Origin of the sequence: Thetidibacter halocola (genome assembly GCF_018224955.1) — a bacterium.
Lineage (GTDB): Bacteria > Pseudomonadota > Alphaproteobacteria > Rhodobacterales > Rhodobacteraceae > Thetidibacter > Thetidibacter halocola.
This window is the reverse complement of sequence record NZ_JAGTUU010000013.1, coordinates 1-57,671: the sequence shown is the minus strand read 5'-3', so window position 1 is coordinate 57,671 and position 57,671 is coordinate 1. Positions and strand designations below refer to the sequence as shown.

18 protein-coding genes (1 of these 18 running past the window's edge) are annotated in these 57,671 nt (G+C 67.5%); 4 read left to right on the top strand and 14 right to left on the bottom strand.

The genetic code is table 11. The features are described from left to right. The 7 genes from KB874_RS22340 to KB874_RS22310 form a co-directional block, all read right to left on the bottom strand. A protein-coding gene (locus tag KB874_RS22340) for a hypothetical protein (protein ID WP_212538790.1) crosses the window boundary here: on the bottom strand, positions 1 to 194 show its 5' end (the start). It extends 559 nt beyond the left edge of the window; 194 of the gene's 753 nt are visible here — the first part of the coding sequence; its start codon is at positions 192 to 194; its stop codon lies off the left edge, out of view. Beyond that, positions 184 to 987, bottom strand: coding sequence for an efflux RND transporter periplasmic adaptor subunit (locus KB874_RS22335; protein WP_212538789.1), 804 nt, complete (start codon positions 985 to 987; stop codon positions 184 to 186). The genes KB874_RS22340 and KB874_RS22335 overlap by 11 nt, the downstream gene beginning before the upstream one ends. Before the next feature lie 4 nt (positions 988 to 991). After that, positions 992 to 2,956 carry a preprotein translocase subunit SecA gene (locus KB874_RS22330; protein ID WP_212538788.1) on the bottom strand — a complete coding sequence of 655 codons (1,965 nt, stop codon included), beginning with the start codon at positions 2,954 to 2,956 and terminating at the stop codon, positions 992 to 994. Further along, positions 2,949 to 5,087 (bottom strand): peptidase M50, encoded by a 2,139-nt coding sequence (locus tag KB874_RS22325; RefSeq protein ID WP_212538787.1) that lies wholly within the window; start codon positions 5,085 to 5,087, stop codon positions 2,949 to 2,951. The genes KB874_RS22330 and KB874_RS22325 overlap by 8 nt, the downstream gene beginning before the upstream one ends. Before the next feature lies 1 nt (position 5,088). Continuing rightward, on the bottom strand, positions 5,089 to 6,936 hold the full coding sequence (locus KB874_RS22320) for a GAF domain-containing protein (RefSeq protein ID WP_212538786.1): 1,848 nt from the start codon (positions 6,934 to 6,936) through the stop codon (positions 5,089 to 5,091). A 123-nt stretch (positions 6,937 to 7,059) separates the two neighbouring features. Beyond that, positions 7,060 to 44,358, bottom strand: a complete 37,299-nt coding sequence (locus KB874_RS22315) for an LEPR-XLL domain-containing protein (RefSeq protein WP_212538785.1) — start codon at positions 44,356 to 44,358, stop codon at positions 7,060 to 7,062. Between the two features lie 145 nt (positions 44,359 to 44,503). Continuing rightward, positions 44,504 to 45,544: a methyltransferase gene (locus KB874_RS22310; protein ID WP_212538784.1), complete on the bottom strand. Its 1,041-nt coding sequence runs from the start codon at positions 45,542 to 45,544 to the stop codon at positions 44,504 to 44,506. Between the two features lie 98 nt (positions 45,545 to 45,642). Here KB874_RS22310 and KB874_RS22305 point away from each other — a divergent pair, with 98 nt between their 5' ends. Genes KB874_RS22305 through KB874_RS22290 form a run of 4 tightly spaced genes read left to right on the top strand, consistent with a single transcriptional unit; the run spans position 45,643 to position 49,054 of the window. After that, the gene (locus KB874_RS22305; RefSeq protein ID WP_212538783.1) at positions 45,643 to 46,431 is read left to right on the top strand and encodes a crotonase/enoyl-CoA hydratase family protein; all 789 of its coding nucleotides are present in this window, start codon (positions 45,643 to 45,645) and stop codon (positions 46,429 to 46,431) included. After that, positions 46,424 to 46,891, top strand: a complete 468-nt coding sequence (locus tag KB874_RS22300) for a MarR family winged helix-turn-helix transcriptional regulator (protein ID WP_212538782.1) — start codon at positions 46,424 to 46,426, stop codon at positions 46,889 to 46,891. The genes KB874_RS22305 and KB874_RS22300 overlap by 8 nt, the downstream gene beginning before the upstream one ends. Then, entirely contained in the window at positions 46,888 to 47,763 is an 876-nt protein-coding gene (locus tag KB874_RS22295) for an amidohydrolase family protein (RefSeq protein WP_212538798.1), read from the top strand. Before KB874_RS22300 ends, KB874_RS22295 begins: the two co-directional genes overlap by 4 nt. A gap of 13 nt (positions 47,764 to 47,776) precedes the next feature. Beyond that, a complete protein-coding gene (locus tag KB874_RS22290) occupies positions 47,777 to 49,054 on the top strand; it encodes a flavin-dependent oxidoreductase (protein ID WP_212538781.1) in 1,278 nt (425 codons plus the stop codon). Positions 49,055 to 49,243: 189 nt separating this feature from the next. Here KB874_RS22290 and KB874_RS22285 read toward each other — a convergent pair whose 3' ends face one another. From KB874_RS22285 to KB874_RS22255, 7 genes are all read right to left on the bottom strand, one after another. Beyond that, positions 49,244 to 50,491: a glycerate kinase type-2 family protein gene (locus KB874_RS22285; RefSeq protein WP_249200749.1), complete on the bottom strand. Its 1,248-nt coding sequence runs from the start codon at positions 50,489 to 50,491 to the stop codon at positions 49,244 to 49,246. A gap of 145 nt (positions 50,492 to 50,636) precedes the next feature. Next, positions 50,637 to 51,782, bottom strand: a complete 1,146-nt coding sequence (gene repC / locus KB874_RS22280; RefSeq protein ID WP_283055213.1) for a plasmid replication protein RepC — start codon at positions 51,780 to 51,782, stop codon at positions 50,637 to 50,639. Between the two features lie 264 nt (positions 51,783 to 52,046). Beyond that, entirely contained in the window at positions 52,047 to 53,039 is a 993-nt protein-coding gene (gene repB, locus KB874_RS22275; RefSeq protein ID WP_212538778.1) for a plasmid partitioning protein RepB, read from the bottom strand. Continuing rightward, on the bottom strand, positions 53,039 to 54,214 hold the full coding sequence (repA, locus tag KB874_RS22270; RefSeq protein WP_212538777.1) for a plasmid partitioning protein RepA: 1,176 nt from the start codon (positions 54,212 to 54,214) through the stop codon (positions 53,039 to 53,041). Before repA ends, repB begins: the two co-directional genes overlap by 1 nt. A gap of 225 nt (positions 54,215 to 54,439) precedes the next feature. After that, positions 54,440 to 56,233, bottom strand: a complete 1,794-nt coding sequence (locus KB874_RS22265; protein WP_212538776.1) for an SLC13 family permease — start codon at positions 56,231 to 56,233, stop codon at positions 54,440 to 54,442. Positions 56,234 to 56,411: 178 nt separating this feature from the next. Continuing rightward, a complete protein-coding gene (locus KB874_RS22260) occupies positions 56,412 to 57,215 on the bottom strand; it encodes an SAM-dependent methyltransferase (protein WP_212538775.1) in 804 nt (267 codons plus the stop codon). Further along, positions 57,196 to 57,671: 2OG-Fe(II) oxygenase (locus KB874_RS22255; RefSeq protein WP_212538774.1), on the bottom strand; the 476-nt coding region annotated here is incomplete at its 5' end. The genes KB874_RS22255 and KB874_RS22260, both read right to left, overlap by 20 nt.

Genomic DNA, 57,671 nt, shown 5'->3' with positions numbered 1-57,671 from the left:
ACGCGGGGCAGCAACAGCCGCCGCGCCAATGTCATGACCTGGCCGCGAAGGCCCGGTGCATCCTTGCTGCGGATACCATACAGCACCCGGTCCGCCTGCACGCCCTGCGGCGTCAGCTTGACCGAGCGTTCGGCGAACACGTCGCGCCCGACGCCAAAGACGTCTTCGCCGATCTGCGGCGCTTCAGCCGCCATCGCCAGGAATCTCCAGCGTGCAGCGATGCCCGGCGGGCAGGACAGAGCCCGGATTGGGCAGCGCAAGGCGGATGCCGAACGTGCCCGAGGCCGCGTCGAACACCCGGTCGATGGCGGTGATCCGCGCCGGATAGACGCCGCCGATCGGCGCGCCGGGGCTGACCTCGATCACCTGGTCCAGCGACAGGGCGGGATACATGGACACCGGCAGGAAGGCCTCGACATGCAGCGGGTCCAGCTGGGCGATGGTGGCGATGTGGGATTCCTGCGTCATGAACTCGCCTCCCGCCAGGTTGCGTTCCACCACGATCCCGTCGATCGGGCTGCGGATCTCCTTTTGCGCGCGCAGCGCCTCGGCCTGTTCCAGCTCGACCGCCATCAGCTGGACGCGGGTCCGGGCGATCCCCAGCTCGCGCCCCGCCACGTCGACGGCGGCGTCGGCCTCGTCCAGCTGTTCCTGCGTGGCGACACCGCGTTCCGACAGCTGGGTCAGCCGGGCCTGCCGTTTCAGCGCCAGGTCCAGCCGCGCCTGGTGCATCGCCACCTCGTCACGGTTGTCCGCCTGCATGCGGATCAGCCGGATCGAGACCTCGTCGATGTCGGATTTCAGCCGGGCGATCACGTCGCCCTGCGCCACCACCTGCCCGCGACTGACCAGCACCGCGTCCAGCAGGCCCGTCACCGGCGCGCCGACCTCGACCACCACGGCAGGGTCCATCACGCAATCGTAGGTCGCGGCCATCGGCGCCCCGGCCAGCCAGGCCAGCAAAAGGGCAGGGGGCAGGGATTTCATGGCGCTACTCCTGTGTTCCGGTAAAGGCGAGCATATCGCCCATCTGGCTGTCAACGCGCATCAGCTCGCGCCGCATGGCGGCGTGGCGCCGTTCGATGGCACGCTGCGCGGCATCGAAGAAGCGCGCCCGCCCGCCCAGCCGCGCCAGTTTCGCGGGCGACCACGTGGAAAGCTGCGTCAGCAGGTCGTCCTGCATCGAGAGCAAGGTCTCGACCTGTCCCGGCTGGCCCTGCCGCGCGCAGCGCCCCGCAAGCTGGCGGTCGATGCGGGCGCTGTCATGGCGTTCGGTCATCAGCACGTGCAGCCCGCCCATGGCGGCCACGCCCTCTCCCAGCTTGATGTCGGTGCCACGGCCGGCCATGTTCGTGGCCACCGTGATCGCACCCATCTGGCCCGCCCGCGCGATGATCGAGGCCTCTTCGGCGTCCTGTTCGGCGTTCAGCACGGTGAACCCCAGCCCAAGCGCGCGCATCGCGTCCGCCGCGCGTTCCGACGCCTCGACCGAGCGTGTGCCGATCAGGATCGGCGCGCCGGTGGCGTGGATCTCGGCGGCGCGCTGCGCCACGGCCTGCCAGCGCGCCGCGGCATCGGCAAAGATGCGGGCCGGGCGGATGCGCCGTTGCGGCGTGCGGTTGGTCGGGATCGTCGCCACCTTCAGCCCATAGGTTGCCTGCAACTCGGCGGTGACGCTGCGGGCGGTGCCGGTCATCCCCGACAGCCAGCGATAGCGGCGGAAGAAGCGTTGATAGGTCATCCGCGCCAGCGTCTCGCGCGCCGAAGACAGCGGCACGCCCTCCTTCAGCTCGACGAACTGGTGTAACCCCTCGCTCCAGGAGCGGTCGGGCATGCGGCGGCCGGTGTATTCGTCGACGATTTCGATCTTGTCCTCGCGGACCAGGTAATCCTCGCCCCGATGCAGCGTCAGCAGTGCGGTCAGCGCCTTGCGCACCAGGTCCTCGCGGATCACCGGCACGCGCCAGCTGCCGTCCCAGTCCCTGACTGCCTCGGCCAGGTCGCTGCGCCCGTCCTCGGTCAGGTCGACGCGGTTCAGCGCCTTCTGGTGTTTGAAATGCCGCCCCTCCTGCATGCCCTGCGCCAGGTGCAGCGCGCGGCGATAGGTTTCCTCGGCCTCGGGCGAGGGCGGCACGCTGCGCGAGATGATGAGCGGGATCCGAGCCTCGTCGATCAGCACGCTGTCGGCCTCGTCGACGATGGCGAAGGGCAGGCCGCGATGCAGCAGCAGCGGCAGGCGGGGCCGGTCGGTGACCAGCGATTCCACCCGCAGGTGCAGGTTGTCGGCCCGTTCGCGCAGGTGGATGCGGTCCTTGAGATAGTCGAAGGCCGCTTCCTTGTTGCAGCAATAGGTGATGTCGGCGGCATAGGCGCGGCGGCGTTCCTCGGGTTTCACGCCCTCGACCACCGCGCCGACGGTCAGGCCGAAGAAGCGATACAGCGGCCCCATCTCCTCGGCGTCGCGGGCGGCGAGATAGTCGTTCGAGGTCACAAGGTGCACCGGAACGCCCGCCAGCCCAGCGGTGATCGCGGCCAGCGTGGCGGTCAGGGTCTTGCCCTCGCCGGTCTGCATCTCGGCCACCATGCCGCGCACCAGCGCCGCGGCGCCCATCACCTGCACGTCGAAATGGCGCATGCCCGTCACGCGGGCAGAGGCCTCGCGCACAAGGGCAAAGCTTTCGGCGACCAGCGCCGGGGCGGGCGGCCACGGGCCGGCGCGCAGGCGCAGCGACAGGTCGGCGGCCCGCGTGCGCAGCGCGTCGTCGGTGACGGTCGGGGGCAGGGCGGCCGCGTTGGTCAGCCGCACGATGCGGCGCAGCGCGCGGGTGCGGCTGCCGCCCAGCGGCGCGGCCAGCGACAGCAGGCTGCGGGCGCGGAAATCCATCGGCGTCTCGCGCGGCACCCGGCGTTCCGGGTAGAGGCTGGGCCGGGGCAGGCGAAGCGTGGTGTCAGACATCGAACTGGCTCAGGAAGACCTGCCGCACGGCCCGGTAAAAGCGCCGCGCCAGCGGTTCCGTCCCGTGGTCGAAGCGGACCCATACGGTTTCGCCGATGCGCTGGCCCTTGGGCGGGTCGATCACCGCCAGGTCGATCTGAAAGGCGGGCAGCAGCAGGCGGCGGCGGTCGGGATCGGTCGGGTCGATCTGCAGCGTGCCACCCCCGGCGGCGGACAGCGCGGGATGCGGCAATTCGCGGCTTTCGGTGGCCTCGCGCAGCGGGCGGGCATGGTGCAGCGCGGCCGGAGCGCTGCCGTAACGCAGCGCCACGGCGCCGGGCCGCTGGCGGACAAGGTCGATGCGCGTCTGCGGCACCACGGCGCGCACCACCAGTTCGCCCGGCTGCACCAAGTAGCCGACCTCGCTGCCCTTGGGCACCAGCCGGCCGATGTGCCGGTCGGCGATGTTGGTCAGGAAGACACCGTCGCGCGGCGCGACGACATCCAGCGTCGCCACGCGCCGCCGTTCCAGCGCCAGCGCCCCTTCGAGGTGCGCGATCTGCGCGCGCAGCGCCTGCGCCGCCACCTGGTCCAGCACCACGGCCGCGCCCAGCCTCTGGCGCATCTCGTCCAGTTGGGCGGTCAGGATCGCCTCTTGCGTGCCAAGCATCGGGTCGCTGAGCGCGACGAGCGGCTGGGTTGCGCGCAGGTCGCGGTCTTCGGCGATAGCGGTGAGGAACCCCTCGGCCTCGGTCCGCACCACCGCGACCTGCGGCGGCAGGACGACGCCCTGCACCACCGTCGCATAGGGCAGCGGCACGGCGGTGACGAAACCGATCGGCAGCGCCGCCAGAACGACCGTCCAGGCGATGGCGCGCCCGCGGCGTTCCTTCAGCGCCTTGTTCGTCAGCACGAATTTCAGCCCCTTGAGCACCGGCCAGACGAACATGTTGGCCAGCGCCATCAGCGCCAGCAGGATGCCGACGATGAAGAACTTGGACGCGATGAACAGGGCGATCGTGATCGTGATCCCGATCCGGTAGACGAAGGAGGCGATGGCGTAGAAGGCGAACCAGCCCCGCTCTCCGCGCTGCGTCACCGGGGTCTGGGCGCTGCGCAGGCCGAAAAGGCGGCTTTGCACCAGGTAGCCCAGGTACTTGTTCGAGCGCGGCCCGAGGTTGGGGATCTCAAGCAGGTCGGAAAACACGTAGTAGCCGTCGAAGCGCAGCAGCGGGTTGCCGTTGAACAGCAGGGTCGAGACGCCGCCGATCAGCATGACGTTGAAGGCCACGGCGCGGGCAATCCCCGGTTCGGCATAAAGCCAGAAGATCATCGCCCCCGAGGCTAGCGCCAGTTCCACCAGGATCCCGGCCGAGCCCACCAGCATCCGCTGCCATTTCGAGGCAAAGGCCGATGCCGCGCTGGCGTCGACATAGGGGATGGGCATCAGGACCAGGAACATGATCCCCATCTCATGCACCTCGCCGCCCGCCGCCTTGGTGGCATAGCCGTGGCCCAGTTCGTGCACGGCCTTGACCGCCGGATAGGTCAGCGCCAGCAGCAGCAGGTTCTGCGTCGCAAGGATCCGGTCGGCCAGGTCGGCGGTCAGCACGTCGGCATTCATCACCGCCAGCGTCGCGCCGCTGCCGACCAGGCACAGCCACAGCAGCATCCCGAACGGCGTGAACAGCCAGCGCAGCAGCGGGAATGTCGCGTCCAGGAACTTGTCGGGGTCGAACAGCGGAAAGCGCAGAGCCAGCGGGTTGCGCAGCCGCGACATGATGGCCCGCGTCTCGTTGCGCTGCGAGCGGCGTTCGAGTTCGCCAAGGTCGGGGTCGAGATCGGTGTGCATCAGGTCGGCCTGGTGCAGCAGCGCCAGAAGGCGGATCGTTTCGTCCTGGGTGGGCGGATCGTCGGGATAGGTCTCGCAGGCATGCAGCCAGAGCCAGTTCACGCTGCGCCGCCCGTCCATCAGGCAGATCATCAGGTTGGCGGCGGGCGAGACGCGGAAGAACTGGCCGCTCTGGTGGTCCTGCAACACGTGCCAGGTCTGGCCGCGGTATTTCATCCGGTGGATCTGGGCATGGCTTTTCAGCCGCGGCTGAAGGTCGGCCACGCGATACCAGGTCGGCGAAAGGAAGGACGGGTCCATCCTAGAGCCCCGGCATCCAGCGCCAGAGCGCGATGCGCGCCCAGTCGATCATCGGGCGGGTCCAGATCCAGATCAGCCGTTCCTCGTCGATGCCGATCTTGGCGACGCCCTCCATGCCGGGGCGCAGGGCGGGGGCGTCCTGCGCCAGGCTGGCCTCGACGCGGAAGGCGTTCCGGCCATCGACCGGCATGGCGATGGGCGTGATCTTGGTCACGGCGATGGCGAACACGTCTTCGGGCAGGGCGGTCAGCACCAGCGAGCCGGACTGGCCCACATGCACCTCGTCGATGCGGCGTTCCTCGATCATCAGGACGACGCGGTAATCGTTCTCGGGGGCGACCTCGAACAGCACCTCGCCGCGATTGGCCGAGGATCCGATGCGCTGCGACAGGTCGCCCGACACGACGATGCCCGCAAAGGGCGCATGCAGGCTGCTGCGCGCGATGCTTTCGTCGACCAGCCGGATCTGCGCATCCGACTGCGCCATCTGGGTCTGCGCCACCTGTGCGGCGGCGCGGTCGCGTTCGGCGAGGGCGCGTTCGTATTCGATCTGCTGGCGCTGGCGCTCTGTCGTCCAGCGCAGGCGTTCCAGCACCAGTTCGCGGTCGTCGAAGGCCACCATCAAATCGCCTTCGGCCACCAGGTCGCCGGCGCTGAAGGGCGCCTCGCGGATATAGCCGTCGAGCTGCGCCACGACCGCGCGTTGCACCGACCCTTCCAGCCGCGCGTCGGCGGGCACGGTGTAGGGCGCGTAGGCAAACCAGAAGAAGACGCCCGCCGCCGCCGCCCCCGCGAGGGCGAGCTTGCGCTTCCAGTGGCCGGGGCCGAACAGGCGCAGCGCGTGGGCGGCCAGCGCATCGGCGCCCTTGCGGATCAGCCAGCGGTCCTCCAGCTGCTTGATCCGCAGCACCGGACCCAGCAATGCCAGTGCGCCGTCCAGCAGGTCAAGCTCGCGCTGGGTCAGGGGGGTGGCCTCGCCGCGTTCGACGGTGACGGCGCCATAGAGGCGGTCCTCGGCGATCAGCGGCACGGTCAGCACGTAGGGCGCGCCGGAAATCTTCTGCAACTCGCCATGGGCGCGGGCGGCCAGCGCCGGGCCGTCGGACGGCGCGGGCACCAGGATGGCGCTGTTCTGGTCCAGCGCCTCGTCCATGGCACCCGCCAGCGCCCGCACCAGCGAGGTCTTTTTCCCGAACCCCGCGCTGTGCGAGATCGCCTGAACCCGCGAGCGGCCCAGCCGGCGGATGCCGATGGCCACGCGCTCGGCGTCGAGACGGCGGGCGAGGTCCGTCGCCACGGCGCGGCAGGCGGCGCTGAACCCCTCGGCCACCAGCGCCGTCGCCTGGAGCGCCAGCGCGGTCTGCGTCTGTTCCAGCCGGTTGGCGTTGCGCAGCAAGGCCTCGGCGCGCAGCCGGTCGCGCAGCCAGCCGATGCCCCATTGCAGGTGCCGCAGCCGCAGGCGAACCTGTTCGTCCGTGGCGTTGCCGACATGGACCGCCACGGCGCCTACCGGCTCGCCGTCCAGCGCCACGGGATAGGCCAGGAACCGGTCGCTGCGGCCCTTCACCAGGCCGGCCTGCCGCTGCGCGGCTTCTTCGGCGGCGCGGCGCAGGGGCTCGACCTGGGCCTCGGTCGCGGCCGACAGCGCCAGGGGCGCAAAGCCGCTGTCGCGGCGCAACAGGACGATGCCGCCATCGGCCCCGTCGATCTGCTGGATCTGAAGGTTGAGCCAGGCCTCGGCCAACTCGGCGGTGGTGGTGGAATTCAGCAGCCGTTGCCAGAGGGCCGGTCGCAAGAGAGCCACGTCGGAGGGCGTCTCCGGCTCTTCCTGGCTGACGGTGCTGCTCATGCGATGGTCCTGAAATCAGGCCGCGCGCTCCAGCGCAGGCAAAAGGGCAGGGGCACCAGACCCCTGCCCTTTTTTGTCGCCCGCAAAGGGCCTTGCGTCAACAGCAGTGATGCCGAGGCCGCATCACGCGGCCTTCGACTTGCCTTTGTTTCCGGTGTCGACCGTCACCACCGGGTCAATCACGACCCAGACATCGGCATCGACCTGCACCAGGGTCTGGTCGCCAGAACCGAGGCTGTCCTCGGAGACCAGCGTGCCGCTGGTTTCGTCGAGGAAGACGGTGGTCGCCAGGGCCCCGGGTGCCGCGCCCGGCAGCGAGTAGTCGACCGGGGTCGCCTCGATGGCGCTGCCGCCCACGCTGATATCCGGGTCCGAGCTGACCCGAACGTCGCGGCGCGCCTTCGTGTTGCCGGGCTGCGGATCGTCCGGGCCGCCATGCTGGTCACCCCAATCCGCATCCGACTGCAACACCATGCCGATCTCGCCCATGGGCTCGCCGTTGCGGACCGGATCGGTGCCGGCATCCGCGGCGCGGGTGTAGTCGGCGCCGTCCGCCTCGGACAGGTCCAGCAGGTATTGCTGAAGGCCCGGGCTGACCTGGCGCGAGACCGTCGGCATGCCGAAGGGCGAGAAGGGCACGAGATACGAGTTGAACTCTCCCGACCAGTCGATCAGACGATCGCCGCCGGTGTTGGCAATCATAACGTCGCGGCCCGCGCCGCCATAGACGCGGTCCTCGTAACCCCAATCCGGGTCGGGCTCGTCGTTGAGCCCGCCATTGGTCCCGAGGTTGTCGTCGGCATTGATCAGGTCGTTGCCATAGCCGCCATAGATGTGGTCGCGGCCCGTGCCACCCACCAGCCAGTCGTCACCCAGCCCGCCAAAGATGCGGTCGTCGCCATCGGTCCAGGTGACGATCGACGGGTCCACATCGATGATAGAGCGCGGATCGACCGGCGCGTTCACGTCCTGCGCGGCGAAGTTCAGCAGGAATTCCTGCCCGTTCACCAGGATCTTCACCATCGGGTTGTTCTCGTCGTAGAGATGCATCTCTTCGGGGTCTCTCGTGCCGAAGCCAAGCAGGTTGCCAGGGTTGAACGGCCGGTCATAGCCGCCCAGCGTGACGATGGTGCCATTGTCCGACGCGGTCAGCGGCAGCGATTCCGCCCCCGAGATCGCATCGTCGCCCGCCCCGCCATGCAGGAAGTCGTTGCCCAGGCCGCCGAAGATCACGTCGTCGTGGTTCTCGGGGCTGGACGAGGCCATGTCGGTCACGTCGGCGCGGTCCTGGTCCGGGTCGAAGGGCGTCAGGTGAGCATACTTTGTCAGCTCGCCCGCGACGTTGATCGTCGCCTGCTGCGAGCCGCCCGGGGCCTGGATGAACTCCTCGATCCGCGGTTGCAGGCCGTGCAGCATCTCTGCCGTGCCGTTGCGCGCGGTGAACAGGCGGCCATCGTCGCCCAGGATGCCGTCGATGCCGGTCCCGCCCGAGATCCAGTCATGACCGGTGCCGCCCATGATGTCGTCGTCCTGCGCCTCGCCATAGACCACGTCGGCGCCCAGCATCGCGTAGATGCTGTCATCGCCGCTTTCGCCGTGGATCTCGTCCGCGCCGCCGATGTCGAGCGCAGCCGAGGCCGCGTCCACCTCGGCCCCGCCGGCGGTGTAGTCCAGCAGCTCCATCGCGCGCGGCACGATCCGCAGCGTCGCGTCATAGCTGTCATAGGCGAAGGTCAGGTATTCGCCGCCGCTGACACCGTTGACGCCCACCAGGCGATAGATGGTGCCGTTGTCGCCCAGGATCGCGTCGGCGTCGCGGGCATGGATGGTCGAGGGCAGGGCGCCTTCGTCCGTCACCCCGGCAAGGCCGTAGGTGTTCCGGTCGATCAGGTCGCCCGATCCGCCGAACAGAACGTCCTCGCCATCGGGTCGGCGCAGGCGGTCGGTCAGGCTGAACAGGTTCGACGAGCCTCCGATGATGTCGTCCTGGCCGAGGTTGCCGAAGATCAGGTCGCGGCCGCCATTGCCCTCGATGTAGTCGTCGCCATCCCCTTCGGTCGAGAAGGAGGCGTTAAAGACCGTCGTGTCGATCGTGCTGTCGAGGTTGCGGGCAAAGCCCACGTCGCGCAGCACGTCGCCCGGCAGGAACAGGTCCTGGATGCGGCCGTCGCCCTGGATCGTGTCGTCGCCCAGCTGGCCGAAGATCTGGTCGTCTTGGGTGCCGCCGGCGATGTAGTCCGCGCCGTAGAGGTCGAGGCGCGTCGCCTCGGTGGCAAAGTCGTGATCCTCAAGCGTGATGTCGAAATCGGCCCAGTCCGGCGTTCCGGTCGGATCGCCATAGGCATCGCCCGTGACCATCACCTCGCCCGCGATCCCCGGCGCCAGGCCCGAGATGTCGTAAATCGTCGTGCCGGTCAGCGTGGTGAAGCGCGGGCTGGTGATGTCGCCGAAATCGCGCGTCAGGTCCGCGTTGTCGCCGATGATGAGGTCACGCTCGGATCCGCCGTCGATCCGGTCGGCACCTGTGCCGCCGATGATCAGGTCGTCGCCTGCGCGGCCATAGATCGTGTCGGCGCCGCCGATGGCGTTGTCGGTCGTCTCGATCCGGTATTCGGCCCCCAGCAGGAAGGTCGTCTGGCCATTGTCGCCATGCGCCATGTCCGACCCCGTGCCGAGGTCGATGAGGTCGCCCGCGGCGCCGCCATGGACCTTGTCGCGCCCGCCGCCCGTGGTGATGACGTCGGTTCCGCCGATCGCGGGGGCCGTCGTCTGCATGAAGGTGATGACGCCGGCCGTGGTCCAGGTGATCTGGCCGCTGTCGCCCAGGACGATGTCCTCGCCCACGTCGCCACCCGCGTCGGTGCCCGCGTCGATCCGGTCGCCAACGGCGCCGCCCATCACAATATCGTCGCCGTCGCCGGTGAAGATCGTGTCGGCCCCGCCGATGCTCTCGGCTGTCGAGACCAACTCGGTCAGGACGCCTGCGGCCGTGTAGGTGGCCGTGCCGGAGTCGCCCATCACCACGTCGCCGAAATCGCCCGCGCCTGCGTCGATCAGATCGCCACGAGCCCCGCCGAAGATGGTGTCGTCGCCGCCACCCGTGGTGATCGTGTCGGCCCCGCCGACACCGGGGGCAAAGGTGCTGATACTGGTCAGCACGCCGACCGAGGTGAAGACGAAGCGGCCGCTGTCGCCCAGCACCGCGTCGTCGCCGATATCGCCTGCACCATCGGTGCCCGCGTCGATCAGGTCGGCGCCTGCGCCGCCGATCACGATGTCAGAGCCACGGCCCGAGAAGATCGTGTCGCTGCCGCCGATGCCTGGGTCCGTCGATTGCAGCCGGGTGAGGGCCCCGAGGTTGGTGAACTGGGCCAGGCCCTCGTCACCGATGACCCGGTCGTCATAGTCTTCGGCACCGGTGTCGATAATGTCCCCCGCAGCACCGCCAAAGACGAAGTCCTTGCCGCCGCCCGTGTTGATGTGATCCGCCCCGCCGATCCCGCTGGCGATGCTGCGTGCCAGCGTCAGCAGCCCGTTGCGGTTGAACACCAGTTTGCCGCTGTCGCCGAACACGCGGTCGTCATGCGTGTCCGCACCGTCCTGGCCGGCGTCGATCGTGTCGCCGCCCGCGCCGCCGACCACGAGGTCGGCCTCTATACCGGTCGTGATGATGTCGGCGCCGCCGAGGCCGGATCCAGTCGAGACGATCCGGTCGGCAAAGGCGATGTTCCCGTCGATCCCGTTGTAGTCGATCATCCCGTGATCGCCGAAGACGGTGTCGCGCGCCGCGGCGGTGGTGACGATGTCGTTGCCGACGGTGTCTCCGTCTTCGGTAACGACCCAGTTCTGACCGGCGAAGATGATGTTGTGCTCGACCGGGCCCAGCGGATCGGTGACCGCGTCGGTGATGACGTCGGCGCCGCCCTCGGTCTCGTTCACGGTGAAGATGCGCTGCACCAGGTGCGGGTCGATCAGGCGCACGGTTTCGGGAAGCAGTTCGATCACGCCATCATCGCCGAGGATGATGTCGTTGCCCTGGCCGCCAAAGATCGTGTCCTGGCCGCGCGTCTCGCGCCCGGTGGTCGCGGTCAGCGTCCGCAGGCGGGTGTCATCGGCAAAGGCCACGGTTTCGGGGTCGAGTTCCTCGTGCAGGGAGCTGCCCGGGTCGATGTCGAAGCCGCCGTCGCCGTAGACCAGGTCGTTGCCGTTCTCGGCTCGGATCAGGTCGTTGCCTTCGCGGCCGGCCAGTTGGTCGTCGCCTTGGCTGCCGATGATCGTGTCGTCACCCTCGCCGCCGTCGATGACCACGCCCGCCGTCGAAAGGCTGGCGTCGATGCTGTCATTGCCCGGGTTGGCAAAGGCCACGCCGTTGCCGTTGGGCGCATCCGACGCCGCCGAGTAGCGCACCCCATCCGACGAGGTATCGCCGAACACCACCAGCGGCGAGGCGTCGCCGCCGCCCCCCCTGATGGTAATCGTGTCGCCACCACCGCCGCCATGGATCACGGTGATGCCGCCATGGGTCGAGTCCGCGGTCGGGATCAGGGTGCTTTCCACGGTGATCGTGTCGTTGCCGCGGCCGTTCAGGATCTCGAGGATCTCGATGTCGCCATAGGTGATCCCGGCGTCGAAACGCACGGTCGAGGTGGTGCCATCCGATTGCAGTTCCTCGAATTCCAGCGCCTCGTTCATGCCGGCGAACATCACGTTGGTCGCGGTGACGGTGACCGTCTCGTTGCTGTTGCTCGAGTCGTTGTAGATGTTCACGCGGTCGATGCCGGTCGCCTCGTCAAAGGCGATTTCGACGTCGGGCAGCGGTGCGTCCAGTTCGCCCGGAAGTTTGATCGCGGCCTTGAGCGAGCGGTCGGCATCGGTTTCGCCGCCGATGATCTCGATCGGGCCGCGGATCTTGTTCACCAGATGCGGCTGCGGGGCGAAGATCTTGCGCGGCTGGACCGCCGGATCGTATTCGAAATCCGGGTTCGCCCTGAGCGTCACGGTCTGCGCGATCCACCAGTTGTCCGCGGTGAAGACCAGCTTGGCCACGCCGTTGCCATCGGTGTAGGTCGTGCCGCCATTGGTCGAGGCAAGCACCTGGCCATCCGGGCCGACGTTCACCGTCACCGTCTTGCCCGCCGCGACCGCCGAGGTCAGGCGGATCGTGTAGGTGTCGGTGTCGGTGGGATCGGTGGCGTCGACCAGCGTGTCGCCGTCGGTTTCCTGCACCAGAACGCCGGGCGCGTCGTTGTCGTAGACAGTCACGTCCACATCCGCGCGGTCAGCGCCGACATAGTCGCCGCCCGCAGACAGGATGTAATGCTCGATCACCTCGACATCCGGGCTCTCGTCGTCGCCATCGTCCACCGCGGCCACGTTGATCGTCGCCTTGCCGGTGTCCCCGGCGAGGAAGGTCAGCGTGTTGGTCGCGGCATCGAAGCGCGGGTCGGTGCTGGTGACTGCCAGTTGCGCACCGGCAAAGTCCAGCTGCACCACGACCGTCTCGGTCGGGGCGATGGACAGGCCCACCTGGTAGCTGTCGGTGATGCCGGTCGTGGCATTGCCCTCGAGCACCAGGAGTTCGGCCTTCTCGATCACGATGGCCGGGCGTTCGTCGTCGAATACCGTCACGATCACGTCCTTGACGTCGGCCTGGTCATAGACCGGATCGGCCGAGATCACCGAATGGCTGATCGACACGTCGCGCGTGCCTTCCGACCGCAAGTCGTCCGCCGCGCGCACCCAGATGGTCTGGGCCGCCGTCGTGCCGGCGCTGGCGAAGGTCAGCGTGGCCGCGTCCAGCCACTCCACCGGGCCAAGCGCCGGGTCGGTCAGCGCGATCTGCACGCTACCCCCGGTGACGCCCGCGGCGTTGAAGATGTCGGCCTCGCCCTCGCGCTCGCGCACCACGGACAGGCCGGCGGAGACGGTGACATAGACCGGCACCGCCAGCGCGCCCAGGCCCGCAAGGCTGACGGTATAGCTGACCGCCGCGCCGTCGGCCTCGTTCACCACCAGGTTGCCGCCAGTGTCGATGCGCACCTGGCCTTCGTTCTGGTCGGCGATGTTCAGGTCGATGCCCGGCACGAACAGCGTGTCAAAGCGCGTGTCGCGGTTCGCACTGCTGATGTCGATGCCATGCAGCACGACCGACGAGCGGCCCTCGAGGTCGCGGCTGACCACGCCCTCTTCGTCCACGTCGCCCGCCACTTCGAACAGGTCGTGGCCGAGGCCGCCGATGATCGTGTAGCCGACGCCCGCCTGGGTCGAGAGGATGTAGAACGTGTCGTCGCCTTCCAGGCCATCGACCTCGATCGATTCCTCGCGGCCCGAAAGCTGGACGTTGAGGCCCGCGCCAAAGATCCCGTCCTTGGTGATGACGAAGGCATCGTCCAGCTCGGTGCCCAGGACGACGACCTCGTCGAAACCGGCGCCGCCGTCGATGTTGACGGGGGCATTGATGTTGTATTGCACCTCGTCGTCGCCCGCACCGCCCAGGACCTCTGTCCCTTCGGCGATGGACTGGCCATCGGCCAGCGCGAAGGCCCGGACGATGAAATCGTCATCGCCATCGTTGCCTTCCAGCCGGACGGCCGACTTGTTCGAGTAGATGGTGAAGATGTCGTTGCCGATATCGCCCTGGATCAGCATCGGCAGCGAGGCGCCGCGCGACAAGAATCCGCGCGTCGTCTCGACCGTTGCCTCGTCGAAGACATCAAACGGCGCAAGCGCGTTGAAATCGCGCTCCGACCCGTAAAGCTGGCCGATCTGGAAGGTGTCGTCGCCCGCGCCGCCGTCGATCGTGGTGATCGCGGCGTTGTCATCCACGGCGACCACGTCATTCGCCTCGCGCGTGTTCAGTTGCAGGCGGCCGTTGATCGAGCGGTCGTAGTTGATCCGCTCGACCGGGGTTCCGGCGGGCTGGCCGGCGCGGATCGCGGCCTCGGTGCCGTGCAGCAGCGCGACAAAGGCCGATCCGGCGCCGTTCACCGACGCGTATTCGGCCAGGTTCGGATTGTCGAACTGCGGGTTGAAGGCCATGCGCCGCATCAGGAACACGTCCGGATCGGCGGTGCCGTCGATGGTCAGGATATCCTCGCCCTGGTCGGGCAGGCCGCTGTCCAGGACGTTGATGACATAATCGCGCGCCTCAAGGCCCGCGAGGCTGCCCGATGTCTGGATCGTCACCCGGTCCGACCCGGCCATGCCGTCGATCAGCATCGAGTCGGTCGCAGCCTGGCTGGTCAGCGCGTCTACAAGAATCGTGTCGTCACCGGCGCCCAGCCGGAATTCAGTCGCGCCAGACAGGGTGGCGCCGCGCGCCAGCGTGATGGCGTCATTCTGGGTGCCCGCATCCACGACGATGCGCTGCTGGTCGGTCAGGTCGCCCGGACGGACTCCGCCCGGGGTGCCCGGTTGCAGCAGAGGCGTCGCGGTGGCGGTGATGTCGCCCTCGATCAGCAGAACGTCCGCGCTGCCTCCGAGATCGACGCGCACGAAAGCCGCGCTCAGACTGCTGCCGGTGTCGAATTCGGCAAGGTCGGCGCCCCAGCCCATCTCGATCGTGGCGCCGTTGATGATGGTCGCCGTGCCCTGCATCAGCAGAACATCCGCGCCGCCACCGGTCCAGACCGACAGGCTGTCCCCGGTCACCATGGCGGTTTCCGTGACGGTCAGCGTGTCGGTGCCCGCCCCCGTGTTGACGGAGATCGCTCCGTCCGCGTTCACGGTGCCCTCGATGCGCACCGCGTTGGTGCCGTCGCCGCCATCGATCTCGACGGTGCCGCCGCTCAGCGAGGCGGGCTCCTCCAGCGTCAGGTCGTCGTCACCGTCGCGCATCGCGATGCGCAGCAGGCCGGTCGCGGTCAGGCTGGCGGTGGCGGCGATGGTGATCGTGTCGGCATCGGTGCCCGTGGTCACGACGACCGAGCCGCCGGAGACGCGGCTGCCATCAAAGAAATACATCGCCGAACCGGAGGCATCCTGCCCCCCGGGGTTACTGTCGCCGGACATGGTGATGACGCCCGGCGCGAGGATCGCGGCATTTGCGCCAAGGCGGAAATCGTCGCCGAACAGGATGGTGATGCTGGCGTTCGGGTTCTGGCCCGGACCGGCCACGCCGGCCTGGATCAGGATGCCGTCCGCGACCACGAAATCGTCGTCGGCCGCAAAGCCCGCCAGCGTGCCGTCGTCCAGCCCGTCGTCATCGGCGTTGTAGAAGATCGACCCCTGAGAGGTCGCATTCTCGGTGATGACGATGGGGCTCGAGGCCGTCACGACGATATCGCCGCCCGCTTCCTGGCCGCCCGCCTGCACGTCGACGCCTTCGCCGCTGCCGATCACGCCGCCCACGGCCAGCGCGCCGGTGTTGTAGACATAGGTGCTGCCGGTGCGCGACCAGCTTTCGAGGTTCTGCGCCACCGACTCGATCGGGTTGTCCGACGCGCCGATGTCGTTCAGCGCGAACAGCCAGATCTTGCCCGACAGCAGGTTCGGGGCGTCCGCCACCGCGCCGCCATCCAGGATCGAGCCGTCCGGCGCCCGGATGAAGGCGGTCTCGCCCACCACGTCGACCTTGATCGTGTTCAGCAGCAGGTTGCCCGTCACCTCGGTGATTCGCTGGCTGTCCATGCTGCGCGTGGTCAGCACGCCGCCCTTGGTGTTGATCTCGATGTATTGCAGCGCCTCGCCGATCGAGCCGATCAGGCCGTCCTCGATCTGGTCGATGGTGATGAAGCCCGCGAACAGCGTGATGTCAAAGCCGATCACGTCTGCAGCCGCATCGTTGCGCGCCGCATCCACCAGGTTGCCGCCGATGGCGCCCAGCGTGACATTGCCCGAGACGGATTCCACCCGGTCGATGGCGAAATTGCCACCCGAAAGCGCCTCGCGGATGAAGATGTCGTCGTTGGCGGTGGCCGTCAGGGTGGCGTCATCGGCATTGGCGCTGTCCTGCAACTCGATGTCTAGGAAGCGGGTTCCCGAGCCGATGCCGCCCTCGGCATCCAGCACGAGGTCGTTGGTGAAGATCACCGCGCCGCCGTCCGAGATCAGGCCGGATTTCAGGATGTCGCCCTTGGTCGTCGTGATGACGACAAGGTTGTCGACCAAGTCGGCCCGCGCAGTGACTTCACGGATGATCAGGTTACCGCTGTCGCCGGCCTCGCTGCCCAGCGTGTTCTCGGTGATGTAGACGTTGGCCGCGCTGCGCGCGGTCAGTTCGCCGCCCTCCTGCAGGTCGATGATAAGGTGATCGGTCACGCTGCCGATCGGGCCAAGGTCGCCCTCGACGATCAGGTTGTCGGCGATGACGGTGGCCGGGTCGGTCGTGTTCGGGTTCACGTCGAACACGCCATAGGCCGACTTGATCTGCGCATCCTTGCCGGCAAAGACCTGCAACAGGCGCATCCCCAGCGTGCTGTCGGAACCGATGAAGAGCTCTCCGTTGATCGCCTGGGCGATGATGTTGCCCTTGGCGGCCAGGTCGAGATCCTCGGACGGGTCGATGCGGACAAAGGCGGCCTGCGCGTTCACGTCCTCGCTGTCGACCACGGTCACGCCGTCGGCGGCGAGGAAGGTGATCTCGCTCGGCTCGGCGGCGGCGAGTTGCAGGATCAGCCACTCGAAGCTTTCGATGTTCGGCAGCGTGCCGCCGTTCTTCAGCGTCTCGATATCCGACAGCGCGATCACCACCACGTCGCGGCGCGAGCCGATATCGGCGGTGGCGCCGTTGGCGTAGATCTCGATGTCGTTGCCGAGGATGTTGTGCTGTTCCTTGAGCAGCGTCGTGCCCGGCACGGCCTTGGGCCGCAGGATCGAGGCCGAGATCGTGTTGTCGAGCTGGCTTTGCGACCACTCGGCCCGAGCCCCCAGCGCCGCGCCTTCGGACAGGCGGTGGCCGGTGCCGGAGCCCGCGCTGCCATCCAGCGTGACGATGTCGGTGCCCGCGATGTTCCGCGCGAGGCTGATCTTCGTCGGGTCGCTGGCGTCCTTCACGACATAGTAGAATTCACCGTCGACCAGCCCGCCGATGGCGGTGCCGCCGCCGGCGGTGTATTGCACCTGCCGCCCGGTGACGAAGACGTTCACGCCGAAGTCGATCGCGTCGCCCGACACGTCGCCTGCCGCGAAGGGCCCGTGCAGGGTGTCGGTCGAGGCGTTGGTCCGGTCGCCCGCATCATAGGCGAAATCCGCATCGAACAGGTCGGCATTGTAGGTCGCGCCGGTCTGGATGTTGCCCACCGCGCCGTAGGTCTCGTGCAGCACGTGGTATTCCACCGCGCGCGAGGCCTCGAGCACGGCGATGCGGTCGTCGATTTGCGCCTGGCTCAACGAGCCCGTCAGTCTGTGCGCCACGCCGGTCGCCACCGACCCGTCGAGGTCAATCGCCAGCGCGTTGATCGCGGCGCGGGCGGCCTCGTCGTTGGACGTGTTGCCATCCTCCAGCAGGGCGAGCTGCGCGAGATAGGCGGTCTCGTTTGCGACGGCGATCAGCTGCACGCGCTCGCCGTTGCCGCCGACCACGTTGACCACGTAGCTCGCGCCATCGGTCAGCCCGCCCACCGCGACGGCGGGTACGCCACCGGCAAGACCCGAGTCATAGGTGACGATGCTGCCATCCTCGAAGCCGTGGCCGCCGAGATAGATCGAGTGATCCAGCGTCTCGCCGGTCACGTCGCCCAGCAGATCGGCGGCCGGGGCAAAGGTGCTGACCCGGTCGGTGCCGTAGAACGCCTCGTAGGCGGCGCGCTCGGCCGCGTCCAGCGGGGCAGCAAAGGCGGGGTCATGGTAGAGATGCATGTAGGACAGCGCGGTGCCGGTGCTCAGCCCGCCCGCCACGGTCAGCGTCTCGCCATCCAGCGGCGCAAAGGCCGAGGAGGGGTCGAAGGCCGCGAGCAGCGAGGCGTCGTCGCGATCCGCCGGCGGGGTGCCATCGGCGAACAAGCGATGCAACGGCTTGCCCGACTGGAAGGCATGGCCATCGCCATCGGTGGTGCCGGTGCCGTCCAGCGCGACCAGGTTGATCCCAGCCAGCGCGTCGGCCCGTGTCTGGGCCAGCGCCAGGGTGCCGTCGCCCGCGCCGCTGAGCACGGCGTAATAGACCTCGCCCTCGGTCAGGCCGCCGATGGCGGCGCCGGAGGCGTGGGTGTAGACCAGTTCCTGCCCCGCATAGAAGGTGCCCGGCGTGACCGCGATCGTCCCGCCCGCGATGGTGCTGGGCAGGATGGCGGTTTCGGTCGGCGCGGCGCGGGCGGAATCCACCTCCAGCGACAGGACGACCGGCGCGAAGGCCTGCGCATCCTCCAGAGAACCGGCCAGGAACACGCGATCCGAGCCCACGATGTCGAGGCGCACGAGGGCCGCAAGGCTGCCCGTCGCATCCATGTCCATCAGATCGCCCGTGCCGGTGTCGCGCAGGCGGATGGCGTCGCCGATCCGCTCCACCGTGTAGGTGGTGCCGTCGACAAGGTCGCCGATGCCCGCGTTGACCGCCGACAGGTCCGCCACGAGGGTCGCGGCGATCCAGTTCTGCGTGTCGGCGTAATCCGTCGCCCGCAGGTCGATATCCGTCCCGGCCGCGGTGCCCCCGACAAAGACGAAATACACGCCCGAGGCGACGCGATCGAAATCGTCGCTGCTGGCAAAGTCGATACCCGTCAGGTCCAGCGTGCCGCCGCCCAGGTCGGCGCCGACATAGCGCCAGAACAGGCCGTCGGCATCCTCGACGATGCTGTTGGCGACAAGCGCCGCCGCCGCATCGGTCTCGGCGAAATCGGCCACGATGCGCACGACATCGCCCGTGGAGAGGGTCGCGGTGCCCGCCGTGGTCGCGGTGGTCGGAGTCGTCCCGTCAAGCCCCGTCGAGACGACGTTGAACACGACCTCGTCGCCGGTCTGCAAGGCGCTGCCCGCGTCGATGGCCAGCGCATTGTCGCTGCTGGCCGCGCGCCAGCGGTTCACGTCCGAGAAATCCTCGGCGGAGAGGTCGACATCGGCGTCGTCCACCGGGTTGCCCAGGTCGTCGGTCTCGCTGATGAGGGTCCAGAACGCGGCGTCGGAGAAATCCTCGGCCGACAGGTCGACCGTCTCGCGCGTCCAGAGCGCGGTGTCGCCGTAATCGGCGGCGGCAAGGTCGAGGCTGACCGCCTGCCAGCGCGTCTCGTCGGCGAAATCCTCGGCCGACAAGGCGACGCCGGTCTCGTCCGCGCCAATGAAGCGGTAGATCCCGTCGTCTGTGCCGCCGGTGCTGCTGCCCGACACCACCCGCACGGTCACGCCTGCGGTCACGTCCTGCGTGCTGGCGTCGTCCGATCCGAAATCGGCGAAATCACCGAGACGGTAGAGGGCTCCGCCCACGCCGCCCGCGCCGTGGTTAACGGCAACCCGCACCAGCAGGCCCACCTGCGCCAGGGTGGCCCCCGCGCCAGAGGTGGTGTCGGCGCGTTCGAGGGCGGCATAGACCGCGCCCTCGGTGCCGCCGGTGGCGTGGCCCGTGGCCACCCGCACCCGCAGGCCCGCGCCAACGTCGCTGTCGCTGATCGCGCCGCTGTCGGCATCCGCGATGCCGATGAACTCGTATACCTGGCCGACAAAGCCGCCCGCGCTGTGGCCCGTGGCCACGATCACGCGCGTCCCGGCGGTGATGTCCTGCGCGCCGTCAGCCGAGGCAAAGTCGGGCAGGGCGGTGAAATCCGCCAGGTCGGCACGGATGAAATCCGCAACGGCAAAGTAGGTGCCGCCATGCTGCAACTGGCCGATGCCTTCGTCCTGGCTGCGGCGCAGCTCCCAGTAGGCGTTGTATTCCTTGACCCGCTGGCTTTCGAAGGCCGCGATGGTGCGGTTCACGGAGTCCGAGTTCGTCAGGTCGCCCGAGCCGAGGATGCGGTCGAACACGGCCTGAAGCTGGTCCGCCGTGCGCGGATCCTTCGACTCGGCGGTGTTGGCGTCGATCAGGTCACCGTCCAGGATACGCAGGCGAACGTTCCGGTCGGTGCCGATATCGTCGACGGTGGGATAAAGCGAGCTGTCCAGCGTGGCCGGATCGACGCCGCCGGCGGTATCGATCCGCTCGAGCCGCAGATCTCCGGTAATCTCGGTTATGTTAACATCGTCCGTGGCCGAGACGCGCACGAAATCCGTGTTCGCGTTGCCGCTGTCGATGTTGACCGCCGCATCGTTGTCGAAATCGCCGACCTTGCCCGACTGCGCGTTCAGGATGATGCGCGAGCCCTTGATGAGGTTGCCGCTGTCGACGCCGACGATGGCGCGTTCCGCCGTCACCTCGGTGGTCGAGCCGAAGCCCGAGATGATCTGGTCAAAGCGCAGGTCGCCCGACAGTTCGGTGACCTTGATGTTGCCCGAGGTGGTGACCAGGTTGACGATCCCGTTGGCCGCGGCCGACGGATTCCGCTGGGTCTGGTCGATGCGCACAGCCTGATCGGCGCCGATGCCCGAACCCGCGCGGATGTCGATGCTCTTGCCGGTGACGGTGCCGGTGCCCAGCTGGATCACCCGGCCAGAGGTCACGATCTGGGTGTAACCCGCCTCGTTCGCGATGGAGCCCTTCAGCAGGACGTCGCCAACCGACTTGATCGCCACGACCGGGCCGGCGGCGGCGCCGGGCATCGTGTCGGCCAGGGTCGTGCCGGAATAGTCCTGGTTGTCAGCGCCTTCGTCATAGCCAATGAACTTGATCGCGATGTCGCGGTCGGCGTTGATCGAGTGGGTGAAGATGTTCTTCTTGTTCTCGACCTCGGTTTCCTTGGTGTAATAGGTCGTCGTGCCGTACCAGGTGCTCGTCTCGCCGTCGTCCTCGATCTTGAAGACGTACTTGTTCAAGCCTTGCTGCTGCGTCTCGCTGGTGGGCGTCAGGTCGGTGACCTTGGTGAACGCCTTCAGGTTGCCGATCGTGTTGGCCTTCAGCGTGACGAGCGTGTTGCCGTCGCTTTCGCTGACCGAATGGATGCGGATTTCGGGGGCCAAGAAGGGATTGCTCAGCCGGAAACTGATCGACGTGCCACCATTGGCGAAGTAGCGCACCTGGTCGTCGACATTCAGGCGAAGGCCCGTTCCGTTCAGCGTGATCGTGTCCGTGGCAGCGTCGATCTTCGACGAGTCGAAGGTCTTCTGGTCGGCGATCCGCTCGAACTCGAACAGGTAGGGCTCGCCGCCGGGATCGTATTCGAAATAGGCGCCGTCCTCGATCGCGCGCACGTCGTCCGCCCTGCGGGTCGGCCCGCTGACGATGTCATCGGGATCGCGCGCGAAGGCGTCGATGCCCAGCCAGGCCGCGGTGCCATAGCGGGTCGTCGTCGTCTCGGACAGGTTCTGGCCCGTCGTCCAGTTGTAGCGGAAGTTGTCGGACCGCGTGTCGTAGGTCGTGGTGCGGTTGCCGTCATTGGCGGTGAAACCGGTTCCGCGGACCTCGGTCAGGTCGGCATTGGCGTCATTGCCCGCATTGGGCGACAGCGCGATGGCCGTGCCGCCAAAGGTGGCCGAGAGGGTGATCGTGGTGGTCGCGGTAAAGGGATCGGTGCCGGTCTGCGTCACCGAGCGGATGAAATAGACGCCGTCATTCGTCAGCCCGCCCACCGGGTTGCTGTCGTCGTCCGTCTGGTAAATCACCCGGTCGCCCACGGCATAGCCGAGGTTGATGCCTTGCAGGGTGATCGCGTTGCCGGTGATGTCGGTCTGCGGGTCGAAGCTGCCCTTGCCGGGCGCCTCGAACAGGGTCACCGTTTTCTGGATCTGGGCGCCGACCCGTTCATAGGTGGTGGTCCACAGCTCGCCCGTGGTGCTATCGGGGCCGAAATCGGTGATCTTGATGACGCCCTTGATGTCGCCGCCGGTGTCCAGCGTGTCGATCAGGATCCTGGTGGTCGAGTCGTTCTGGACCTTGATCCGGCCATAGCCGTCGACGGCGCGCAGCTCTCCGTTGCCGGTCGAGACGACCTGACCGGTCAGCGACAGGAAGCCGCCCTTGACGCGCGCCGACGAAATCTCGATCCGGTCCTCGAGCCGGTTGTAATAGGCGTTGATGACCTTCGCGGAATCCTGGGTGAAGCCCGGGATCGCCTGGTCGCTGTCGATGCCAAGCTCGTCGCTGATGTCGACTTCCTGTGCCACGCCGACATTGATCGGGATCAGCACGTCGGTGCTGCCGCTGGTCTTGGCCGCGGTGACGGCGGCCTGCGAGATGATCACCTCCTGGTCGGCGATGCCGGACTGGATCACGCCGTTCACGTTGATCCGGCTGGCGGTGATCTGAACGATGTTGCCGGCGATGATGTGGCCGACGCGCGTGGTGTCGTTGAGCGCCGCGTTCAACTGGGCCGTGGTCGGCTGACCGTCGATCGTGGTGACACCCGGAATGGTGATGTTGCCGACCTGGTCGACCGGGGCCTCGGCGAACTGGGTCGTGCCGGTCAGCGAAAAGGCCCGCTCGGCCAGGGTCGACACGGTGCCGAAGCGCGAGGCCCGGCCCGCCGGATCGCCACCGGTATGCAGCGTCGATCCCAGCGCGTTCAGCACGAAATCCTGCTTGGCCAGGATATCCAGCCGCGAGGCGTTGATCGACGCGAAGGCAACGATGCTGCCCTCGGACCGGATCCGCACCGTGCCGTCGAGGTTGTTGATCTCCTGCGTGATCTCGATGTCGGGCGACACCAGGAAATCGTCATAGGGCGAAGGCTGCGGATCGTCGGCGTTGAAGCTGTTGGTGATCTCGACCAGGGCCTCGGTCGCCGTCGCGGTGGTGATCGTGCCGGCAAAGTCTGCCGCGCTCAGGTCGGCAAAGTTGAACAGGACGCGGCCGCCGTCATTCTCGGGTACCTCGATCCGGCCCAGCCGCAGGAAGGCGGGCGTGTCGTTCGAGATGGTGACCGTCACGTCGCCGGGCGAATAGAACCGGCCCGTGCCGTTCAGGGTTTCGGCGACGATGCGGATGTTGCCGGTCTGGGCAAAGACGTCGTCCAGGTTGATGACCGGATAGGTCAGTTCGACATAGGTGGTTCCGGTCTCGGTCCCGTTCGTGACTTCGCGCGACAGGCCCAGGTCGGCCAGCACGCGCCGCAGGCGCTCGAGGTCGGCAGTATAGGCGGCAACGGATTCGGTATCCCCCTGGTATTCGAAGATCAGGGCCTTGAGCCGGTCGACCTGCTCGAACAGGTTTGCGGCCAGCGTCTCGTAGGTGACGGAATAGCCGACGCCCGCCGTGTTCACCGTGTTCACGATCAGATCGGATTCGCCGGTCGGATTCGGATTTTTCTCGAAGGTGATGGTCTGTTCGCGGAACAGGCCTGTCTGGACAAATCCGTCAACCGTCACGTTGGTGTCGATACTCTTGAACAGCGTGCCGTTGGCGATCTCCTCGGCCACGCCGTCGGCTCCGAACAGCGTGTCGATGCCGCTGGCCACCGCGGTCAGCCAGTTGCGTCCCGTGCCGTAGGCCAGCTTGTCGCCGGTTTCCTGCGCCTCGGCCGTCAGGTTGACGTCGCCACCGGCGTTGATGCCGACAAAGATCGTGCCGGCCGGCGCGGTTTCAGGGTTCAGCGCCCCGTTGTTCGAGCTTTCCACCACGACCGAATTCGCGATGTCCAGGAAGACCTCGGAATTCAGCGAGGTGATCGGCACCGCCGAGGCGTTCAGCGCGTCGCCATGCGACGTCAGGATCAGCGAGTTCAACGCGCCATCGCGGGTGCGGCCCGCCAGCAGGTTGACGTCGCCCGCCGCGACCAGCACGGCATCCCGCCCGACGCGGGTCTCGTTCGCGATGTCGAGTTCGATCTCGCCATCCACCGAGGCGCCTGCCGCCACGCCATAGGTGTTGACCTGCGGCTCGACGATCAGGTTGGACCGCGTGCGGGTCTGCACGTCGATGTCGCCCACCGTGGTGATGCGCGCGCCCTGCCCGATGCTGGCGGTGCTGTCGGCCTGCCGCACATTGATGTGCGAGACCGCGCCCGCGCCCGAGATCAGGCCACCGGCATTCAGGTTCACGTCGTCCGTGCCTTCGAAGTCGTTGTAGACGTCGATGAAGAAGTCGCCCGGATTGAAGACGCTGCCCACCACGTCGATCACGGCGCCGTCGCCGATGGTCGCGCGGGTGTCATAGTAGAGGAAATGCTCGGACTCGCCGGCACTGCCCGAGGCCACGCCGCCCGAGGCGGCATAGACGTTGTAATCGCCGTCGCCGCGGCTGGCGACGAGGTTCTTTCGCGCCTTGTTGTCGGCGTAGATTTCCAGGTCGCCGGTCTGGATCGAGACATTCGCGCCGATATCGGCATCGACATCCGCGTCGATGACCGAGGTCAGCCACGAGCCCGAACCACCCACCAGCGCCACGTTGGTCGAGTCGGTCTGGCCGTCGAAGTTCGAGGTATGGACCGACCGGATCGTCAGGCTGTTGGCCCGGATGTCGCGCGTGTCATCGTCGCTGTAATCATCGATATAGGCGCGCGTCGTCGAGGTATCGCCGATCTCGACCACCGAGGCCGCGCCCGAGAACAGCGCAGAGACTCCCAGCGCGTTCGCCCGGCCCCAGTTGATGTCGTTGCCCACGGCCTGCACGGTCACGTCCGCGCCGCCCGAGCGGTTGTAGACCACCGCCTGCCCGTCGCGCAGGTTCAGGTCGGTCGGCACCCGGCGCCAGTTCGCGGAATTGCTGTAATCCTGGGTCGCGAGGTTCAGGAAGTTCTCCGGCTGGCCGTCGCCATCCAGGTCGGCGCCCGTATCGAGGCGGAATTCATAGATCTCGCCGACCGTGCCGCCGGCGGTATGGCCGGGCAGCACCTTGACCGTCTCGCCGAAACCGATCTGGCGCGTGCCGGTGGCCGAGGTGTAATCCGTCTCGACCTCTAGGCCGCGCGACAGGTTGATGAGATTGCCGGCCACATCCAGCCTGGGGTCGAACAGGAAGGCGCCGCTGGCGAAGGACGAGCTGGGCGTCAGCGAATGCATCAGGCCCGACACGTCCAGCGCGGTCAGCGTGATCAGCGGCGGGTTCGGATAGGTCGCGCGGTCGGTCGCCTTCCGGAGCGAATCCACCAGCCCCACGGTCCGCGGTTCCTGCACGCGGATGAAATGGCCCGCAGTGCCGACGGCACCGGAGATGTTGGCGCGCGTCGCCGAGAAGCTGCCATCGGAATTCTGCGCGAACAGCTGGTAGCCGGCCGCGCCGGTCTTGATCACGCGATAGCTGGTGCCGTCGATCAGGCCGCCGATATCGGCCCCGGTACTGCCGTTGTAATAGGTGATGATGTCGTTGGTGCGCAGGTCGAGACCCGCGTTCAGCGTGATCGTGTCGCCGCCGGTGCTGTAGCCGAGGAGGTTCGACTCGTCGTTGACGACGACGTAATAAACCTGCCCGTCGGTCAGCCCGCCCACATCCTCGCCGTTCAGGATGGTGACGTCGCTGCCGATATAGGCCTCTGTCGTCACGTTCGAGGTCGACTCGACGATGTTCGCGCCGATGCCCGCAAGCCCGGCAATGGTCGCGCTGTCGGAAACCGCGTTCTGGTCGGTCCGGCTTTCGGCCACGACGTTGATCGCTTTGCCCACGTCCAGCGTCGAGTCGGCGCGGACATAGGATTTCACCAGGCCCGCGCTGCGCGAGATGGTGACGGCGCCGTTGACGCCGATGAGCGATCCGCTCGACGCGCTGGCCAGCGTGCTGGCCGCGGGCAAGCTGCCCTGTGTCGCAAGCCTGGCCCCGACGTCGAGCGACCCGATGACCGTCAGCCTGCCAGAGACATAGGCCTCGACCGTTGGCGAGCTGGTCGCCGTTGCCGCCGAGACACCCACCGCCAGCGCGCCGCCGCTGACGCCATAGGCGATCGAGCTGACCCGCGGCGTCGCCGTCGCGACGATGTCGGCATCGCCGCCGACGAAGATGCTGGTGCCGCTGGCATAGGCGCGCGCCGTCGGCGTGACCGTGCTGAGCGCGACAGAGCCGTTCGCCGCGAACGAGAAGATGCCCGCCGCCACGGTGGCCGATCCGGTGATCGTCGAGGTCGTGGCAAGGCTGTTCGCGTTCACCGTCAGGTCACCGCCGATCTCGACGGTGCGGTTGTTCGCGACAAGGAAGGCCTGGGTGACGGTGGTGTTGGTGTTCGTCGCCTCGGCCGCGCCGCCCGCGATGGTCGGACCGATCGAGAAGTTCGCCGCGATGGTGGCCGCTGCCGCCAGCGCGTTGGTGGTCGCGTTCTCGCGTGCCGTGATGGTGACGTCGCCCGCGACGTTCAGCGCCGTGCCCGTGACGCGTGCCGTCACCTGGTTGTCGATGGCGTTGGTGGCGACAGCGCCGCCGATCGAGATCGCCGCGCCGATCAGGCCGACCGCAGCCGAGACCGAAGCCGCCGCGACGCGCGCGTTGATCGTGCTGCGGTCATCCGCATCGACCTGGACCCGCCCGGCGCTCAGCGTGCCGCTGCTTGCGACGATTTCCGCATTGGTGTCGAAGCCCACCAGGTTGACCGAGGCCGAGAAGGCGCCGCTGACCGCGCCGGCAAACGCGCCGCCCGCAATGGCGACCGCGCCGGTCGCCACGTCGGACAGGATGGTGTTGTCGACATCGGCCGCCACGCGCACCAGGTCGCCCGCGGTGATCTGCGAGCTGCCGATCCGGGCCATGGCCGAGCCCTTGCCCGCCAGGTCCTGGCCAAGCGCGTTGTAACCGATGAAGTTCCGCGCCGTGCCCGACCCGATCGAGGCGCCGATGCCCACCGCGCCCACGCCGACCGAGGCCGCCGCCGAGATGATCCGCGACGTGATGCTTGCGGCATGAATGGCCGACACGATCACGTCGTCGCTGGCCGTCACGGTGCTGCCGGCAATGCGGGCGTCGACATCGGTCAGGATCACGTTGGAGGCGTCCGCACCGGCACCGGCAATCGAGATCCCTCCGCCGATGCTGAACGAGGCCGCAAGGCCCGCCGCAGCCGAGATGGCCGAGATCGAGGCGTTTTCGGCCGCTCTCACGGTGACGCTGCCGCTGGTGGCGGCAACTTCGTCCATGTCGACGATCATGGCCTCGACGACCGTCTCGATCTGGTTGCTGGCCAGCGAGACCGCGATGGACAGGGTCACCGCGGCGCCACCCAGGGCGGCGCTGATCGCCGCCGCTCCGGCGGCTGCGTTGATGGTCGAGATGTCCTGCGCGTCGACCGTGACCGAACTTGCGCTCAGCCGGTCGTCGGCATCCTCGTCGCCGATGGTGCGGCTGCCGTCGATCCGCGCCATGGTCTTGCCGCCGATCAGGTTCACCACGTTCGATCCGGCGCCCGCAGCGCCGAAACCGACCCCACCCACGCCAAGCGCGGCCGAAATCGAGGCCACGGCTGCGTTGATCGTCATGATCGAATCCGCGTCGACCGTGACCGCGCCTGTGGCGATCACGTCGCTGTCCTCGATCCAGGCGGCCGTCAGGGCCTCGCCCAGGAAGGCATCGCCGACGTCGATGCCGTCATCATTCTCGACATAGGTCAGGCCATAGCCGACGTAGTTATGCGCGATGGAAATGCCGATCGCCGCGCCAACGCCGCCGATCCCGCCACCGATGGCGGCCGCCGCGGCGCTGATCAGCGCGTTGATGCCCGAGCTGTTGTCGGCGCTGACGGTCACGCCGCCATTGGTCGCCGACAGGTCGCTGCCGATGACAAAGGCCAGCGCGTCGGAATTGATCAGGTTGACCGCGCCCGCGCCCGCACCGGCAATCGCCACGCCGCCAAAGGCCGCAAAGCCCGCCGCGAAGGAGGCCGCCAGCGCCAGAGCGTCGATCTGCGCATCGGCGGAGGCGTCGACGGTGATGCCGCCCGCCGTGCTTGTGATGTTGCCCGCGTCGGTGATGTAGGCCCGCGTCGTCGACGAGATCGCGTTCATCGCGACCGTGCCCGCCAGCGAAACCGACACCCCGGCATAGAAGCCGACCGCAAGGGTGATCGCCACCGCGCCGGCCTGCGCCTCGATGCTGGACGTGTCGTCGGCCTCGATGGTGATCGAGCGTGCGGTGACGTTGTCGGCGGTGCCGATGTCGCCGCGCCCGCCATTGGCAGAGCCGTCGATATAGGCCGCCGCATCCACGGCGATGTTGTTCACCACGAAGACGCCCGAACCGGCGGCGGCGACGCCCACCGCACCCGCCGCCACGCCGACCGACGCCGTGTCCACGGCGGCCAGGATGCCCTGATCGGACTCGGCGTCGATGCTCAGGCTGCCCGCGATGGTCAGGCTGCTGTCCTCGACATAGGCGTGCACCAGCGCGGTCTGCGCGACCAGCGTGCCCTCGGGGTCGATCCCCAGCGCGAAACCGATGTTGTTGGTGGCAAAGGCCGCGCCGATGGCGACGCCCACGCCAACGAACCCGCCCGCCACCGCGACCGAGGCCGCACCGGCCAGCGCGTTGATCTGCGAGGTGGACTCTGCCTCGATCACCACGTCGCCGGCGATGCTGCCGGTCGTGGTCTGGCGGATGAAGGCCTCGACCCCGGTAAGGATGTCGTTGGTCACGACCGCGCCCGCGCCGGACACGGCCACGCCCGCCTGGCCAAAGCCCGCGGCAAGGCTTGCCGCGACGCCGATGGCGTCGATCGTGGCACTGTCCTTGGCCCGGATCGACAGGTCGGGCGCGTCGTTGCCACCATCGGTGACGATGGAATCCAGGTGCGCGATGCCGGCCTCGACCGTGCTGGAAATGAGGTTGTAACTGATCGAGACGCCGATCGAGACGGCGACGCCGACCTGGCCCACTGCGGCCGAGACCGCGGCCGCGCCGGCCAGCGACCGGATGGCCGAGTCGTTCGAGGCGTCGATGTCGATCGTGTCGGCCTCGACCGTGGCAGTGCGGTTCAGCCCGGTGATGACCGCGGACACATCGGTGCCGATGTTGTTGTTCACGAACACGCCCGACCCGGCGACGGCAACGCCCACCTGGCCGGCGGCGATGGCGACCGCGCCCGCGTTCACGATGGCGTCGATGCGCTGGTCCGCGGTGGCCCGGACACTCAGCGCGCCATCGGTCTCGACCGTGCTGTCGCTGATCCGGGCCTGCACGCCCGCGCTCTGGCGCTGGGTGATCCAGTCTTCGGGATCGCTGTCGTTGCGAATGCCCAGGTAGCCGATGTCGTTGATCGCGACGGCGGCGCCCAGGGCCACGCCGATGCCGGTCTGGCCAAAGGCCGCGGCCGCGGCGACCGCCAACACGATGGCGTCGATCGAGCCGGTCGCATCCGCGGTGACAGAGATCGCGCCATCCGCCTCGACATCCGAGCGATCGATGAAGGCATGCACGTCGGTCTGGATCGAGTTGAAGGCAAACGCGCCGCCGCCCGACACGGAAACGCCCGTCTGCCCGGCAGAGAAGGCCAGCGCTGCCGCTGCGGTCAGCGACGAGATGGCGGTTCCGTCGATCGCCGAGATCGCGATGTCGGCCACGCCGTCCACGTCCGTCGTGGTCACGCGGTCCATGTCGGCGATGCCAGCGTCGATCACGGATTCGATTCGGTTGTTGGCAAAGGCCAGCCCCACCGACACCGCCACGCCGGTCGCCCCGAAGGCCGCCGCGACAGAGGCCGAGGCGCTGAGCGCGTCGATGCTGGACGTGTCCTGCGCGCGGATCACGATGCGGTCGGCATCCAGCGTGGCGTCGTCGGTGCCCGTAGCCCCTGCCCCGCTGATGACCGCCGCCACGTCGACCGCGATGTTGTTCTGCGAATAGACGCCCGAGCCCGCCGCGCCCACGCCGGTCGATCCGGCCGCGATGGCGACAGAGGCCGCCGCGGTCAGCGCATCGATGGTCTGCGTGCTGTCGGCTGTGACGCTCAGAACGCCGTCGGTCGTGACGGCACTGTTCGTCACCAGCGCCTTCACGCCCGCGCCATCGCGGCTGAGCGTCCAGTTGCCCGGGTCGGAATCCGAGCGGTCTCCGGTGAACCCGATATCGTTGATGACCACCGATGCGCCGATGGCCACGCCCACGCCGGTTGAACCGGCGGCAACGGACAGCGCCAGCGCGACGGTCGCCGCCTCGATCGAGCCGTTGGCCAGCGCGCTGACCGTCACGTCGCCATCCGCGTCGATGTCGCTGGACAGGATCTCGGCCGTCAGGTCCGAGGTGATGGTGTTGATCGCGACGGCGCCGCCGCCCGACACGCCCACGCCGGTCGAACCGACGGCAACGGCAAAGGCCGCCGCAGCGGTCAGGGCCTGGATTTCGGCATCCTGCGTGCCCGTCACCTCGACGGTGCCGGTGGCGCGCAGCGTGTCGTTCACGTTGGCAATGCCGGCATAGGCCGTGTTGCCGATCTCGTTCAGCGCGAAGGACACGCCGATGGGCACGCTGACCGCCGTGCTGCCAAAGGCCGCGGCCACCGCCGCGCCAAAGGCGTAGCTGTCGATGCTGCCGCTGTCCTCGACCCCGACAGTGACGTTTGCGGCGCGGATTCCGGCCGTCGACCCGCTGCGGTCGCCGTCGATCATCGCCTTCACGTCGTTGCGGATGCGGTTCGTCGCGACAGAGCCCACCGCGCTGACCGCGACGCCGGTGCTGCCGATCCCCAACGCGACCGAGGCCGCCACCACGATCGCCTGGATCTGGGCGTCCGAGATCGCAGTGACGGTGACGTCGCCCGCGTCGATCTCGGTGTTGCGGATGATCGCGTGAATCGCGTTCTGGCCGGAATCGTCCTCGATGGCATTGAGCGCGATGCCCGCGCCGACCGACACCGCCGCCGAGGTGCTGGACCCCGCGGCAATCGCCGCCTGCACCGCGGCCACGGTGGCGTCGATGCGGCCCGCGAAGGTCGCGGTGACTTCGACATCGCCGTCGCCGCCGTCGTTGCGGATATCGGTCTCGATGTCGGCGCCGTCGATCTCTGCGATCGCGTCGTTGTCGATGCTGTTCTTGACCAGCGCGCCGCCGCCCGAGACCGCGATGGACCGGCCGCCCAGCCCCGCCGCCGCCGAGATCGACACGGCCGCGCCGATGGCGGTGATGGTCGAATCGTTGCGTGCCGATATGGTGATGTCGCCATCGCTCTGCACATTCGTGACGTTGCGGATATAGGCCTCGATCAGGTTCTCGATGTTGTTGAACACCAGAACCAGCGAGATCGAGACGCTGGTCGCGTTGCTGCTGCCGATGGATGCCGTGGCCGAAACCGCAACCGCCGAGGCGGTGATCGTCGCGCTGTCCGTGGCGGTGACGTTGATGCCCTCGTAATCCGAGCGCAGCAGGGCGCCGTTCTCGACATAGGCGCGGGTGTCGCGGCCGATGCTGTTCTCGGCCACCAGGCCGCCCACCGCGACGCCCGTGGCGTTGCCCGAAGCGCTCGCTGCGACCGCAACCGCAACCGAGGCCAGCAGCGCGTCGATCGTGCTGGTCGTCGTGGCGCTGAGGTCGATCTCCTCGTCCGCCGTCACCGACGATCCGGTGATGTAGGCCTCGACCGAGGCTGCCGGGTCGGACTTCGGCGACGGATCGCCGCTGAAGTCGTATTCGTCCCAGCCGATGAAGTTGCGCGCGATGGCGACGCCGATGGCGATGCCCGTCGCGTTGCCCGCAAGGCTGCCCGAGAAGTTGAACGCCGAGGCGGTCACGGTCGCGTCGATGTCGGAACTGTCGGTCGCGCGGATGGTCAGCGTGCCGATGTCGTTGTCGATATCGTCGCCCACGGTGACGGTGGCATTGTCGACATGCGCCTTGACGGTCGAGAAGATCGAGTTGACCGCCGTCGCGCCCCCGCCCGACACGCCGAACGCGGTCGAGCTGGTCGAGACGCTGGCCGCGATGGCCGAGGCCGCCGAGGTCGTGGCGATGCTGGACGCGTTGTCCGCCGTAACCGACAGGTTGCCGCCGGCGTTCACGGTGGTGACGTTCTTGATCGCCGCCTCGGTATTCGCCTCGATCTCGTTCCGGGCGACGCTCAGGCCGACCGAGATCGCCGTGCTCTTGCCGCCGGCGGAGGCGCCGATGGCGATGGCCGGCGCCACGACCGAGGACCGGATGGTGCCCTGCTCGGGATCGACCAGGTCGGGCCCGTTGCTCGAGGCCGAGACGGTCAGGTTGCCGCCCGCGTTCACCGTGGTCGCGGACTCGATCAACGCCTGCGTGTTCATCGCCAGCGCGTTGCGCGCCACGTTGCCGGCGATCGAGATCGCGTCGCGGTCGCCCACGACGCCCGGATTGATCGACACGGCCGAGGTCAGCACCTGGCTTTCCAGCGTCGCGGCGTTGGTCGCGGTCACGGAAATGTCGCCCGCCGCCCGCAGGTTCGATCCGGTCGCCTTGGCGATCATGTCCACCGGGTTCGCCGTGGCGATGGAGGTGCCGAAGATCGTGTCGAGCGCGTTGAACAGGATGTTCTGGCTGTCATAGCCCACGGCCGAGAAGGCCAGCGTGACGCCCACGCCCGTGCCGTTGGTCGAGGTCTCGTTGTTGATCGAGGCCGTCAGCGTCGAGCGGTTCAGACCCTCGATGGTAATGTCACCGGAATTGACCGTGGTCAGGTCGGCATTCTCGGCGCTGGCCACCGCGCCCGACAGCATGTTGTTGGTCGAGATGACCGCGTTCACGCCCAGCGAAGACCCTTCGGCGAAATAGCTGTTGCCGTCGGATTCCACGATGGACTCGTTGATCGCGATCAGCGTCGCATTCTCCCGGGCGGCGATGCGGATGTCGCCGTCCTGCGATGTCGCGTTGATCCCGGAGATCTTTGCCGTCACGCCGCCGCGCAGGTCGTTCATCGTGACCATGCCGCCCACGGCGGTGGAATCCGAGGCGGTGATGTTGGTGTTCACCAGGTCCAGCAGGTCGGACACGCCGAAATCGATGATCTCGGTCCAGTCGCTGGCGGCGTCGGTGAAATCGGCCAGCGTCAGCGCCGACAGATCGATCAGCACGCCCTCGTCCGCCGCAAGCCCCGGAGGCAGCGGCACCGAGTTGAGCACGTTGGCGATCGCGTCCGTCACGCCCTTGTCAACGTTCAGCCCACCGAAACTGGTGCCGTTGAAGCGGAAAATGCGGCCCTCGTCGGCGCCGAACGCGCTGCCCAGCCGGATCTTGTCGCCGACCACGACGAACCGTTCGCCAGAGCTGTCGGTGAACCGGTATTCCCGCGCATAGCTGTCGATCAGGCCGGCCGCGATGGACAGGCCGCCATCGTTCTGCACCGTCGAGATTGCCTTGAGGGACACGCTGCTGTCGATGGTCGCGGTTTCGGTCGCCTCGACCGTCACGCCGTCGTCGCCCAGCACCCGGGCCGAGGCCGGCAGGTTGCGGTTCGCCTGGCTGTGGGTGATGCTGGCCTCGGTGTTGGAAGCCACCTTGTTCGAGGTGATGACCCCGCCGATGGCGGTGCCCGAGGCATTGACCAGCGCCGACGCGGCCGAGGTCGACTCGTTTGTCATCGTGGCGAGGATCACCGCCTCGTTGCTGGCCGTCACGCTGACCGCGCCATCGGCATCCACGTCGGAATCGGTAATCTTGGCGAAGGTGTCGACATTGGTCTGGCCGCCCCAGACACCGTCGACGTTTTCCTGGATGATTGGATCGCCGATGATCGTGTCGATCAGGTTGAAGAAGACGTTGGTCGGCGCCCAGCCGACGCTGTTGAACGCGATGGCAAAGCCCGCCCCGGTGTCGCCAGTGCTGGTGGTGCTGAGCGTCGTGGCGTTCAGCCGCGCGCTGTTGACCGCATTCACCGTCACGTCGCCACTGGTCTCGACATCGCTGCCCGCGATCTCGGCGGTGCTGTCGGCGTTGACCACGTTGGTGGCCAGCAGGATGTTGTAGGCTTCGGACTTGCCCTGCCCGTCGAGCGAGCCGCCCGAGGACGAGACGCCGGAATCCACCGTCGCGTCCATCAGCGCGTTTTCGATCGCCTCGACGGTCACGCCGGCCGTGCCCGCGTCCAGGTCGACGCCCTCGATGCGGGCCTCGGTCTCGGTGGCCAGGTCGTTCAGGACGACAAGCCCGCCGAAGGCCACGCTGTCCGACCCGGTCACGTTCAGGCCCGTCGGCAGGATGCTGGTCTCGAAGGACTGCTTCCATTCGTCGAGATTGCCGTAGTCGATGGTCGACAGGTCGACCGTCGTATCGAGGTCCGGCCCGAGATAGACATAGACCGCGCCCGCGTCGCCACCCTGGGCATAATCGTCCGACAGGCGCACCCGGTCGCCGAATTTCAGCACGAATTCGTTCTCGCCGGCGGTGTTGGTGGCCGGGTAATCGGCCAGCGTCAGGTCGTTCAGCGTTTCCTGGACGACTGCGACGCCACCGTCATTGGTGGTGGTCGAGGACACCACCAGCTTGGTGTTCGAGAAGTGCTGCGTCAGGTCCTGCGCGCGCACCGTGACCGCGCCGCCGGAGGAAACCGTGCGGATGGTGCCCGTTTCGACGATATAGGCATAGGCGCCGCTATTGACCTTGTTCGAGCTGATGATCGTGCCAAGCGCCTTGCCCTTGGCATCGAACAGCGCCGAGGCGGTGCTGTCGGTGGTGTTGGCGACCGTGGCGTTGAACCGGGCCTGGTTGTCGGCGGTGACGGACACGTCATCCGCCGCGGTGACGGCGCTGTTGCGGATATAAGCCGTCGCGGTCGAGGCCTCGGAATTGTCGAACCCGTCGACCTCGGACGAGGCCTGCTGGATCATGCCGCCCAGGAACACGTCAAGCGCGTTGAACAGGACGTTCTGCGTGTCCCAGCCCAGGGTGTTGAAGGCAAAGGTGACGCCAAAGCCATCCGCACCGGTCAGCGTCTCGGCATTCAGGGTCGCGTCCATCTGCGCGTCCTGCACGGCGCGCACGCGCACGTCGCCATCCAGGTCGTCGCCGCCGGCGATGTTCTGGGCGGTGACGGTGCTGTTCGTGATATAGGCCTCGGCCGAGGCCATCAGGCCATTGGTCACGATCTGGCCGTTGGCCGCCAGCGAGTCACCCGTGCCAAAGGCCGAACCGCCCGACGAGGACACGCGGCTGAGCGCATCGGCCAGCATGGCCGCGCTTTCGTTCGCGAAGACAGAGATCTCGCCATCCTTCGCGGTGACGGTGGAGCTGTCGATGCGGGCGCTGACACCGGCCTTGGCCTTGTTCAGCAGCACCAGCCCGCCATAGGACTTGGAATCCGAATCCGTCAGGTTGCCGATGCCCGGGAACAGGATGTCGGCATAGTCGGTCGCGGTGACCTCGAGCCAGTCGAGCGCATCGACGCCTTCGAAGTCCACCGACCCGAGGTCGACGATTTCCGCACCCGCGACGCCGATGTATTCCCAAAGCCGCCCGTCATCGCCGCGCACGATCGTGCCGCGCAACGAGGCCGAGGCGATGTCGCTGATATCAACGCCTTCCTTGGTGTCAAAGCCGAAGGAGACGAAGCTGCTGACCAGCTGTTCGCCCGAATTCGTGGTGTAGCGGTATTCCGTGTCGGTGAAGGTGTCGACGACCTGGGCCAGCGCGCTGACGTCGCTGGTGCTGGACTGCTCGTTGATCATCGAGCTGTCGACCCGGAAGAACGCCGTCTCCTCGGCATCGACGATCACGGCCTTGCCGGCCTCGACGATGGTCTGATTGCCCGCCTGGCCGATCCAGGCCTCGGTCTGGCTCTGCATCCGGTTGGACGCCAGCAACCCGGTCGCCGCCATGCCCGAGGCACCGGCGGATTTCGAGATCGCGAAAGTCGACTTGGCGGTCGCGACCGTGTCCGCGCCGACGGTGGCATGGACGGTCACGGCGTTGATCGCCGAGACCTCGACATTGCCCGTCGCCTTGACGCGGGCATCGGTGATGTAGGCCTGCGCGTAGGTTTCCGGCCCCTCGCCAAGCGCCCCGTCGATCAGGTCGCTGAAGATGTCGTCGCCGATCAGCGCCTCGAAGGCGTTGAGCAGCACGTTCTTCGCGGGCGAGCCATAGCCGATGGCGTTGAACGCGATGGTAAACCCGAAGGCGTCGCCAGCCGCGGCGCTGATCGACGAGGTCGTGATCGCCCGGAAGTCGCTGGTGTTCTGCGCCTCGACCGTGACATCGCCGCCGATGGCGGTGCCGTCGGCCTGCTCGATCACCGTGTCATGGACCCGCGCGCTTGCACCGCCCTGCAGGTAGTTGGTGGCCAAGATGCCGTTGACCGCACCCAGCTTGCTGGGCTGTTCGTTGCCCTGGTCGTCGGTCGTCTTGCCGTATTCGCCGCCCTTGCCGTTGGTCGACACGTCGGAACTGTCGGTCGCGTCATGCGTCACCGAAAGATCGGCCGTGACCGAAACGCCGCCCGCCGTGGTGTCGATCCGCGCATCCGCGACAAAGGCATCCGCCCCCGCGCGCATGTCGTTGAGCGAGATCAGGCCGCCAAAAGCCTGGCTCTTGCCGGTGCCGAGGCCCGCGGCCTTGAGTCCCGCCTTGGCGATGGCGACGGGGATCAGGTTCGTGTCGGTTACGAGCTTCCAGAATCCCTTGTCGGTGAAATCCTCGCCCGACAGGTCGGTGCCCGCGCCGGTCGTCGCGGTGCCCATGTATTGATAGCGGTTGCCGATCAGGTCGGCATCCGAGAAGCCGGAATCCACCAGAACGATGTCGCCGAACACCAGGTCGACGGTGCCGGTCGCGTCCTTCTCGGACAGGGTGGTATAGGCGATGTCGTTCGCCGCATCGTTGATGAAATCGTCAAGGATGCTGCTGCCGCCGTCATTACTCTGGGTCGACATGGACTTCAGGTTGGTGACGCTCTTGAGCCCGCTGTCGTCCTTGGCGCTGACCACGACCGCGCCATCGGCGTCGATGGTCGTGTCATGCGTCGCCAGCGAGCCGTCGTCGGCCTCGCGGCCGATCCAGGCCGTCGCGCTGGAGGCCGCCTTGTTCGAGGCAAGGCCCGCGGACAGACTCATCCCGTCGGCGCCGAACAGGGCCGCGGCGGCGGTGGTCGCCGCGTTGGTCATGGTCGCATCCAGCGTCGCGGCATTGTCCGCCGTCACGCTGACGCCACCATCGCTGAAGATGGTGCTGTCGGTGATCCAGGCCTTGGTGCTGATGCCGTCCTGGCTGTCGAGGAATTCCGAGAACTCGGTATTGCCGATGATCGTCTCGATCCCCTGGATCAGGAACGACCGCATGTCCCAGCCGAGGTTGTTGAAGGCGAGGACGATGTTGATCGACTCGGCCCCGGTCTCGACCATCGACTGGGTCTTGGCGATCATCGTGGCGGTGTTGTCGGCATCGACGATCACGCCGCCGGTGCCGGTGTCGATCCGGCTGCCCGCGACATAGGCCTCGACCGACGCGACAAGGCTGTTCGTCGCCAGCACGCCGCCGATTCCCTGGCTGGTGCCGCCATTGTCGGTATTGGCGAACGAGTTGCCGCCCGAGGATGTCGTCGTGCCATCCACGGTGACGTCCAGCGACGCGTTTTCGGTCGCGCGCACCTCGACGGCGCCCGCGCCTTGCGTCGTCACGTCGGCACCGTCGATCTTGGCCAGCGCACCGCTGCGGAAATCGTTCAGCGCGAACATCAGAGACAGCGCCTTGCTGTCGGACGGGCTGACGTTCAGCCCCTGCGGAATGACCTGCGCCTCGCGCACCTCTTTCCAGAGGTCGGTGACCGAGTAATCCTCGATCCCCAGGTCGATCCGGTCGGCATCGGTGACCAGCGGGCCGAGATATTCATAGACGCTGCCGGCGTTGCCGCCGCCCTCGTAATCGTCGGCCAGGCGCACCCGATCGCCCAGGTTGACGACCTTCTCGCCGTCGCCGGTGTCGAAGCGCGCGGCGAGGACGTCGTTGACCGTCTCCTGCAACACGTCGAGACCGCCGGTATTGGCGGTCGAGCTGGCGGTGACGATGGTCGTGTTGGCGTTCGACACGGCCAGGTCGTCAGCCTGCACCAGCACGCCGGCATCGGCGTTAACGGTGCGCGAGCCGGTCTCGGTGATCCAGGCCTCGGCATAGGTCGAGACGCGGTTCGACGAGACGACCGCGCCCTGCCCCTTGCCGGTGGCGTTGAACAGCGCCGACGCCTCGGAAATGGCGGCGTTGGACACGGTCGCGTTGAAGGCGATGGTGTTGTCGGCGGTGACATCAACGCGGCCGGTCGTGTCGACCTGGCTGTTCTCGACCACGGCGCGAGCGCCGGATCCCACGTCGAAATTCAGCAGGTCAGAGGCAAACGTGTCACCGATCATCGTCTCGATCGCGTCGAACAGGATCGAGGGCGATTTCCAGCCCAGCGTGTTGAAGGCCAGCGAGGCGCCCTGCGCCGTGTCGCCGCTGTTCAGCGCGTTGAGCGTCGTCGCGTCCATCGTCGCGTCGTTCACTGCGGTGACGCGGACGCCCGGATTGGTCGCCGTCTCGGCGGTGATGGTGCTGGAGAGGATGGACGCCTCGGCCGCGGCGAGCGTGCGGTTGGCGCTGATGACGCCACCCACCGCCAGCGAGGTGCCGGTGCCCTGAAAACTGCCGCCGGACGAGGACACGGTGTTCTCGATCCGGGCCAGCATCTCGGCCTGTTCCTCGGCGTTGACGACGATACCGGTGCTGGCCGCGCCGCCGGTGTCGGTCACGCTGGCATGGTCGATCCGAGCATCGGCGCCGCCGCGCAGGTCGTTGAACACCAGGAGCCCGCCAAAGGCGCGGCTGTTGCTGTCCTGGATGTTGCCGATCGCCGGAAAGGCCAGGTCGGCCCAGTCGGCGGCCTGGATCAGCCGCCAGTTCAGCGTGTCGGTGGAATAGAGTTGCGCGCCCAGGTCGATCGGCGCCGCAAGCGGCCCGCCGACATATTCATAGCGCAGCCCGCGCGCCGCCGCGTCGGAGGCATAGGTGTCATCGACATAGACGATACTGCCCATGCCCGGCGCCGACAAAAGCTGCCCGGTCAGGCTGTCAAAGATCGCGCCGAAGGACCCCGTCGTGGTTCCCGTCCCCGGAACGCCGGCCATCCCCGGCAGTTCGCTGACGTCATTGACGTTCTGGAGGCCCGAGTTCGAGGTAAAGTCGATCTGGTCCAGCCCTTCGGCCAGCGGCGTCAGCGCGGTGAAAGTGTTGCTCGCCGACGAGATCGCCGTCAGCGTGCTGAGGCTGTCCAGCCGGACGCTGTCCAGCGCCTCGACGGTCACGCCCGCGCCGGCATCGACGGTGGTCGTCGCGCCGTTGGCGCCGATCCACGCCTCGGCCGTGCCGGAAACCTTGTTGGTGCCGAACAGCAGCCCGCCCGCCTGGCCCTGCGCGCCCACGGCGGCGGTCAGGGCCAGCGTGTTTTCCTGCTCCGAGATCTGCTCGTTGCCGATCACCGCCGTCAGGTCGGACGCGTTGTCGGCCTTCACCTGCACCGCCGCGTCGGCATCGACATCGGCGTTCTCGATCCAGGCCTGCGCCGACGAGAACGAGGAGAACTCGGTGTCGATGAACTGCTCGATGGAAATCAGGTCTTCCAGCAGGTCGACAAGAAGGTTGTCCGATTCATAGCCGAGCGCGTTGAACGCCACGACGAAGTTGACCGGAACCGCGGTCTTGTCGTCGTCCGCGCCACCGCCCAGCGACTGCCCCTCGATGATGGTCGAGCGCGAGAAGGCCTCGGCGATGACCGTCGCCGCGTTGTTGGCCAGCACGAAGACGCCGCCGCCCGTGCCCGCGTTGCGAGCATCGACCGTTGCATCCTCGACATAGGCCGCGGCCTTGCTGACGAGATTGTTCGTCACCAGGGTGCCGCCGGCGCCACCCCAGGATTCGGTTGTGGAATAGTCGCGCGCCTCGAGCGTCGCGACCTCGTCCGCGCTGACCGTGATGTCGCCGCCGGACGTCACCGTGGCATCCCGGATCCAGGCATCGACTCCGCCCACGACGTCGCTGCGCGAGATCAGCACCGAATACGCGTTGTCGTCGCCGTTCGCCTTGTCCAGCGACGAGGATTCGAGCACCAGGTAGGACAGTTCCCACGGAATGACGTTGTCGGTGTTCAGCTGCTTCCAGAAGCCGAGATCGTCAAAGTTCTGCTCGCCCAGGTTCACGCTGGTCCCGGTCGAGGGGCCCATGTACTGATACACGCCCTCGGGCGTGCCGGTGCCCCCGGCATAGTCGCTGGCGACATAGACGAGATCGCCAAAGCGCAGTGTCCTGGTGCCCGAGTTGGTCGTGTAGGAATAGTCATTCTTCACGCTGCCGAGGAAGTCGTTGATGATCCCCGCGCCCGCGTTGTTGTCGAGGCTGTTCTCGATCGTCAGCTCGGTGGTGGAATTCAGCGTTGCCTCGTCCGCCGCAGCGACGGTCACGCCGGTCCCTCCGGTCACCCGCGTCATGCCGCCGGCGACCCTGTCCTCGACATAGGCCTCGACCTGCGAGGACAGGTAGTTGCCCGCCAGAACCCCGGCATAAGAGGCCGCCTCTGCCTTGAAGAAGGCGGACGCCGCGGTGGTCGCCGAATTGGTCAGGAAGGACTCGACGGTAGAGCGCCCCAGCGCCTCGACCGTCACAAGGCCATCGGACGTCACCCGGCTGTCGGCGATCCGCGCCGAAAGCTCGGCCCCGGCCTGTTCCAGGTTGAACCCGCCCAGCAGCGTCTGGAACGTGCTGCCCAGGAAGCCCAGGATGTTCTCCCAGCCCATCGTGTTCAGCGCGATGGAAAAGACGAAGGATTCCGCGCCCGAGGTCACCGCGTTGCGGTTCGTCGCCTCGATGACCATGTCATTCAGCGCCTGGACGGTCACGTCGCCGATGCTGTCGCCCGGATCGGCGACCACCGTCGACGTGGCGATGAACGCCTCGACCAGGCCGTTCAGCACGTTCGAGGCAACCATGCCAGAACCCGAGATCGACTGACCCTCGCCGAACACGCTGCCGCCCGAGCTGTTGGCGCTGATGTCCAGTTCCGACCGGATGGTCGCGGCGCTGCTGGCGATCACCACCACCGCGGTCGCGGCGTTGCGCACCGTGCTGCCCTGGATGCGCGCGGTCACGTCGACCGTCAGCTGGTTCATCACGATGGCCGCGCCCACCGCCGAGCTGTCGGACGGCGTCAGGTTGTTGCCCTCGGGGATCAGGTCGGCGTCGAGGTCGTTCTTCCAGAAGTCGAGATTGGCAAAGCCCTGCGCCGCGAAATCGGCGAAATCGGCGCCGACCACGGTGCCTTCGTCGAAATTCACTGTCAGCGGGTCGTCGCCAAGATAGCGGTAGACCGTGCCGCGCTCGCCCAGGTCGCTGGGCCAGTCGCCGCCCACGCGCACCGTGTCGCCGAAATTCAGCGTGACGGTGCCACCGTCGGCAGTGTCATGGTCGGCCTCGGCCAGCCGGTTCACCAGCGCATCCAGCACCGACGCGCCGCCATCATTCGAGGTGGACGAGGTGTTGGCGACCAGCACGTTTGAATTGACGAAGGACAGGTCGTTCGCCTCGACCCGCAAGGAACCGCCGGCGCGGGTGATCTGCCCGGCCCAGGTCTGTCCGGTGATCTCGGCCGTGACCTGGCGGTTCATCCGCGTCAGCGACAGCACGCCGCCCACCGCCAGCCCGTTCGAGCCATAGGCCGCCGAGGCGACGCTTTCCGCGACGCTCGACACGGTGGCGTTGATCTGCGCGTCCGACAGCGCCTGGATGGTGATGTCGCCATCGGCGTCCAGGCCCGTCGCATGGGCGCGGGCGATCACGTTGCCCCAGGCGGCATCGCCCACGAACAGCCCGACCACGTCGAGGCCCAGCAATTCGTCGAGGATGATCGAGAAGGGCTCGACATTGGACAGGCCGATGGCGTTGAACGCGATCGAGGCCGACCCTGCAAAGGTCGATCCGCCCTGCGTGCTGGCGCCGGCCGCGGCGCGTGCGTCGATGCCGCTGGTATCCTGTGCCGCGATGAGGATGCTGCCGCTCGCGTCGAGATCCGAGGTCACGGCCTCTGCCGTCACGTTGGCCCGGATCAGGTTCGAGGCATAGGTGCCGCCCAGGGTGAACCCGCCCCAGCCCACCGTATCGTTCTGCACCGAGGCGACCGACGCCTCGTGATAGGCGCCCAGTTCGAAATCCTGCGTCGCGGTGACGCTGACACCGCCGCCGGTGGCGTCCAGCCTGGACCCGGTGACAGAGGCGCGGATCGCGCGCTCGTACTGGTTGACGGCAAAGGTGATGTCGACGGCAAAGCCCAGCGGGCTGGTGCCGAAGGACGACAGGCTGGCGCTGTCACGCGCGCTCGACCCTTCCTCGTCGAAATCCGACGCCAGCGACCGCGCCTCGGAAATCGACACGGACCGGTCCCATGCGGCGACGGACACGTCGCCCGCGTCCGAGATCAGCTCGGCATTGTCCACGGTGGCCAGGACCCCGCCCGACAGCGAGACATAGCTCAGCTTGGCGATGGTCTCGCTGGCGCCGGCATTGCCCGCGTCCACGGTGACAGAGGCGCCGCCGATCCGTACCCGGTCGATATCGACCTCGGCGGAGTCGTCCAGCGTGGTGCCCGCGATGCCGAAGAAATCGACAAGGCCCTTCTGGCCCAGATAGGCCCATTCCCCGGCAAGCGCGCCGGCAAAGTAGTTCTCGTTGTACAGGTCGACGATCGTGCCGGTGACACCCTGCCACCGGTATACGCCGTTCGACAGGCCGCCCTTGGAATAGCCGTCGGCCAGCACCACGGTGTCGCCCTGGGTCAGGGTGACGTCCTTGATGCGCAGGCCCGGTTCGGGGTTGGTGTCGTAGGTGGCGGGCAGAATCCGGTTGGCGATACCGCCCTCGTTCAGCGCGGCGATCGTCACGGCGCCCTCGGAATCGAGGAAGGTCGCGTCAAGGCTGGCGGCCGCGCCGCCCAGTTCCACGCTGGTGTCGCGCGACAGGCTGATCTTGCTCAGGATCGCGTCCATCAGCGACGGGATCGGCAGCAGCAGGGCGCCCACGGCATTGTCGATCGTGTAGTCGACGGCAGAGGTATCCAGCGCGCGGATCACCACGCTTTCGCCGGTCTCGCCCGTGACCGCAGCACTGCCCACGTCGATCAGCGCGCCATGAGCGATGTCGACCAGCGTGGTGTTGTCGATGTCGGTCAGGTTGAACATGATGCCCGTCACCTCGGCGACGGTGGCATCGACCTGAACGTCGGACAGCGCCTCGACCAGCAGCGAGCCGGCGATGATGTCGGCGTCGGCGCCGATGCTCACCGTGGCGCTGGCATCCACCGAGATCCCGGTGAAGCCGCCCAGCGTCGTGCCGTCCTCCATCAGCGTGTCGGCGATCAGACCCTCGCCCAGCGTCAAGTCGATGTCGGCCAGGGCCTTCGCCTCGATGCGGATGGCGCCCGTGGTGTTCAGATCACCCAGGACGGTGATCGCCGCGGTCGGCGTCTGCGCGATGCCAACGGCCGCGATCGGCAGGATGGGGCTGGCGGCGTTGGTATAGCTGGCGGTCGCCAGCAGCGTGATGTTGCCGGTGCCGGTGACAGTGGCGCCGGTATCGACGATGATCGTCCCTGCGGAAATCACCAGGTTGGAACTGCCGAGGTTCAGCGCCCCCGAAATGGTGACAGTGTCTTCCTGTCCGAAATTGAGAAAGATGGAATTGGTGGCGCCGGAAATCGCGAACTCGGTGCGTTCGAAATCGGCGGTATCCTCCTGGACGTGCAGCCTCCCCGGCGAGAGCTGCGTCAGGCTGACAGTGTCCGCCCCGCCCGTCCCCTGGAATTCGTAGGACGCAAGCGGCGTGTTCTCGAAAAGCGGCTCGAGGCCGGAATAGACGTAGTGATAATTGTCCTTGAGGATCGAGCCGGAATTCGCGTCGCGCGGGATCGAGATGGCAGATCCGCTGCCGCCTTCGAACACCAGCGTGTCGAACCCGCCGTCACCGCCGATCACGCCACCGTCGATCCGCGACAGGTTGTGGACGACGAAGGTGTCCTCGTTGCCGGCCGCGCCTTGCAGCGTCTCGACATTCTCGAAGGCCAGGTTGACGCCGCCGCTCGCGGTGCCGGCGTTGTCGGCCAGCACGTTCCATTCGGTATCGTCGGCGCCTTGTGCGAACACCCGGTCGGCGCCGTCGCGCCCGTCGATGCGGATCTCGGGCATGGCCTGGCCGCCGAACGAACCCGCATCCACGCCAACCACGTCGTCACCGCTGCCACCGATGACGTTGAGGAAGGAGAAGCTGCCAAGATCACCCAGCGTGACCCGCGCGCCGCTGCTGCGGTCCAGGATCTCGACACGCTGTACCGTGATTGATTCGGACTGCGTCGTTTCAGTCTCTTCGATCATCCGGATCAGAACGTCGTGGTCCTGCGCGGATGGATCCATTGCGGTCAGATCGACCGTGATTGGGTCCGCAGACAGCAACAATCTGGGTTCGAGCGGTTCGAACCGGACCGAGGAGTCCGGCTGGTATTGACCCCGACGGGTCAGGTGCTGCAACCGTCTGCGCATCCATCGCGGCAACAGGCCGCCAACGCGCTCGGCCTTGGAAAAGGCCTTGAAATCAAAGGGGTAAGACATGTCAGCAATCCCTTCAATGGCGTGGAAAACGCCAAAGTTCCCCGGTTGATCGGGCTGTTCGCTCCACCACCGTAACGTGAGGTAACGTTTCGTTCACCTGATTTATCTTTCTCGGAGACGAAAAAATCTGTTGCGTCTCACATGGTTAGAAAGAGCCAGACGAACCCTCGACCGGTTTCCGCGCAGCCAGAACGGCGAAAGGCAGGTCCAGATCGACTCTTTTGGGGGGCTCGGGGACCAACCCGAGACCTGACAGGATATCGGCGTAGACCTGCGGCGCCCGGTAGAAGGGCGCAAAGACCAGGTTGGCCAGCATCCACAGCGGAAAGGGTGGCGCCGCATCCTCCATCGGGATGCGTTCGCAGATCACGAGGCGCCCGCCCGGTGCCAGCCGCGCGGCTGCGCGGGACAGGAACTGCCGCATCTCGGCCTCGGGCCAGTCATGCAGCACCGACTTGAACAGGATCGCGTCGGCCGGGCCGGGCCAGGGCTCCTGCCGCGCATCCCCCGCGACAAAGCGCAGCCGCGCCTCCGCCGGGCGCCCGGCCATGCGCTGCCGTCCCAGCGCGCAGACGGCGGGAAGGTCCAGCACCGCCGCGGTCAAGCCAGGGTCGCGCTCCAGCAGCGCTTCTGACAGCACGCCGGTATTGCCACCGATCTCCAGCAGGCGTCGCGCCCCGCCCAGGTCGATCGCTGGCAGCAGGTGCGGCGTCTCGGTCAGCGACAGGGCGGTGACGTAATCGACCCAGGGGCGGCTGGCCGCCAGCGCCGCATCCGACACGTCCAGCGCCCGGTCATATCGGAAAAAGCCAAAGGTCCGTGCCCGCGCCTGGAACCCGCGCAGGTCGAACAAGAGCCCGTGCAAATCCTCGCCCACGTCCAGCGCGGCGCGGTGCAGGAACTCCAGCTTGGCGCAGAGCACGAACCGGCGCGTGTCCCAGACTGCCGCGAAACCCTCGGTCAACCCGCCCCCGGCGATGACCCCCGCATCCTCCAGCATCAGAAGCAACAGGCGCAAGCCACGCTCGGGCACGCCCAGCCGCTGCGCCAGTGCGGCCGCGTCGCGTCGGTCCTCCAGCGCATCGATCAGCCCGAGCGCCACCGCCTCGCGCAACGCGGCCACGCCCGAGAGGTCGGTCAGAAAGGCATCTTCGGCCCCGAAGGGCAGGGTATCGGGCGGGGTCATCCCGGCTTTCGTCCTCGCGGCAAGAGACGCCGCGGTTGACGCGGTTCCGGCATCTTGTTTACTGGGATACAATCTTCGCGCATTGCCTCGGGGTCAGGATGGCCGATACCGGAACGCTCGTCACCTACGAACTGCACGGCGCCGTCGCGCGGATCGGCCTGAACCGCGCGGCCAAGCGTAACGCGGTCTCCGACGCGGTCATCGATGCGCTCGAGGCGGCGGCGATCCGCGCCGGACGCGAGGCGCGGGCCGGCGTGATCTTTGGCCACGGGCCGCATTTCTGCGCCGGGCTGGACCTGTCCGAGCATTCCGAGAAACCGCTGTTCGAGGCGGTGCTCGGCTCGCGCCGCTGGCACGAGGCCTTCGACCGGATCGAACGCGGCACGATCCCCTTCGTCAGCGCGATTTCCGGCGCGGCGGTGGGCGGCGGGCTGGAACTGGCGGCCTCGACCCATCTGCGCGTGGCCGACAGCACCGCCTTCTTCGCCCTGCCCGAGGGAAGCCGCGGCATCTTTGTCGGCGGCGGCGGGTCGGTGCGCATCGCGCGGCTGATCGGACCGGCGCGCATGGCCGACATGATGCTCACGGGGCGCGTTCTGGATGCCGAAGACATGGAACGCTGGGGCGGCGTGACCCATGTGGTTCCCGAAGGCCAGGCGCTGGACCACGCCATGCGCCTGGCCGAACGGATCGCCGAGAACGCGCAATTCACCAATTACGCCATCATCAACGCCCTGCCCCGCATTGCCGACATGTCGTCCGAGGACGGGCTGTTCACCGAAAGCATGGTCGCCTCGCTGGCCAGCATGACCGAGGATGCGCAGCAGCGCCTGCGCGATTTCCTCGAAAAGCGCGCCGCACGGGTCAAGGCGCCCGGCGATGACTGACCTCCCGGACAGCGTCGACTACGGCCCGCTGTCCGAAAGCCTGGGCTTTCTGCTGCGGCTGTCGCAACTGCGCGCCTTCGCCGATTTCTTCGACGGGATGGCCGGGCTGGACGTGCATCCTGGTGAACTTTCCGTGCTGCTGGTCCTGTCGGCCAACCCAGGCATCCGCCAGGGCGTGCTGGCCCGCGCCCTGACGATCAAGCGCGCGCACATGACCAAGATGGTCCGTGCGATGGAACGTGACGGCCTCGTGTCCCGCACCGTGCCTCAGGACGACCGCCGCGCCGTCGAACTCTGGCTGACCGACACCGGCCACGCCCGCGTCGCCGCCCTGCGCCCCGCCTTCGACACCCAACAGCCGCGCGAAACCGCCCGCCTGACGCCGGACGAGACCACCACCCTGAAACGCCTGCTGCGCAAGCATATCGGCCTGAAGGAGCCCGACACGCCATGCCCCTGAACCTCGACGACCTGGTCGCCATCGATTTCCACACCCATGCCGAGGAACCCTGCTGCGGTCCGCGCGACGACGGCTATGACGACTTCCAGGCCGGCATGGCGAAATACTTCCGCAACCCCGCAGGCGCCGATGGCATGTTGCCCAGCGTCCAGCAAACCGCGCAGTATTTCCGCGAACGCCGGATCGGCGCCGTGATCTTTCCCGTCGATGCCGAGCGCGAAACCGGCTTTCGCCGCTATTCAAACGAGGAAGTCGCGCAGATCGCCGCCGAGAACGACGACATCCTGATCCCCTTCGCCAGCATCGACCCCGCCAAGGGCAAGGCCGGCGCCCGCGAGGCGCGGCGGCTGGTGCGCGACTTCGGCGTGCGCGGGTTCAAGTTCCACCCGACCATGCAGGGTTTCTACCCGAACGACCGCTGGGCCTATCCTCTCTATGAGGCGATCGCAGAGGAAGGCGCGATCATGCTGTTCCACACCGGGCAGACCGGCGTGGGATCGGGGATGCGCGGCGGCATGGGAATGCGGCTGAAATACTCCAACCCCGTGCATGTCGACGACGTGGCGGTGGATTTCCCCGACACGCCCATCGTCCTCGCCCATCCGTCCTTTCCCTGGACCGAAGAGGGTCTGATGGTCGCCCAGCACAAGCCCAACGTCTATATCGACATGTCCGGCTGGAGCCCGAAATACTTCCCGCCGATCTTCGTGCATTACGCCAACTCGATCCTGAAGAGGAAGATGCTATTCGGCTCGGACTGGCCCGCCATCACGCCTGACCGCTGGCTGGCGGATTTCGACACGATCAGCATAAAGGATGAGGTCAAGCCATTGATTCTCAAAGAAAACGCTCGTCGGCTTCTGAAGCTGTGACGGAGATCCGCACATGACGCACCCCCTGGTGATGATCGCCGGCGGCGGGATTGGCGGACTGGTCACCGCGCTGACCCTGCACCAGGTCGGCGTGCCCTGCGTGGTCTTCGAAAAGGTCCGCGAGCCGAAGCCGCTGGGCGTCGGGATCAACCTGCAACCCAACGCCGTGCGCGAGCTTTTCGACCTTGGCCTGGGCGCAGACAGGCTGGACACGGTCGGCCTGCCCGCCCGTGAATGGGCGCTGGTGGGCCTGAACGGCAACGACATCTTTGCCGAGCCGCGCGGGCTGGAGGCCGGGTATCGCTGGCCGCAATACGCCGCTCATCGCGGGCGCTTCCACATGCTGCTGATGGACGTGTTCCGCCACCGCGCCGGCCCGGACGCCCTACGCACCGCGACAGAGGTCACGGGCTATCGAAACGGCCCGGATGGCGTGACCGTCCAGCTGCGCACGCCGGAAGGACCGGCAGAGATGACCGGAACCCTGCTGATCGGGGCCGAGGGCATCCATTCCCCCATCCGCGCGCAGATGCATCCGGATCAGCCGCCCATACACTGGGGCGGCGCGATCATGTGGCGGGGCACCACGCGGGCGAAACCGATCCGCACCGGGTCGTCCTTCATCGGTCTCGGCACGCATGAGCACCGGATGGTCATCTACCCGATCTCGCATCCGGACGCCGACGGCCTGGCCCAGATCAACTGGATCGCCGAACTGACCGTCGATCCTTCCCACGGCTGGAAGGATGCCGGCTGGTTCCAGCCTGTGCCGATCGACAGCTTTGCCCATCATTTCGACGCCTTCCGCTACGACTGGCTCGACGTCCCTGCCCTGCTGCGCGGCGCGGACGTTGCGTATCGCAACCCGATGATCGACCGCGACCCGATCCCTACATGGATCGACGGGCGCGTGGCGCTGCTGGGGGACGCCGCCCATGCCATGTATCCCACCGGTTCCAACGGGGCGTCGCAGGCCATCATGGATGCCCGCACGCTGGGTGCCGCGATGCTGACCCACGGCGTCACGCCACAAGCGCTTGAGGCGTATGATGCGCAACTCGCCGGGCCGGTCGGGCAACTGGTGCTGCGCAACCGTGGCGCGGGGCCGTTCGGGTTGCTGAACCTCGTGGACCAGCGCTGCGGCGGGGTCTTTGACAACATCGACGCGGTGATCCCGGCCGCAGAGCGCGCGGCCTTCATGGCGGATTACAAGCGCGCGGCGGGCTTTGCCCGGGACAAGCTGAACGAGGCGCCGAGGATGATCCCCGAGGGGGCAAGGGCCGCTGTCTGAGCGGAGGGCCGCGCCCGACCCTGGGTGGGCGCGTCGCAACCCTCGTGGTCAGCGCTTTATCTCGAAAGCCCGCACGACGCGCGTGCGGCTACTGACATCGCCAGTGCGCCCTCCCGGGGGGAGGGTCGGGCGCGGCCCGGACTGGTCGCCCGAGCCAAACTGTGGCGAGCACCCGCGCTCGTAAGCCCCTCACGGCAGGACCAGCACCGCCCGGAAATCGTTAACATTCGTTAACGTCGGCCCGGTCACGACCTGCCCGCCGATCCCCGCAAAGAACGTATGCGCATCGTTCCGCGTCAAGGCCTGCGCGGCGTCGATCCCGGCCGCCCTGGCACGTTCCAGCGTGTCAGGGCCGACCATCGCCCCCGCCACCTCGGCCGCGCCGTCGACCCCGTCCGTATCGCAGGCGATGGCGTGCACGCCCCCTGCCCCGTCCAGCGCCAGCGCGAGGGCCAGGGCGTATTCCGCGTTCGGGCCCCCTACCCCGTCGCCGCGCCGCGTCACGGTGCATTCGCCACCCGACAGCAGCAGCACCGGCCGGTCCGACCGCGACTCCAGTGCCAGCCGCGCATGATCCGCCGCCAGCTCGCGCGCCTCGCCTTCCAGCGCATCGCCCAGGATGCGCACCTGACAACCCGCCCCGCGGCCGACCTCGGCCGCCGCCTCCAGCGATTGCGACGGTGCGGCGATCACCCGGTTCGTGACACGCGACAGACGTGGATCGCCTGGCCTTAACACGCCGGTCGCACCGTTCAGCACGGCCTCCGCCGAAGCTGGCAGGCTCACGCCCCAGCGCTCCAGGATCGCCCGCGCCTGCTGTGGCGTCGTCTCATCTCCCACCGTCGGACCCGAGGCGATGAAGGCCGGGTCATCCCCCGGTACGTCCGAGATGATCAGCGCCTCCATCTCGGCCGGGTAGGCGGCAGCGGCCAACTGCCCGCCCTTGACCCGGCTGAGGTGCTTGCGCACCCTGTTCATCGCGTCGATAGGCGCGCCCGAGGCCAGCAGGTCAGCGTTGATCCGGGCCTTTTCGGCCAGCGTGATGTCGCCCGCAGGCTGCACCATCAGCGCCGAGGCCCCGCCCGAGATCAGCGCCAGCACCCGGTCCCCCTGCCCCAGCCCGGCCAGAAGATCCAGCAGCCGTGCCGTGGCCTGCAGCCCCGCCTGGTCCGGCACCGGATGAGCCGCCTCGACGATCTCGATGCCCTGACAGGGCCTTGCATAGCCGTAGCGCGTGATGACTAGCCCTTCGCACGGGCCCCAGGCGCTTTCCACCGCCTCCGCCATCCGGGCCGAGGCCTTGCCTGCGCCTACCACCAGGACCCGACCCTCCGGCTTTGGTCCCAACGCCTGTGGCACGCAAAGCATTGGATCGGCAACGGCGACGGCGCGATCGAACAGCGTTCGCAGCAATGTGGCGGGATCGGAAATGGGCATGGCGGATCCTTGTGTCATGCTCTCAACGTCCGGTGTTTGATCCGGCGTTTCAAGACGGAACCGCGATAGCGCCGTTGAATGTAGACGCAATCGCCCTGCCCCGCAAACAAGACGCCTGAGTTGACAGCTGTCAACTTTTTGCCTGTCACGCCGCCTTCCCCTGTCCCGGCGCTTGCAGCGCCTGAACCATCGCTTCCGGCGAAAACCGCCCTTTCCGTGCCATCTGGACAAGACTGCGGAAGTAGCCTCCCGGGTTCTCGATCTTCTGAACGGTCTGGAGCATGCAGGTCACCACCACCGCCGCGCCGCAGCGTCCAAGAGCGCCACAACCTTCGGCCCAAAGCCTTGGGTGAATTCCGATCATCGGACTGACAAAGGCGGCGGTTTCAAAAAGGTCGTTCCAGCGTCGGATGGGGAGCTGGGCGTAGTCGTGAATGTCCGGCGCTTTTCTCAGCAGATCGCTCAGGTCGATGTCAGGTGATACGGGCTCGGTTTTTTGCGGCTCCTCTTCTTCAAAGTGATAGTTTTCCTGGTGTTCTTTGTGCCGCTCATTTCGGCTGCCGGTGGCGCTCGTTTCGGGTGTCGCGGGCTGGGTTTCGGGGGCAGGTGTCAACAGGTCCGACAGGTCGGTGAGGCTTTGGAACAGCGCGTTCAGGGCCTCGGCGGATAGTTTGCGGCGCAAGGCGCGTCGTGCCAGGCGCAGGGCATCCTCGGCCTGGTCGTGCAGATGCGGGACAGGGGGGTGAGCCTCCAGCTGGCGGGTCAGGTCGCGCAGCAACAGCACGCAGCGTTCGCGCAGGGCGGTGATTTCGCGGTTCGCGGCCTCGATTGCATGGCAGGCATCGAGGATCTCGGGTGTCCGGGCCAGAAGCGGCGTCAGGTCAAAGCCGAAGGCAGTCGAAATCGCGCCATCCGTGCCGCGCCGGGCGTAGCGCTTGCCGTTCGGGCTGTCGTGGCGTGCGATCAGGCCGCTGCGGCAGAGGGTGGCGAGGTGCCGGCGCAGGGTGCTTTCGGGCATGCCATGGACGCGGGCAGAGAGTGTCCGGTTCGAGGGAAAGACGATCAGTCCCGCACCCGCGGTCAGGGGGCGGTCGGGCAGGCAGGACAGCAGGGCCGACAGAACCGCCAGGCTGCGGTCCGACAGGCCGAATTGCGACCGGGCTGTGGTGAGCGCCCGCAGCACGGCCCATTTGTCCATGGAAAAGCCCGTGACGGGCGTGCGACGGCGCGAAGAAACAGGGTCGGCCTGCACGCGGGCGGGCCGAAACGGGGTTCGGGTCAGGATTTGCATTGCGTATCACGCAAAAAAGCAGAGTGACGGCCAGACCTTTCGGACCTGCGGCATGGGGCGCCGCAGGACGGGGAACAGATCGGACATGAATTTATTGCTCCGCCGAATCGACGGTTGTTGACAGCTGTCAACGCCAGAGGCTACCTTGGGTTTGCTACAACACTGAAGGGCCTTCCGGGACGATCCTGGGGGGCTTTTCTTTTTCTGCTTTTCGGGGCGTGCCTCCTTTCTTGCTGCTCGGGTTTGTTGCCGGAAACCGGCGGTTCACTCACCGTCGCGGGATTTTTCCCAGTCGCGGTGAATCTCGGTAAGGTTGGATTCCAACCAATCGGTAAATTGGTCGGAGGCGGGCAGGGTGATCGTGACCGACCGGTTGCTGCGCCGGATTTCGGCCAAGGGCGCGCCGTCGGGACGCAGCACCGTTTGCGGATCGCGGCGCGGACGCGGGGCAGGGGGCCGGGAGTGGCCCGAGCCGCGCTTTTCCAGCCAGGCCAGCAAGGCGTCGAAACGGGCATCGGACGTCTCGGCGCAGGCGGCTGCGATCATGTCGCGCGCAGTCTCTGTATCGCCTGAACGACCGCCTTTTTCCTCCCAGAGACGGGCGAAGGAGAGCCAGCGGTCGCGCCCGATTCCGGGCGCCGCACCGATCATCTCGATCATCTCGATCGGCACCGTCTGCGCAATGGACAACATGCGCGAGATCAGCGTCTTGTCGGTGGCCAGCGCGTCGCAGACCGTCTTGCGGTCATAGCCGGCCTCGGTCATCTGGCGGGCGAAATTGACTTTTTCGATGAAGCTCAGATCCCGCCGCGCGGCGTTTTCCTGGCCCTGCGCCATGATTGCGGCGTCGTCGTCCAGGTCGCGGATCATCGCCTTGACCGGCAGTCCAAGATCGCGCAGCGCCAGCACGCGGCGGCGTCCGTAGACGATCTGATACTGGCCCTCCGCGCCCGGCATCGGGCGGACCAGGACGGGCACCTGCTGGCCGTAAGTCTTGAGACTGTCCATCAGCCGCGCGTGGTCCTCCTCGTCATGTTCCAGCCGGTCGGCAAGGCCGCCGTCGCGGATGGTGAACGGGTCGAGATCCATGACAGATCGGCTTTTCAGATCGGCGATCGAGCGTGAGACAGCGCCGATCGCGCCCCTTTTATAGGGTGAGCGTGCCTCGGGAGCAGGGGTGTTTTCAGGCGAAACAGTCTCTGTTTTCGCCGTCCCGTCGCCTTCCATCAGGCCCTTGAGCAGGTTCTTTCGTGCCATCAGCGCCCCCATGCGGCCTGGATCAGCGCCTCGATCTCGTCGTTGGAGGCGTTGAGGCTTTCCATGGCCCTGTCATAGGTGGTGCGCGTGAACTGGCTGCGCTCCACCTCGTAGAGTGTCTGCTTGGTGATACCCGCGTCGGAAATCGCGGTGGATTTCAGCACAGGGTGGTTCAGCACATGGTCGCCGAACATGCCGCGCATGAAGCTGACCATCTGGTTCTGCGGTCCATCGCCGGGCTCATACCGGGTGATGAGATAGCGCATCCAGTCATAGGTCATGTCGCCGCCCGCGTCGGCCACCACCTCGAGCAGGTTGGAGGTCATCAGCAGGAACTGGCACATCGACATGACGTCGAGCATCTGGGGATGCACGGTGACGAGGACCGCCGTCGCGGCGGACAGCGCGGACATGGTGAGGAACCCCAATTGCGGCGGGCAGTCGATCACGCAGACGTCGTAATCGCCCTCGACCTGGGCCAGAACAGTGTCGATCCTGGTAAAGAAGAGCGTCCCGTCCCGGTTCATAAGGGCGCGCGGCGTGTCGTGCTCGAACTCCATCAGGTCGAGATTGCCGGGCACGAGGTCGAGATTGGGGAAATAGGTCTTCTGGATGATATCCGTGAGCGGTTTCGGATCCTCGTAGCGGATCGCGTCATACAGCGTGCCGCCGTCCAGCAGGTCGAATTCCGGCTGGAAGCCGTGCAGCGCCGAAAGGCTGGCCTGCGGATCGAGGTCGATGGCCAGCACGCGGTAGCCCTTGAGCGCAAGGCGCTGCGCCAGGTGGGCCGAGGTCGTGGTCTTGCCCGAGCCGCCCTTGAAGTTGATGACGGCGATGGATTGCAGGTGATCGCCCTCGCGCCGGCCCGGCAGGTAGGTGCCAGGGGTCTTTGCCCCAGCTTCGAGATGGTGGCGCAGGGCGAGGATGTCGGAGGGGGAATAGAGACGGCGGCCACCGGTCGAGACCTCGGGCGAGGGGCCGCGACCGTCCAGGTGCAGCTTGCGCAGGTAGGCGTCCTTGACGCCCAGCAGGTCGGCGACCTCGCCGGAGGTGAACTTGCGCAGGGCCTTGGCGGCATTGGGCGGAAACAGGGAGGCCCTGTGTGCCTGAAGTCGTTCCGAAAGCCGGGAGGCGTGTTCGCCCACCAGCTTGTCGATGCGTTCCTTGCGCTGCATCCGCGCGCTCCTCGATCCGGTCCGGCCTTGCGGCCTGCTGCCTCGGTCGCCCGTTTGCGGGCCTGTTCTGCGCAATCCTGCCCGCCTGTTTCGGCGCGTTGTTACGGCAAATCGCGTTATTTTCGCTTCTGTGCGTAAGTTAATGGCCGCTAAACGGGATTCGGGCAAGGTTTTTCTGCCGCATCTTGTGGCCGGGGCGGGCAGGGGCACAAGTCGCCTGTGACCTTATCCCCAGACCAGAAGTAGCATCGGGGTGGCGACGGCGACCACGATGACCTCGAGCGGCAGGCCGAGGCGCCAGTAATCGGCAAACCGGAAGCCGCCGGGGCCAAGGATCAGCGTGTTGTTCTGGTGCCCGATGGGCGTGAGAAACGCGCAGGAGCCGCCGATCGCCACGGCCATCAGGAAGACGTCGACCGGCGCACCCAGCGTGTTGGCGATGCCGAGCGCGATGGGTGCCATGACGGCGACCGTGGCGGCGTTGTTCATCACGTCCGACAGCGTCATCGTGACGACCAGCACCAGCACCAGCGCGATCACCGGTGCCCCCCCGGCAAGAGTGCCCACCAGGACACCCGCCAGCAGGTCGGCGGTGCCGGTGTCGAGCATGGCATTGGCCACCGGCAGCAGGCAGCCCAGCAGCACGATCACCGGCCAGTCGACCGCGTCATAGAGTCGGCGCACCGGAACCGTGCCGGTCAGTGCCGACAGAAGCACGCCGAGGGCGAAGGCGACCGGCGCTGCCACCAGCCCGCTGGCCGCCAGCGCCACGGTGCCCAGCATGATCCCGGCCGCCGTCAGCATCTGGCGGCGCGAGGGAAAGCCCAGCGGGCGGTCGGCCAGCGGCAGACAGTCGTGATCGGCGGCAAACTCGGCCAGCGCGTCGGGGTTGCCCTGCATCAGCAGCACGTCCCCGGGCATGAACCGCGCGGTGCCGATGCGGCCGATCCGGCGGCGGTCCTGCCGGCTGATCGCCAGCAACGAGATGCGGAATCGGTCGCGCAGCCGCAGGCCGCGGGGCGAGCGACCGACCAGCGGGGATTTCGGGCCGACCACCATCTCCATCAGTTCGACATGGCCCTCACCGTCGCGGAACCGCTCGAGCGTCGTGTCGCCTTCGGCGGCGTCGGCGGCGGGCTGCTGCATCACGAGGCCCAGCGTCGATACGGCGGCGCTGAAACCCTCCGTCTCGGCCTCGACGATGAGGATGTCGCCGGCGCGGACCCGTATCCCGGTGGGCGGGGCGGATTCGAGGATGCCGCGGCGCACCAGGCCCAGGACCTGGATCTCTGTCTCGGTGATGGCGGCCTCGATCTCGCGCAGGGTCATGCCCTCTGCCTTGGCGCCCTCCGGCACGTGGACCTCGGAGAAATAGGTGCCGGTGTCGAAACCCTCGGTGCCGGAGCGCTTGCGGACCGGCACCAGACGCCAGCCGACCAGCAGGATGAACAGCAGCCCGGCAACGGCGACGGCAAGGCCCACGGGCGCGAAATCGAACATGCCAAAGGCCTCGCCGGTGATCTCGCGCCGGTAATCGGCGACGATCAGGTTCGGCGGCGTTCCGATCAGCGTCGTCATGCCCCCCAGGATCGAGCCGAAGGACAGCGGCATCAGCAGGCGGCTGGGAGGCAGGTCGAACCGCGCGGCGGCCTTGAGCGCGATCGGCATCAGCAGGGCCAGCGCGCCGACGTTGTTCATGAAGGCCGACAGCAGCGCGGCAATGCCGGTCAGCGCCGCGATCATCGTCACGAGGCCCGGATCGGCGGGCAGCACGGCGCGGGCAAAGGCATCAACCGCGCCCGAGCGCTGCAGCGCGTTCGACAGGATCAGTACGCAGGCCACGGTGATGACGGCGGTGCTGCCAAACCCCTCGAAGGCGCGGTCTGCCGGGACCAGCCCGGCCAGCACCGACGCCAGCAGGGCGGCGATGGCCACGAGGTCGTGCCGCAATCGCCCGCTGACGAAGAGCAGGACGGTCACGCCGAGGATCGCGCAAAGCGCCAGTTGGTCGGGCGTCACTGAATCGGCTCCCTTCGGGGTACGGATCTGCACGGGTCATTGTTCCAGACCTGCGGGCGGTCCGCAAATCCGCCCGCGCCGGACCCCGCGCGCCTGTCCGCGCAGCCTGGCGACAAGGGCCGGATTCGATTGCGGGGCGATGCCGGTGGCATCGGAAAGATGCCCTGCCACCGGACGGTCACGGCTGCGAACCCGGCCTGCGCAGAACGAATATCCCGTAATGCAGCAGCCCGCTCTCATGCAGAAAGCGCAGCGCCTCGATGCCTGACCGGGGGGGCTCGGGCCTGCGCGGCCCGCAGATGAAGGCATGGCTGGGTCGCGTCCGGGCGGTGATGTCGTGATGCGCGATCCTCTCGAACCCGGCGCGCGCGGCCATCGTTTCAAGCTCGGCCGGTGTCAGCCAGGGCTGCGGCCAGGGGCCGAAATCGCGCCGCAGCAGGCCGGCAAGCGCAGCCCCTTCACCCGGTGTCAGCGGCCCCGGTTGCAACAGAATGTCGGCCAGGACGAGGAGACCGCCGGGCGCCAAGGCCCCTGCCACAGAGGCGAGGAAGGCGGCGCGGTCAGAGAAATGGAACGCGGCCTCGAGGCAGATCGCGCGGTCCAGGCTTTGCGCCGAGAAGGGCAGGGCGGTTGCGTCCGCCTGCACGCAATCGGCAAGATCCGAGGGGCAGAGTTGCAGTTGCACAGGGTCGATATTCACCCCGAAGAGCGCCCGGGACCGCACCCGCGCGGCAATGGCGCGCAGCGTCCCGCCAAGCCCGCAGGCGATGTCGGCGATGCGCTGGCCGTCGCGCAGATCGGCCAGGTCGAGCACCATTGCCGTCATCCTGTCCTGCGCCGCGCGCCAGTCCTCGGCCGTGATCCGCGCCGGCGGAGAGGGCCACAAGCCCAGGTGCATGTGACCCGATCCTTGCCCGGCGCGCGCCTCGGCGATCAGCGGGACGACATAGGGCAGGGCGGGATCACCCCCAGCAGTGGACATGATCGCCAGACCTCGATCGCGCCATGAAGGTGCAGGCCGTCCAGCGCGTCCGCGGCCCCTCGACCGGGGTCACGCGATGCAGGTAGCCGCCCGAGTTCACCGCGATCAGGTCGCCCGGCGCCAGCCGGATCGAGACCTTTTCCACCCCGTCGACCGAGGGCGGAGGGGTCGGTCCGTCGACATTGCGGAACCGGTCGGCATGGTCTGCGGCGGTCAGGTTGAAGAACTCCAGCGCGCCGCCCGCCTCGGCGCGGCTGAAGGCCAGGACGAAGGAAAAGATCGACTGTTCGATCAGCGTGGCAAGGTGGCGGTAGGACGGACGCAGCGCGCTTTCATTGTCGAAATGCGGCGGGATGAAACCGCCCGTGCCATGGCCGCGAATGGTGGTAAAATGATACCGTGAGCCGGGTTGCGGGCCGGGAGCCGCGCCATAGGCCGGCCCGTCGTCCAGCGCGG

Bases quoted from the DNA above. Each gene is read 5' to 3' on its own strand.
- KB874_RS22335 (WP_212538789.1), bottom strand. From the start codon at position 987: ATGAAATCCCTGCCCCCTGCCCTTTTGCTGGCCTGGCTGGCCGGGGCG.
- KB874_RS22330 (WP_212538788.1), bottom strand. From the start codon at position 2,956: ATGTCTGACACCACGCTTCGCCTGCCCCGGCCCAGCCTCTACCCGGAA.
- KB874_RS22325 (WP_212538787.1), bottom strand. From the start codon at position 5,087: ATGGACCCGTCCTTCCTTTCGCCGACCTGGTATCGCGTGGCCGACCTT.
- KB874_RS22320 (WP_212538786.1), bottom strand. From the start codon at position 6,936: ATGAGCAGCACCGTCAGCCAGGAAGAGCCGGAGACGCCCTCCGACGTG.
- KB874_RS22315 (WP_212538785.1), bottom strand. From the start codon at position 44,358: ATGTCTTACCCCTTTGATTTCAAGGCCTTTTCCAAGGCCGAGCGCGTT.
- KB874_RS22310 (WP_212538784.1), bottom strand. From the start codon at position 45,544: ATGACCCCGCCCGATACCCTGCCCTTCGGGGCCGAAGATGCCTTTCTG.
- KB874_RS22305 (WP_212538783.1), top strand. From the start codon at position 45,643: ATGGCCGATACCGGAACGCTCGTCACCTACGAACTGCACGGCGCCGTC.
- KB874_RS22300 (WP_212538782.1), top strand. From the start codon at position 46,424: ATGACTGACCTCCCGGACAGCGTCGACTACGGCCCGCTGTCCGAAAGC.
- KB874_RS22290 (WP_212538781.1), top strand. From the start codon at position 47,777: ATGACGCACCCCCTGGTGATGATCGCCGGCGGCGGGATTGGCGGACTG.
- KB874_RS22285 (WP_249200749.1), bottom strand. From the start codon at position 50,491: ATGCCCATTTCCGATCCCGCCACATTGCTGCGAACGCTGTTCGATCGC.
- repC (WP_283055213.1), bottom strand. From the start codon at position 51,782: ATGCAAATCCTGACCCGAACCCCGTTTCGGCCCGCCCGCGTGCAGGCC.
- repB (WP_212538778.1), bottom strand. From the start codon at position 53,039: ATGGCACGAAAGAACCTGCTCAAGGGCCTGATGGAAGGCGACGGGACG.
- repA (WP_212538777.1), bottom strand. From the start codon at position 54,214: ATGCAGCGCAAGGAACGCATCGACAAGCTGGTGGGCGAACACGCCTCC.
- KB874_RS22260 (WP_212538775.1), bottom strand. From the start codon at position 57,215: ATGTCCACTGCTGGGGGTGATCCCGCCCTGCCCTATGTCGTCCCGCTG.